At 57.7% G+C, this 57671-nt stretch carries 34 protein-coding genes, 17 pseudogenes and 1 riboswitch (2 of these 52 running past the window's edge); of the genes and pseudogenes, 36 read left to right on the plus strand and 15 right to left on the minus strand.

All coding sequences use genetic code 11. From position 1 onward, the window contains the following. Positions 1–324, minus strand: a pseudogene (locus AU14_RS13360) (TolC family outer membrane protein); it reaches 1055 nt to the left of the window's first position. 204 nt (positions 325–528) lie between these two features. Then, a riboswitch (TPP riboswitch) is annotated at positions 529–648 on the plus strand. 94 nt (positions 649–742) lie between these two features. Here AU14_RS13360 and thiC point away from each other — a divergent pair. From thiC to AU14_RS21825, 5 genes and pseudogenes are all read left to right on the plus strand, one after another. Next, a pseudogene (gene thiC / locus AU14_RS13365) lies at positions 743–2615 on the plus strand (phosphomethylpyrimidine synthase ThiC). Positions 2616–2725: 110 nt separating this feature from the next. After that, positions 2726–3342 (plus strand): annotated as a pseudogene (locus tag AU14_RS13370) (NUDIX domain-containing protein). Continuing rightward, on the plus strand, positions 3342–3827 hold the full coding sequence (locus tag AU14_RS13375) for a DUF1249 domain-containing protein (protein WP_041341578.1): 486 nt from the start codon (positions 3342–3344) through the stop codon (positions 3825–3827). The pseudogene AU14_RS13370 and the gene AU14_RS13375 overlap by 1 nt, the downstream one beginning before the upstream one ends. A 215-nt stretch (positions 3828–4042) precedes the next feature. Continuing rightward, positions 4043–4177: a hypothetical protein gene (locus AU14_RS22930; RefSeq protein WP_269079052.1), complete on the plus strand. Its 135-nt coding sequence runs from the start codon at positions 4043–4045 to the stop codon at positions 4175–4177. A 148-nt stretch (positions 4178–4325) separates the two neighbouring features. Continuing rightward, on the plus strand, positions 4326–4847 hold the full coding sequence (locus AU14_RS21825) for a metallophosphoesterase family protein (protein WP_236744080.1): 522 nt from the start codon (positions 4326–4328) through the stop codon (positions 4845–4847). Here the strand turns inward: AU14_RS21825 and metE are convergent. After that, a pseudogene (gene metE / locus AU14_RS13385) lies at positions 4841–7124 on the minus strand (5-methyltetrahydropteroyltriglutamate--homocysteine S-methyltransferase). The gene AU14_RS21825 and the pseudogene metE sit on opposite strands and share 7 nt — an antisense overlap. Positions 7125–7252: 128 nt before the next feature. Between metE and AU14_RS13390 the strand changes: the two are divergent. The 3 genes and pseudogenes from AU14_RS13390 (at position 7253) to AU14_RS13400 (ending at position 9884) form a co-directional block, all read left to right on the plus strand. Then, a pseudogene (locus AU14_RS13390) lies at positions 7253–8142 on the plus strand (LysR family transcriptional regulator). A gap of 46 nt (positions 8143–8188) precedes the next feature. Further along, complete coding sequence (gcvH, locus tag AU14_RS13395; RefSeq protein WP_041341580.1) at positions 8189–8581, plus strand: glycine cleavage system protein GcvH; 393 nt, start codon at positions 8189–8191, stop codon at positions 8579–8581. Positions 8582–8687: 106 nt separating this feature from the next. Then, positions 8688–9884 (plus strand): class I SAM-dependent rRNA methyltransferase, encoded by a 1197-nt coding sequence (locus AU14_RS13400; RefSeq protein ID WP_041341582.1) that lies wholly within the window; start codon positions 8688–8690, stop codon positions 9882–9884. A gap of 46 nt (positions 9885–9930) precedes the next feature. Here the strand turns inward: AU14_RS13400 and AU14_RS13405 are convergent, their stop codons facing one another. After that, entirely contained in the window at positions 9931–10587 is a 657-nt protein-coding gene (locus AU14_RS13405; RefSeq protein WP_041341585.1) for a histidinol-phosphatase, read from the minus strand. A gap of 173 nt (positions 10588–10760) precedes the next feature. Here AU14_RS13405 and AU14_RS13410 point away from each other — a divergent pair, with 173 nt between their 5' ends. The 3 genes and pseudogenes from AU14_RS13410 (at position 10761) to AU14_RS13420 (ending at position 14971) form a co-directional block, all read left to right on the plus strand. Next, a complete protein-coding gene (locus AU14_RS13410; RefSeq protein WP_041341587.1) occupies positions 10761–11291 on the plus strand; it encodes an RNA pyrophosphohydrolase in 531 nt (176 codons plus the stop codon). A gap of 15 nt (positions 11292–11306) precedes the next feature. Further along, positions 11307–13612 (plus strand): annotated as a pseudogene (ptsP, locus tag AU14_RS13415) (phosphoenolpyruvate--protein phosphotransferase). A 118-nt stretch (positions 13613–13730) separates the two neighbouring features. Beyond that, positions 13731–14971 (plus strand): annotated as a pseudogene (locus tag AU14_RS13420) (patatin-like phospholipase family protein). 55 nt (positions 14972–15026) lie between these two features. Here AU14_RS13420 and hslU read toward each other — a convergent pair. From hslU to AU14_RS13445, 5 genes and pseudogenes are all read right to left on the minus strand, one after another. Continuing rightward, positions 15027–16354, minus strand: a pseudogene (hslU, locus tag AU14_RS13425) (HslU--HslV peptidase ATPase subunit). 12 nt (positions 16355–16366) lie between these two features. Continuing rightward, positions 16367–16897 (minus strand): ATP-dependent protease subunit HslV, encoded by a 531-nt coding sequence (gene hslV / locus AU14_RS13430; protein WP_041341590.1) that lies wholly within the window; start codon positions 16895–16897, stop codon positions 16367–16369. A gap of 214 nt (positions 16898–17111) precedes the next feature. Further along, positions 17112–17755, minus strand: a pseudogene (locus tag AU14_RS13435) (SPOR domain-containing protein). Between the two features lie 9 nt (positions 17756–17764). Next, positions 17765–19450, minus strand: coding sequence for an arginine--tRNA ligase (argS, locus tag AU14_RS13440; RefSeq protein WP_041341592.1), 1686 nt, complete (start codon positions 19448–19450; stop codon positions 17765–17767). 108 nt (positions 19451–19558) lie between these two features. Then, a complete protein-coding gene (locus AU14_RS13445) occupies positions 19559–21733 on the minus strand; it encodes a primosomal protein N' (RefSeq protein WP_041341595.1) in 2175 nt (724 codons plus the stop codon). Positions 21734–21994: 261 nt separating this feature from the next. Here AU14_RS13445 and rpmE point away from each other — a divergent pair, with 261 nt between their 5' ends. Together rpmE and AU14_RS13455 are read left to right on the plus strand one after the other, a co-directional pair. Continuing rightward, entirely contained in the window at positions 21995–22219 is a 225-nt protein-coding gene (gene rpmE / locus AU14_RS13450; RefSeq protein WP_041341598.1) for a 50S ribosomal protein L31, read from the plus strand. A gap of 220 nt (positions 22220–22439) precedes the next feature. Beyond that, a pseudogene (locus tag AU14_RS13455) lies at positions 22440–23704 on the plus strand (malic enzyme-like NAD(P)-binding protein). Positions 23705–23795: 91 nt separating this feature from the next. On the opposite strand, the pseudogene AU14_RS13460 reads toward AU14_RS13455, so the two are convergent. Next, positions 23796–26263, minus strand: a pseudogene (locus AU14_RS13460) (penicillin-binding protein 1A). 194 nt (positions 26264–26457) lie between these two features. Here AU14_RS13460 and AU14_RS13465 point away from each other — a divergent pair. The 13 genes and pseudogenes from AU14_RS13465 to AU14_RS13520 all read left to right on the plus strand — a co-directional run bounded on the left by AU14_RS13465 (position 26458) and on the right by AU14_RS13520 (position 42525). Next, a pseudogene (locus tag AU14_RS13465) lies at positions 26458–27519 on the plus strand (pilus assembly protein PilM). Then, positions 27519–28085, plus strand: coding sequence for a PilN domain-containing protein (locus AU14_RS13470; RefSeq protein WP_041341605.1), 567 nt, complete (start codon positions 27519–27521; stop codon positions 28083–28085). The pseudogene AU14_RS13465 and the gene AU14_RS13470 overlap by 1 nt, the downstream one beginning before the upstream one ends. Then, positions 28082–28693, plus strand: a complete 612-nt coding sequence (locus AU14_RS13475; protein WP_041341606.1) for a type IV pilus inner membrane component PilO — start codon at positions 28082–28084, stop codon at positions 28691–28693. The genes AU14_RS13470 and AU14_RS13475 overlap by 4 nt, the downstream gene beginning before the upstream one ends. Before the next feature lie 2 nt (positions 28694–28695). Continuing rightward, positions 28696–29244, plus strand: a complete 549-nt coding sequence (locus tag AU14_RS13480; RefSeq protein WP_041341607.1) for a pilus assembly protein PilP — start codon at positions 28696–28698, stop codon at positions 29242–29244. Between the two features lie 64 nt (positions 29245–29308). After that, a complete protein-coding gene (gene pilQ / locus AU14_RS13485) occupies positions 29309–31372 on the plus strand; it encodes a type IV pilus secretin PilQ (RefSeq protein ID WP_179944710.1) in 2064 nt (687 codons plus the stop codon). Positions 31373–31511: 139 nt separating this feature from the next. Continuing rightward, on the plus strand, positions 31512–32078 hold the full coding sequence (gene aroK, locus AU14_RS13490; RefSeq protein WP_041341608.1) for a shikimate kinase AroK: 567 nt from the start codon (positions 31512–31514) through the stop codon (positions 32076–32078). Beyond that, positions 32071–33164 (plus strand): annotated as a pseudogene (aroB, locus tag AU14_RS13495) (3-dehydroquinate synthase). Before aroK ends, aroB begins: the two are co-directional and overlap by 8 nt. Positions 33165–33209: 45 nt before the next feature. After that, positions 33210–33767, plus strand: a complete 558-nt coding sequence (locus AU14_RS23465; protein WP_330217905.1) for a hypothetical protein — start codon at positions 33210–33212, stop codon at positions 33765–33767. A gap of 277 nt (positions 33768–34044) precedes the next feature. Further along, positions 34045–34557 carry an SPOR domain-containing protein gene (locus AU14_RS23470; protein ID WP_330217906.1) on the plus strand — a complete coding sequence of 171 codons (513 nt, stop codon included), beginning with the start codon at positions 34045–34047 and terminating at the stop codon, positions 34555–34557. Between the two features lie 278 nt (positions 34558–34835). Continuing rightward, a pseudogene (gltB, locus tag AU14_RS13505) lies at positions 34836–39217 on the plus strand (glutamate synthase large subunit). Between the two features lie 77 nt (positions 39218–39294). Then, positions 39295–40713, plus strand: coding sequence for an FAD-dependent oxidoreductase (locus AU14_RS13510; protein ID WP_041344001.1), 1419 nt, complete (start codon positions 39295–39297; stop codon positions 40711–40713). Between the two features lie 129 nt (positions 40714–40842). Continuing rightward, a pseudogene (gene hemE, locus AU14_RS13515) lies at positions 40843–41904 on the plus strand (uroporphyrinogen decarboxylase). Positions 41905–42156: 252 nt separating this feature from the next. Then, positions 42157–42525, plus strand: coding sequence for a PilZ domain-containing protein (locus AU14_RS13520; protein WP_041341611.1), 369 nt, complete (start codon positions 42157–42159; stop codon positions 42523–42525). A gap of 164 nt (positions 42526–42689) precedes the next feature. On the opposite strand, the gene radA is transcribed toward AU14_RS13520, so the two are convergent. Together radA and ettA are read right to left on the minus strand one after the other, a co-directional pair. Next, positions 42690–44066 (minus strand): DNA repair protein RadA, encoded by a 1377-nt coding sequence (gene radA / locus AU14_RS13525; RefSeq protein ID WP_041341613.1) that lies wholly within the window; start codon positions 44064–44066, stop codon positions 42690–42692. Next, positions 44066–45724, minus strand: a pseudogene (gene ettA / locus AU14_RS13530) (energy-dependent translational throttle protein EttA). Before ettA ends, radA begins: the two are co-directional and overlap by 1 nt. Positions 45725–45988: 264 nt before the next feature. Here ettA and glyA point away from each other — a divergent pair. The 8 genes from glyA to AU14_RS13570 all read left to right on the plus strand — a co-directional run bounded on the left by glyA (position 45989) and on the right by AU14_RS13570 (position 52609). Then, positions 45989–47242, plus strand: a complete 1254-nt coding sequence (gene glyA, locus AU14_RS13535; protein WP_041341616.1) for a serine hydroxymethyltransferase — start codon at positions 45989–45991, stop codon at positions 47240–47242. 75 nt (positions 47243–47317) lie between these two features. Then, entirely contained in the window at positions 47318–47836 is a 519-nt protein-coding gene (nrdR, locus tag AU14_RS13540; RefSeq protein ID WP_041341619.1) for a transcriptional regulator NrdR, read from the plus strand. Further along, positions 47833–48948, plus strand: coding sequence for a bifunctional diaminohydroxyphosphoribosylaminopyrimidine deaminase/5-amino-6-(5-phosphoribosylamino)uracil reductase RibD (gene ribD, locus AU14_RS13545; RefSeq protein WP_041341621.1), 1116 nt, complete (start codon positions 47833–47835; stop codon positions 48946–48948). Before nrdR ends, ribD begins: the two co-directional genes overlap by 4 nt. Before the next feature lie 64 nt (positions 48949–49012). Beyond that, positions 49013–50128, plus strand: coding sequence for a bifunctional 3,4-dihydroxy-2-butanone-4-phosphate synthase/GTP cyclohydrolase II (gene ribBA / locus AU14_RS13550; protein ID WP_041341624.1), 1116 nt, complete (start codon positions 49013–49015; stop codon positions 50126–50128). 47 nt (positions 50129–50175) lie between these two features. Further along, positions 50176–50652 (plus strand): 6,7-dimethyl-8-ribityllumazine synthase, encoded by a 477-nt coding sequence (gene ribH / locus AU14_RS13555; protein ID WP_041341626.1) that lies wholly within the window; start codon positions 50176–50178, stop codon positions 50650–50652. Beyond that, the gene (gene nusB, locus AU14_RS13560; protein WP_041341629.1) at positions 50652–51128 is read left to right on the plus strand and encodes a transcription antitermination factor NusB; all 477 of its coding nucleotides are present in this window, start codon (positions 50652–50654) and stop codon (positions 51126–51128) included. The genes ribH and nusB overlap by 1 nt, the downstream gene beginning before the upstream one ends. Before the next feature lie 3 nt (positions 51129–51131). Further along, on the plus strand, positions 51132–52088 hold the full coding sequence (gene thiL, locus AU14_RS13565; protein WP_041341631.1) for a thiamine-phosphate kinase: 957 nt from the start codon (positions 51132–51134) through the stop codon (positions 52086–52088). Then, the gene (locus AU14_RS13570; protein WP_041341634.1) at positions 52085–52609 is read left to right on the plus strand and encodes a phosphatidylglycerophosphatase A family protein; all 525 of its coding nucleotides are present in this window, start codon (positions 52085–52087) and stop codon (positions 52607–52609) included. Before thiL ends, AU14_RS13570 begins: the two co-directional genes overlap by 4 nt. Positions 52610–52633: 24 nt before the next feature. Here the strand turns inward: AU14_RS13570 and AU14_RS21840 are convergent, their stop codons facing one another. Next, on the minus strand, positions 52634–52837 hold the full coding sequence (locus AU14_RS21840; protein ID WP_041341637.1) for a DUF6316 family protein: 204 nt from the start codon (positions 52835–52837) through the stop codon (positions 52634–52636). 266 nt (positions 52838–53103) lie between these two features. Here AU14_RS21840 and AU14_RS13580 point away from each other — a divergent pair, with 266 nt between their 5' ends. Further along, entirely contained in the window at positions 53104–53778 is a 675-nt protein-coding gene (locus AU14_RS13580; protein WP_052472054.1) for a DUF2057 family protein, read from the plus strand. Between the two features lie 47 nt (positions 53779–53825). Here AU14_RS13580 and AU14_RS13585 read toward each other — a convergent pair whose 3' ends face one another. Both AU14_RS13585 and AU14_RS13590 read right to left on the minus strand, forming a co-directional pair. Further along, entirely contained in the window at positions 53826–55355 is a 1530-nt protein-coding gene (locus AU14_RS13585; RefSeq protein WP_041341640.1) for a WS/DGAT/MGAT family O-acyltransferase, read from the minus strand. 114 nt (positions 55356–55469) lie between these two features. Then, positions 55470–56381: a LysR substrate-binding domain-containing protein gene (locus tag AU14_RS13590; protein ID WP_041341642.1), complete on the minus strand. Its 912-nt coding sequence runs from the start codon at positions 56379–56381 to the stop codon at positions 55470–55472. A 149-nt stretch (positions 56382–56530) separates the two neighbouring features. Between AU14_RS13590 and AU14_RS13595 the strand changes: the two are divergent. Further along, positions 56531–57516 (plus strand): annotated as a pseudogene (locus tag AU14_RS13595) (glutathione S-transferase family protein). Here the strand turns inward: AU14_RS13595 and ispB are convergent. Next, positions 57509–57671, minus strand: partial view of an octaprenyl diphosphate synthase gene (ispB, locus tag AU14_RS13600; protein ID WP_041341644.1) — the final stretch only. It continues 806 nt past the right edge of the window; the window shows 163 of its 969 coding nt (coding positions 807–969); the start codon falls outside the window, past its right edge — the gene reads right to left on this strand; it ends in the stop codon at positions 57509–57511. The pseudogene AU14_RS13595 and the gene ispB sit on opposite strands and share 8 nt — an antisense overlap.

Raw genomic sequence — 57671 nt, forward strand, 5'->3', positions numbered from 1 at the left:
CTTGCTGGCGTCGTAATCGAACCAGGCGTCGGCCCGGAACAGGGGCTGGGTGAGCTGAACCCCGTAGGCAAATTCGCGGTAGCTGTTGTCCTGGTTGGGGCCTTCCACATCGATGTAATTGGCCTCGCCAAATGCGCCGACCTGGGGCAGCAGTACGCTGCGAGTTACATCGCTGGCGGCCTGCTGGGCTTCGAAGCTGGCCTGGGCAGCGGCAATGCCGGAATCGTAGGACAGGGCTTTCTCATAGGTTTCCATCAAGTCGATAGAAAGGGCGGGCTGAGCCACCATGAGGCCAACAAGTCCGGAAAGCAGACGTTTCTTCATTGTTTCTCCTGAATACCTGTGGACGTGAGCGTCCTACTCGCAAACGCTGACTTGGCCGCTGCACTGTTCAATTGGCCGCCGCACTGTGCAAGTTGTGCAGAATCAGACCGTTGATAAGGCGTTGGTGCGCCATTATGGACAATAATCAGTCACAGCTCTACACTTGCAAACGGCACTCATTTGCGGTGTCACACAAAACAGATTCGCGTCTTGACGGGGTGCTGGTCTGCCTAAACTAAATATGGGCAGACGGCTGAGATTGCAACGCAGAACCCGCGACCTGATCCGGATAATACCGGCGTAGGAATTAAGACCACATAGCTGATTGGCTCAACGTGTCTCCGCTTACATAAGGCGAGACCGTGCTCAGCTCCGTCATACGCGACCCGACGTCCAATAAAAGTTCCGGGAGCAAACGATGACAGAGCTACCTTCTTACCTCAGCGATTCCGCCCAGGTGGATTCCGCGGCGGTCAAGCCGCTACCCAATTCCCGCAAAGTTTACGTATCAGGCAGCCGCCCCGATCTTCGGGTGCCCATGCGCGAGATTTCACTGGCCGACACCCCGACCGAAATGGGTGGGGAAAAGAACGAAGCGGTGATGGTCTACGACACCTCTGGGCCGTACACCGATCCCGAGGCCACGATTGACCTGCGCAAAGGCCTGGCGCCGATTCGCGCAAGCTGGATCGCAGAGCGTAACGACGTGGAACCGCTGTCCGGCTACAGCTCGGAATTCACCCGGCGCCGCATGAACGACCCCCGGCTGGATCCGCTTCGGTTTATGGATGAGCGCAAACCCCTGCGGGCCAAGCCCGGCTGCAATGTCAGCCAGATGCATTATGCCCGCAAAGGCATCATCACGCCGGAGATGGAGTACATCGCCATCCGGGAAAACCAGAAGTTGCAGGAGGCCCGGGAGCGTGGCCTGTTGAAGGATCAGCATCCGGGGCAGTCGTTCGGTGCCAACCTGCCAGAGGAAATTACACCGGAATTCGTCCGCGACGAAGTAGCACGTGGCCGCGCCATCATTCCCGCCAACATCAATCACCCGGAATCGGAGCCGATGATCATTGGCCGCAATTTCCTGGTGAAGATTAACGCAATATCGGTAATTCCGCGGTCAGCTCCTCGATCGAGGAAGAGGTGGAAAAACTGACCTGGGGCATCCGTTGGGGTGCCGACACCATCATGGACCTTTCCACCGGCAAGAACATCCACGAAACCCGCGAGTGGATCGTGCGCAATTCGCCGGTGCCCATCGGAACCGTTCCCATCTATCAGGCCCTTGAGAAGGTCGGTGGCGTGGCCGAGGACCTGACCTGGGAAATTTTCAGGGACACCCTGATCGAGCAGGCAGAGCAGGGCGTGGACTACTTCACCATCCATGCGGGTGTCCGGTTGCACCACGTGCCGCTGACCGCGGCCCGGACCACCGGCATTGTGTCCCGGGGTGGCTCAATCATGGCGAAGTGGTGCCTGGCTCACCACCGGGAAAGCTTTCTGTACGAACACTTCGAAGACATCTGCGAAATAATGAAAGCGTACGATGTGTCCTTCAGCCTGGGCGATGGCTTGCGCCCGGGATCAATTGCCGATGCCAACGATGCAGCCCAGTTTGGCGAGCTGGAGACCCTGGGAGAGCTGACCAAGATTGCCTGGAAGCACGATGTGCAGGTGATGATCGAAGGGCCCGGGCATGTGCCATGCACCTGGTCAAAGAGAATATGGACAAGCAGTTGGAATGCTGCGGCGAGGCCCCCTTCTACACGCTGGGCCCGCTGATCACCGACATCGCACCGGGGTACGATCACATCACGTCCGGCATTGGTGCCGCGATGATCGGCTGGTACGCTGCGCCATGCTCTGTTACGTCACCCCTAAGGAGCACCTGGGGCTGCCCAACAAAGACGACGTCAAAACCGGCATCATCACCTACAAGATCGCGGCACACGCGGCTGACCTGGCCAAAGGCCACCCGCGCCCAGGTGCGCGACAATGCGCTGTCCAAGGCCCGGTTCGAATTCCGCTGGGAAGACCAGTTCAACCTGGGCCTCGACCCGGACACTGCCCGCGCCTACCACGATGAAACCCTGCCCAAGGATTCCGCCAAGGTTGCTCATTTCTGCTCCATGTGTGGCCCCAAGTTCTGTTCCATGCAGATATCCCAGGAGGTCAGGGATTATGCCAAGGAGCATGGCCTGGATGAGGTGGCTGCGGTGGACGTTGGCATGCAGGAGAAGTCTCGGGAATTTGTCGAGTCCGGCAGCAAGCTGTACGACAAGGTCTGATTTGATTGGGGGTGAGGGGATTGGAGATTGGTGCGCCGAGCGCCAATCCCCTTGCAATCGAGAACAGCCAAAGGCTATCGTTCGAAGTCATTGCCGAAACAGGGTGAACAATGACCGAACCATTTCAGTTCAACGCCAGCGACGTCACCATCGAGAAACGTGAAACGGTTTTCCAGGGCTTTTTCCGTATGGACAAGCTTTGGCTGACGCACGCGCGCTTCGATGGCCGGGATATGCCTGTTTTTACCCGCGAGCTGTTCATTCGTGGCGATGCCACCTGCGTTCTGCCCTACGATCCGGTCCGGGATGAAGTGGTGCTGCTAGAGCAGTTCCGCCTGGGGGCCTTGGCCGCAATCAATCACCCTGGTTGTTGGAACTGGTGGCCGGGATGAACGAAGACGGCGAAACACCCGAAGATGTGGCCCAGCGGGAAGGTCAGGAAGAAGCCGGGCTATCCTTTGGTAAGCTGACCAAGATCTGTGATTACATGGTGTCGCCCGGTGGCACTACCGAGCTGATCCATCTGTTTTGTGGTCTGATCAGCACCGAGGCAGCCGGAGGCCTTTATGGTGTCGAGCATGAGCATGAAGATATCCGGGCCCATGTGGTCAGTGCTGAGGCTGCCATTGCCATGATCCACGATGGCAGGATCAACAACGCAGCAGCTATTATTGCCTTGCAGTGGCTTGAACTGAATCGTTCAAGACTTCGGAAAGAGGCCAGCTAATGACTGAGTGGAGCATGCAACCAAAGCGCTATGTGCCGGACCTGCGGCAGCTTGGTGCCCTGTGTGATGGCAACTACCAGCGCTTGCGCCGTTTGCGCCAGCTCGAGGTGGACGGCAAGCCGGTGTGCGAGTTCGAGCTCCATCGTGAAAATGTCTACCTGGGTCGGGTCCAGATCAAGGTCCTGCAGACCGCCAAGTACACGGAAACCCTCCTGCTGGAACAGATCCACAATTCCGGACGCTGGCTCAATAACCCGCAGATGACCGCGCGTGTCTATCACGATGCCGCCATGGCTGAGGTGATCAGTTGCTATCGCGATCGCCAGATCGCACCGGTCAACGACTATCCCAACCGCTTTATGCACCACCCTGATGAAAAAGCCCAGGTTAACGGCTTCCTTGCGGACTGGCTGGACTTTTGCCTGCGCTTTGGTCACCTGCCGATGGAGCACGCAGCCTGGTCCGCTGGCGAAGGCGTCGATTGATCCGGATCTCCGGCCCGACATGGCCTGTAAGCGCCCGAATACCTGCAAGTGGGTGTGTCACAGTTGTCAAAAAGGGCATTTTGTCATCGGGGCCTGGTCAGAATGTGATCCCCGTGGCATTCATGAGAAGCTAATCCGCAAGCAGCCGTCGTACACTTGTCCGGGAGTTTGAACTGGGCACTGACTTGACCAAGGGCGTATCACTACAAAGGCGTATGACTACAAAAGATAGGAACCGGCCATTCCGGGTACTGCAGTTGACGGATCCGCACCTGATGGCCGATGCCAATGGCGAGCTTCTCGGGGTGAATACCGGGACAGCCTTGATGCCGTTATTGCCCAGGCGGTGAAAAGCCATGGTCAGCCGGATCTCATCCTGGCAACCGGGGACCTTGCCCAGGACGGCACCGAAGAAGCTACCGGGTCTTTGGCGACCGTCTGAAGGTGTTCTCTTGCGGTTCGGCCTGGCTGGCCGGCAATCACGATGAATCCGGAGTAATGCGGAGAGTTGCGTCAGAATATGAGGCTCATCGTCGGCAAATCATTCAGGGTGGCTGGCAATGTCTGTTGCTGGATTCCGCAGTGCCGGGACGGGTTTACGGCCAGCTGCCTCAATCTGAGCTGGACTTTCTTGAGTCCTCTCTGGCCGAACATCCGGAACTGCCTGCGTTGATCACGCTGCACCATCATCCGGTGGATGTTGGCTGCGACTGGATGCAGCCTATTGGTTTGCGCAACCGGGAGGACTTTTGGCAGATCGTGGATCGGTTCCCGCAGGTGAAAATCGTGCTGTGGGGGCACATCCATCAGGAGCAAGAGCTGAATAGAAATGGCGTGCATCTGATGGCCACGCCATCCACCTGTATCCAGTTCACGTCCGGCTCCAGCGATTTTTCCGTGGAGCCATTGGCGCCCGGCTACCGCTGGCTCGAATTGATGACCAGTGGCGAGTTCAGCTCCGAGGTGGGCCGGGCGAATGATTTCGAGTTCGAGCTGGACCAGAACAGTTCGGGCTATTGAGCGGAATGCTCAAGCCGGAGCGCTTTTGCAGCTCGAACCATGTTTTCCAGCGCCGGGACGACTTCCCCCCAGCCTCGCGTTTTCAACCCACAGTCCGGGTTAACCCACAATCGCTCGGCGGGAATCCGCTCTGCAGCCTTGCCGATCAGGGCCACGATGTCCTGTGGCTCCGGGATGTTGGGAGAGTGGATGTCGTAAACGCCCGGCCCTATGTCGTTCGGGTAGGACTTTTCCTTGAAGGCTTCCAGAAGAGCCATGTCCGATCGGGATGTTTCAATGGTGATCACATCGGCGTCCATCCGGGTGATGGCGCCCAGGATGTCGTTAAACTCGGAGTAGCACATGTGCGTGTGCACTTGGGTCTCATCCTTAACGCCATTCGCCGCGAGCCTGAAGGCATCGATGGCCCAATCCAGGTAGCCTGCCCAATCTGACTGGCGCAACGGCAGTCCCTCGCGGAGCGCGGCTTCGTCAATCTGGATGATCTTCAGGCCGGCCGCTTCCAGATCAAGAACTTCTTCCCGTATCGCCAGGGCCAGTTGCAGGGCCGTGTCCTTGCGGGGCTGGTCATCGCGGACAAAGGACCAGTTCAGAATCGTGACTGGGCCGGTGAGCATGCCTTTTACCGGTTTGTTTGTGAGTGACTGAGCGTAGCGGCTCCATTCCACCGTGATGGCTCGGGGGCGGGTGATATTGCCAAACAGGATGGGCGGCTTCACGCATCGGGACCCGTAGGACTGGACCCAGCCAAACTGGCTGAAGGCATAGCCGTCGAGATGCTCGCCGAAGTACTCCACCATGTCGTTGCGTTCCGCTTCGCCATGAACCAGAACATCAAGCCCAAGCTCCTCCTGCCTGCGGATGCAGTCAGCGATTTCGTCGCGAATCCGCGCTGTGTAGTCCTCCTCGGGCACTGCTCCCTTACGAAATTGCTGGCGGACCTTGCGGATTTCCTGAGTTTGGGGAAACGAGCCAATGGTGGTGGTTGGGTAAGCAGGCAGGGACAGCTGTCGGCGCTGGATCTCAAGTCTGGCGAGATAGGCCGACGTTCGGCAGCCGGCTGAGCGGTCCAGATTCTGTAGGGCCTGGGTGGCTGCTGCAGGGTTGGCGCGGACAGAGCTCTGTCGGCTCCGGGCCGCCGCTGCGTTTGTCGCCAAGACGTCCTTCACGGCATCACGGCCCAGATTCAGGCGCGGGCCAGTGTGGTCAGTTCTTCAAGTTTTTGCACAGCGAACGCGAGCCAGCCTTTGACCTCAGGGTCCAGTTGCTGCTCGCTCTCCAGGTCGACAGGAACATGCAGCAGTGAGCAGGAGGGCGCCAGCCACAACTGCTCACCCAGCTTTTCGTAAAGGGGCTCCAGCCAGTCCAGTGTTTTGCTCAGGTCGGTGCGCCAGATGTTGCGACCATTGACGACGCCCACTGACAAGACCTTGTGCGGCGCCAACCAGTCTGCAATCCGGCTGACCTCCTGGGGCGCGCTGATGGCGTCCAGATGCAGGCCTGCCACCGGCAAGTCGCAGGCGAGTTGGAGGTTTTCCCGCAGGTCGCCGAAGTAGGTGGTTAGCAGCAGTTTTGGCGCTGTCGTTTTCAGGTGGTGGTAGGCCAGGTTGAAGGCATGACGCCAGGCCAGGTCCAGTTCGGTGACCAGTATCGGTTCATCCACCTGAACCCAATCGATGCCTTGATCCGCAAGGTGCTCCAGCAGCTCAGCGTAGACCGGTAGCAGGCGGTCGAGCAGATCCAGCGGATTGGTGTCGTCCTTTGCTCTGCCCAGCCAGAGATAGGTGATGGGCCGATGATCACCGGTTTCGGCGTGACGCCCTGGTTTTTCGCTTCGGTGATCTGTGCCTGCAGGCGCTCGGGATTGAGAGCAAATGCGGTGCTCGCGTCGAATTCGGGCACGATGTAGTGGTAGTTGGTGTCGAACCATTTGGTCATGGCGCCGGCGTGGATCGACTGACATGAATCGTCGTGGGTCGCGCGTCCCCGGGCGACCCGGAAATACTGATCGAGGGCGGTTCCGCCTCCGTTTCGGGCTCGTTCAGGTAGGTGGTCCAGGGTAAAGCTCATATCCAGAACCTGATCGTAAAGCGAGAAGTCACCAACGGGCACCAGATCGAACTGACTCTGCGCGTGCCAGTTTTCCTTTCGCAGTCGGGCGCCAGTCTCGGTCAATTCAGTTTCGGTAATCTGGCCACGCCAGAACGCTTCCTGCGCAAACTTCAGTTCGCGTTGCTTGCCTATGCGGGGAAAGCCGAGATTGTGCGTGGTCACCATGGCTGATGATCTCCCTGTGTCTGTTTGGTTGGGATAGAAAGGAGCTAGCCTAAACTGCCTTGGCAATGAAAAATAATGGTATTATTTCAGACATCCATGAAAATAATTCACGCATTAGAGGTGTTGAGGTGCTGGACCGAAACCATTTGGAGATTCTCAGTGCCGTCGACCGTTACGGATCGCTGACCGCCGCCGCCGAGACGCTGAATCTGACTCAGTCGGCGCTCAGTCACGCCATTCGCAAGCTGGAGCAACAGTTGGGTACGGCCCTGTGGGTTCGGGAGGGGCGGCAGCTTCGGTTGACTCAATCGGGTGAGTATTTACTTGCACTGGCGAATCGGCTGTTGCCGCAGTTTGAACACGCCGAGAGGCTGGTCGACCAGTTTGCCAAGGGCCAGAGGGGTAGCCTGCGGGTCGGGATGGAGTGCCATCCTGCTACCAATGGTTGCTGAAGGTGGTTGGCCCCTACCTAGAGCAATGGCCTGACGTTGATGTGGATGTGAAACAGAAATTCCAGTTCGGCGGGATTGGTGCCCTTTACGGCCATGACATCGATATGTTGGTGACCCCGGATCCACTGCATCGTCCGGGCCTCGTGTTCCAGCCGGTTTTCGATTATGAGCAGGTGCTGGTGGTAGCTGATGGCCATCCGCTGGCGGGCGAGCAATGGGCGACGCCGAAGGATCTCGCCGGTGAAACGCTTATCACCTATCCGGTGGAGATTGAGCGGCTCGACGTTTACAGCCAGTTTTTGTTGCCAGCTCATGTTCGGCCTGCCCGCCACAAAACCATCGAAACCACCGATATCATGCTACAGATGGTCGCCACCGGGCGCGGAGTTGCGGCGCTGCCGCGTTGGCTGGTGTTGGAATACCGCGATAAAATCCCGGTCACGCCGGTGCGCCTCGGTGAACATGGCATCGCTAAACAGATCTTTTTAGGCCTTCGTGAGCGGGATCTGGGGGTGGACTACCTGAATTCCTTCATGACGATGGCCCGGGAGGTTAGCTGGCGTTAGGTACTTGCGGTAAACTGCGCGAAAAAACGCAATCAGGAATCCGATCATGAGTGACATACCTACAGATTTGAAATACATCGAAACTCACCAGTGGGTGCGTGTGTCTGACGATGGCACCGCAACCGTGGGCATCACCGACTTTGCCCAGGAGCAACTGGGTGATGTGGTTTACATTGGTGTGCCCGATCTTGGCGTGACGGTCAACGGCGGCGAAGAGGCCGGCGTGGCGGAATCGGTCAAGTCAGCATCGGATGTGTTCAGCCCGGTTACAGGTGAAGTCATTGTAGTGAACGAGGCCCTTGAGGATGAGCCGGAAAAGGTCAACGAAGACCCTTACGGTGATGGCTGGCTGTTCAAGGTCAAGCTGGTGGACCAGGGTGAACTCGACGGCCTCATGGACGCAACTGCCTATGCCGAGCACGTGGCTGCCGAAGGCTGATCTGAAGTTAGATGTCAGGCCATAAGCGCATGTTTTTTGCGGGGTGTCTGATTCACCCCGTCATGTATAATTCCCGCCCCATTTTTTTCACGACCAGGTGCCCGTTATGAAGTTTCCAGTGTTGTATTTACGAAAAGGCGCCGAGCGCAGGCTCCGGGCGGGCCACCTGTGGGTGTACAGCAACGAAGTGGATACCCGGCGTTCGCCGCTGACGGAGTTTGAAGCAGGCTCCCAGGCGGAGCTGCGGGCCGCCAACGATAAGCCGCTGGGAACGATATTCGTTAATCCCCATGCGCTGATCTGCGGTCGTTTGATTAGTCGGGATGCCAGTCACGGCATGACACCCAAGCGCCTGACCGATCGCCTGGAAACGGCTCTGTCGCTGCGGGAAAAGCTCTTTGACCGGCCGTTTTACCGTTGGGTGTTCGGTGACAGCGATGGCCTGTCCGGGCTGGTGATTGATCGCTTCGACGATACCGTCGTGGTGCAGATCTCCACCGCTGGCATGGAATTGCTGAAAGACGCCATCGTGCGTGCAGTGCAGCGCCTGGCTCACCCCACCGCGATCATCCTGAAGAACGATGGCAAGATGCGGAAAGTCGAGGGGCTTGAGACCTACGTTGAACAGGCCCATGGACCTGAGGTGTCTCTGTTAAAGGTGGAAGAAAACGGCGTACGCTTCGAAGTGCCGCTTGAAGGCGGCCAAAAAACAGGTTGGTTCTACGATCACCGGATGAATCGCCAGCGGTTGCAGTCTTACGCTCCCGGGAAGCGGGTGCTGGATGTGTTCAGCTACGTGGGCGGTTGGGGCATTCAGGCCGCCTGCGCCGGCGCTACCCAGGTTACCTGCGTCGACAGTTCGTCCTCGGCTATTGAGTCGGTGCATCACAATGCTCGCCTGAACGGTCTTGATAACGTGGAGACTCTTGAAGGCGATGCCTTTGAGGCGCTGAAAGCGTTGTGCGACGAGAAGGAAAAATTCGACATCGTGGTACTGGATCCGCCCGCACTGATTCCCCGACGTCGTGACCAGAAGGCGGGTGAGCAGGCGTATGCCCGGCTGAACCAACTGGGCCTGCGCCTGCTCGAGCGGGATGGCCTCCTGGTATCGGCGTCCTGCTCCATGCACCTGTCCCAGGATCGGCTAACCGATATCATTCGCAGCAGCGGCCGGAAGATTGACCGATTTGTGCAGCTGCTGGAGCAGGGGCATCAGGCGCCGGACCACCCGGTGATTCCGGGTATTCCGGAGACTGACTACATCAAGTCCAGCTTTGTCCGGTCTTTAACCGGATTCTTCTGATTGCATAGGCTGTCCCAGCTCTTTAGGGGTGGGGGCTCTGTCCGCGTCAGTCCCTGAGAGACAGGATCTGCCAGCCGTTTTCCCGGGCCAGCGCTTCAAGCGTTGGGTCCGGATCGACGGCGACCGGGTGTTGGACTTCCCGAAGCAGGGGGGCGTCGTTGTGGGAGTCGCTGTAGAACCAGGCTCCGTCAAGGTCATGCCCGTAGGCGGAAAGCCAATCCTGCAGGCGAGTAACCTTGCCATCCTGAAAACTGGGCACGCCGGCAACTTCGCCGGTGTAGCGACCGTTGACCAACTCCGGCTCGGTTGCGATCAGGTGCTCAATACCCAGTACCTCGGCAATCGGTTCGGTCACGAACCGGTTGGTGGCGGTGATGATCATCAGGGTGTGGCCCTGTGCCCGATGGCTGTCCAGCAGCTCGGCCGCCTTTCGCTGCATCATCGGCCGGACCTTTTTGTCCATAAAGGAATCACGCCAGGTCAGTAACTGATCCAGGTTGTGATTGGCCAGCGGCTGCAGTGCAAAACCCAGGTAGTGAAGGATATCTAGCTCGCCGTTCAGGTATTCCTGATAAAACCGGTCATTTGCCTTGCGATACTCTTCCGCATCCACAATGCCTTCTTCAACCAGGAATTCTCCCCAGGCGTGGTCGCTGTCACCAGCAAGAAGTGTGTTGTCCAGATCAAAAATTGCGAGCGTCAAGCTGTTACCTCCGGTGATTGCGTGGCCTGCCTCAGGCCGGCTAGTCTAGCACGACCGGCGGAATGCGGCTTCGTTTGCCGTACCCTTGGGTTTCTGCAAGAATGAGAGCAACTTGGACAATTCTGACCGGTCAATTTTTGAACCGGTCCGCCGACTTTTGAGAGGACTGTGCCGTGATCGATTCAGACGGTTTCAGACCCAACGTCGGAATCATTCTGGCCAACCACCGGGGAGAAGTTCTCTGGGCACGGCGAATAGGGCAGGACTCCTGGCAGTTTCCCCAAGGTGGCATCAATCATGATGAATCACCGGAGGCGGCACTGTACCGGGAGCTGGGAGAGGAAATCGGTCTCGGAGCAAGCGATGTCGAAATCATCAGCTGTACCCGTGGCTGGCTTAGGTACCGGCTTCCGAGGAGGATGGTACGCCACAACTCGCACCCCGTTTGTGTGGGCCAAAAACAGAAATGGTTCCTGCTGAGGATGTTATCGCCGGATGCGCAGGTGTGCGTGGATGGCACCGATTCACCGGAGTTCGACGGCTGGCAGTGGGTCAGCTACTGGTATCCGTTGGGTCAGGTAGTTTCGTTTAAACGGGAAGTGTATCGACGTGCGTTGCGGGAGCTCGCGCCTCGGCTGTTCTATAACATGGAGCAGTGGCGCAGGCATGAGCAGAACCGGAACGCAAAGGAACACCAGAAATGACGGATTGACCCCGCCATGCTGAGCATACTGCGAAGTCTTGTACAAGAGGTAAACAGCGCCCGCGATCTGCAGGAGGCGCTGGATGTGATTGTCTCGCGGGTGCAAAAGGCCATGGGAACAGAGGTCTGTTCCGTTTATCTGCTGGATCCCGCTACCAACCGCTACATTCTGATGGCCACCGAAGGCCTCTATCGCAAGGCTGTCGGTAAGGTCAGCCTTGGTTATTCCGAAGGTCTGGTCGGGCTTGTTGGCTCCCGTGAGGAGCCAATCAACCTGGAAGACGCACCGTCGCATCCCCGCTACCGCTATTTCCCTGAGACCGGCGAAGAACGATTCCGGTCATTTCTGGGTGTTCCCATCATTCACCATCGCCGGGTGCTGGGCGTCCTGGTCGTTCAGCAGCGTGAGAGTTCCCGCTGCTTTGACGAAGGCGAAGAAGCCTTCCTGGTCACCGTATCAGCGCAACTGGCCGGGGTTATCGCCCACAGCGAGGCCACCGGGGCCATCAGTGGCCTGTCGCTGACCGGCGAAGAGGCCCGGGATGTCAGTTTCAACGGTGTGCCGGGCGCCCCCGGCGTTGCCATCGGCGCAGGTGTGGTGGTCTATCCGTCCGCCGATCTGGATGTGGTGCCAGAGAAACCAACCGACGATATCGATCAGGAGCTTGAGCTGTTCCGTGCTGCTGTGAAGGCGGTACGGGAGGACATCGAGCGGGTCGCTAATCGGCTGGCGTCGCAATTGCGGCCGGAAGAGCAGGCGCTGTTTGATGTCTATCTCCGAATGCTCGGTGATGAGGCCCTGCCGGGCGAGGTTGCCAACAATATCCGCGCTGGGGTTTGGGCCCAGGGTGCCCTGAAACAGGTGGTTCAGCAGTACGTTCGTCATTTTGAAATGATGGACGATCACTATCTGCAGGAGCGAGCCGTTGACGTTCGCGATCTGGGCCGCCGGCTGCTCTCGCATCTGCAGGAGGGCGAGCAGTTGCATCTTGAGTATCCGGAGCGGACTGTGCTCGTCAGCGAGGAGCTGACGCCGGCTATGCTCGGGGAAGTGCCCAAGGGTCAGCTGGTGGGGTTGGTGTCTGTTAAGGGCTCCAGTAACTCACACGTTGCAATCCTGGCCCGCGCCATGGGCGTACCCACCGTTATGGGGCTGGTGGATATCCCGGTCAATCAGCTGGACGGCAAGGAGCTGATTGTCGACGGCTTCGAGGGCCAGATCTTCGCCTCGCCGTCGGACGACTTGCGGGCCTTTTATCAGGCCATCTACGACGAAGAAGATGAGCTGATTCGCGGTCTTGAGGTCCTTCGGGACAAGCCGTGCGAGACCACTGACAATCATCGCGTGTCACTGCTGGTGAATACCGGCTGATGACCGATGTAGTCCGGTCACTGTCGCACGGCGCGGAAGGCATCGGTCTGTACCGCACCGAAGTGCCATTCATGATCAAGGACCGCTTTCCGTCCGAACAGGAACAGCGAGAGTACTATCGTGAACAGTTGGAGGCGTTTGCCCCGAACCCGGTCACCATGCGGACCCTGGACATCGGGGGCGACAAGTCGCTGACCTATTTCCCGATTCAGGAAGAAAACCCGTTCCTGGGTTGGCGCGGCATCCGCGTTACGCTCGATCATCCGGAGATTTTTCTGGTGCAGGTTCGGGCCATGCTCAAGGCCAGTGAGGGGCTGAACAACCTGCAGATCATGCTGCCCATGATCAGCAATATTTCCGAGGTTGAGGAGTCGTTGCACCTGATTTACCGGGTGTACCACGAGGTCCGTGAAGAGGGCTACGACATCCACATGCCGAAAGTGGGCGTGATGGTGGAAATACCCGCTGCGGTCTACCAGATCCGTGAGCTGGCGGACCGGGTGGATTTCCTGTCCGTGGGCTCAAATGACTTGACCCAGTATTTGCTGGCGGTTGACCGGAACAATCCTCGGGTGGCCCAGCTCTATCATTCCTATCACCCGGCCGTGCTGCAGGCGCTGGTGCGGATTGCCCAGGACGCCCATGTTGTGGGCAAACCGGTAGGTATATGCGGCGAATTGGCCGGGGATCCGGGTGGTGCGCTACTGCTGATGGCCATGGGCTACGACTCCCTGTCCATGAACGCGGCCAGCCTGCCCAAGGTGAAGTCGGTGATTCGTAGCGTTAGCCGGGAGTGGGCAATGCAACTGCTAGAAGACGTCCTGTTGCTGGATTCTCCTCACGTTATCAAGAGTTGCGTGGATCTGGCGTTGCGCAATGCCGGTTTCGGTCGGTACCTTCGTCCGGGAAAGTCGAACACTGTGGCCTTTGCTGAAAAGGCCCTTTCCTGACCTGTTATCGCATTTTGAGCGATTATAGGGTGTGTACTCTAAAACCTGCTGTTAGGTTGGAGGGTATGCGAGCGTGCGGAAACCATTTCCCGTCACGCCAACCGAAAAAGGAAACACGATGACTGATCCAACCGATCTTCAATCTGCTCCCCGCATAGGCCTGGCGCTTGGTGGTGGCGGGCCGCTGGGCGGCATCTATGAAATCGGTGCGCTGCGAGCGCTGGACGAGGCCCTGGATGGTCTGGATTTTAATGATATCGACGTCTATGTCGGGGTGAACAGTGGCTCGTTCGTGGCCGCCAATCTGGCCAATCAGATGACCACGGCGCAATTGTGCCGGATTTTCGTTCGCAATGAAGCCGAGGTGCACCCATTCCATCCCGAGGTTTTCTATCGGCCGGCTTTCCGGGAGATTGGCCGGCGATTGCTGTCCGTTCCCGGCCTTATGTCCACCGCGGTTCAGCGTTTCGTTAACAACCCCTACGATCAGAGCTTGTTGGAGGCGCTGACCATTCTTGCTCAGGCCGCGCCGGCTGGTCTTTTCGACAACGAGGCTTGCACGAGTATCTCAAGCGCGCCTTCACCATGCTTGGCCGGACTAACGATTTCCGCCAACTCAAGCGCAGCCTCTATATCGTCGCAGCCGATGTCGAGAGTACTGAGGCGGTCTGTTTCGGTGCACCGGGCTTTGATCATGTGCCTATTTCCAAGGCCATCCAGGCGAGCACGGCGTCACCGGGACTCTATGTGCCGGTGGATATTGATGGCCGTTACTACGTGGATGGCACGTTGCGCAAAGGTCTGCACGCGTCGGTGGCGTTCGAGGACGGTGCCGATCTGGTGTTTGCTGTGAATCCTCAGGTGCCGATTGATGCCAGTGCTGCGGTTCGCGCTGGCACCATGAAGCCGGGCGAGCTGACACGCTCTGGAATGCCCCACATGTTGTCCCAGATGTTCCGGACCATGGTCTATTCCCGGATGCAGTCAGGTATCGCCCAGTACAATCGTGATTATCCGGATAAAGACATCCTGCTGTTCGAGCCGACCCGGGACGACGCCAAACTGTTTTTCTCCAACGTATTCAGTTTCCAGTCGCGCCGCATGGTGTGTGAGCACGCCTACCAGATGACCCGACGTGACCTGCTTAACCGCGCGGATGAATTGGAGCCAAGGCTGGCCAAGTACGGTATCAAACTACGTCGGGATCGCCTGGAAGACGAGCAGCGCACGATCAGTACCAGTCTGTATGGTGAGATGCTGCCACTGTATGTGGCCAAGGGCAGGAAAAAACAGGCAGAGAAGGGCAAGCTGGCCTCTGGCTTGGAAAACGTCACTCAGCTGTTCAGTCGAGCTCAATAGGGTAGGTCAAAGTGAAAGTGGGACACGAATCGCCGTGCCCCACTGAACTGGGCAATTACAGGATGTACCGGCTCAGGTCCTCGTCTTCAGACAGCTCGCCAAGTTTTTCATCCACATACTCTGCGGTCACTTCGAAGCCGTCGGTGACCTTGTCACCAGCGTCGTATGACAGACTTTCCAGCAACCGCTCAAGCACCGTGTGCAGTCTGCGCGCACCGATGTTTTCCGTGGTTTCGTTCACCTTGTAGGCCACTTCCGCAATGCGGGCAATGGCGTCATCGGCGAAGCTCAGCTGCACCCCTTCGGTTGCCATCAAGCTACGTACTGCTGCACCAGCGATGCGTCAGGCTCTGTGAGGATGCGTTTGAAATCCTCTGGCGTGAGCGCCTGAAGCTCTACCCGGATCGGCAGCCGGCCCTGAAGCTCAGGAATCAGGTCGGACGGCTTCGACAGATGGAAGGCGCCGGAAGCGATAAACAGGATGTGGTCGGTGCGGATCGAGCCGTACTTGGTGCTCACTGTACTGCCTTCGATCAGGGGCAGCAGGTCTCGCTGGACACCCTCACGGGAGACGTCAGATGACGTGTTCTCCGAGCGCTTGGCTACCTTGTCGATTTCGTCGACAAAAACAATGCCGTTCTGTTCGACCGCCTGAATGGCCTTCTGCTTGATCTCTTCTTCATTGACCAGTTTGGCCGCTTCCTCATCCTTCACCCGCTTCAGCGCATCGGCGACCTTCATCTTCCGGGTCTTGCGCTTGTCGGATGACAGGTTAGAGAACATGCTCTGCAGCTGGTTGGTCATTTCCTCCATGCCCGGAGGCGCCATGATCTCAACGCCGGCATTGCTGCTGCTCAGGTCGATTTCAATTTCCTTGTCGTCCAGCTCGCCTTCGCGCAGCTTCTTGCGAAACAGTTGACGGGTGGACGAGTCGTCCGGCCGCTGGCTGTCTTCTTTGAAATCCCGGGCGGGCGGAAGCAGGGCGTCGAGGATGCGGTCTTCGGCGGCATCCAGGGCGCGGTTGTCATGGCGCTTCATTTCCTGCTCACGCAGCATCTTGATCGCCATGTCGGCCAGGTCCCGAATAATGGACTCCACGTCCCGGCCGACGTAACCAACCTCGGTAAACTTGGTGGCTTCCACCTTCAGGAACGGCGCATCCGCCAGCTTCGCCAGCCGGCGGGCGATTTCGGTTTTACCGACACCGGTCGGACCGATCATCAGGATATTCTTCGGGGTGATTTCATCGCGCAGGCTGCTATCGAGCTGCATCCGACGCCAGCGGTTTCTCAGGGCGATCGCCACTGACCGCTTGGCTTCGTCCTGGCCCACGATGTGTTTATTCAGCTCGTGAACGATCTCACGGGGTGTCATTGCAGACATGGTCGCTCCGGATCAGTCGTTGGTGGACAGCACTTCGAGGGTGCGATTGTGATTCGTGTAAATACAGATGTCAGCGGCAATATCCAGGCCCTTTTCGACTACTTCGTGCGCCGACAGGTCAGTGTTCTCAAGCAGTGCCCGCGCTGACGCCTGGGCGAATGGGCCACCGGAACCAATGGCAATCAAACCTTGCTCTGGCTCGATTACATCGCCGTTACCGGTAATGATCAGTGATGCCGTCTTGTCCGCCACCGCAAGCAGGGCTTCCAGCTTGCGCAGGGCGCGGTCCGTTCGCCAATCTTTCGCCAGTTCCACGGCTGCCCGGGTCAGGTTGCCCTGGTGTTTTTCCAGTTGGGCTTCGAAGCGCTCAAACAGGGTAAAGGCATCGGCGGTACCACCCGCGAATCCGGCAACGACTTTACCGTTATAAAGCCGGCGAACCTTACGAGCGTTGCCTTTCATCACGGTGTTGCCCAGGGAAACCTGGCCGTCGCCACCCATGGCGACTTCGTCATCGCGCCGAACCGAAAGTATCGTAGTCATTTGGGCTCCAATTGCCTGATTGAAATCGGTATTGAGCAGTTATGGAGGCTTGGGGAGAGAATTCAAGTGGGAGTAGGCGTTGTAGCGCCGAGGACATGTTGCAGGTTTCGGGCAGCACTGCCCAAAACCGTGCGGAGCCATGGATGGCGGAGCCGAGCGTACAGGGACGTATTCACAGCGTGTTTTGGGCAGTGCTGCCCGGAAGCTGCGGAAATCAGCCTTCTTTGGGAATTTTCCTGATCAGGGGCTGGATGTTGATAGAGACCAGCTTGTCGATCGCCGAGTTCATCTGGCTGCGTGAGCTAAACGGGCCTACGTTGACCCGATACCAGACTGAGCCGCTATCCAGATCAATACGCTGCACGCTGCTCGCAGGCCCTGAAAGGCAATCTGAGCGCGCTGGCGTTCGGCGTCGCCCTTTTGGCGGAAGGAGCCGGACTGCACCAGATAGTTGAAATCCTGCTTCGCCGGGCCGGGGGTGTATTCCTCCACCTTGGGGGGCACCACCTCCGATTCTGGCAGCATTTCATAGAAGCGAAAGCCGGGCTTCTTTTCCTTCTCTTTCGCCTTTGCGGTTTCGGCCTGGCGCTGGGTCTCGGTGGTTTCCGTTGCCGGCGCCTCTGCCGATGGTTGCGGCCCGCTTGTAGGCAGGGAATTGAGATACACGATAAAGCCGATGAACCCGCCTACCGCGGCCAGAGAGAAAATCCACTTAACCGAGAGTCCGCCGTGCTGTGAGCGTGCGGGTGCGGTCGACTTTGGCCGGCTGCTTCGTTTTGGCGTAGGCTTCGCCGACTTTTTCCGCGGCGTTGCTGAAGCAGCAGTTGACCGGTTCTTTCGCGCGTAATCTCGGGCCATGGTGGTTGCTTACATTTCTTCCGGAGCGCTGACGCCCAGCAGGTCGAGCCCGTTGGCAATCACCTGGCGGACGGCGAGGTAGAGGCTGACGCGGGCATCGCGAACGGCGGTATCCTCAATCAGCACCTTGTGGGCGTTGTAGTAGGTGTGGAACTGGCCAGCTAGCTCCCGCAAGTAATGCGTCAGGTGGTGCGGTTCCCGTTGGGCTGCCGAATTCGCAATCAGTTCCGGGTATTTGGCCAGTTGGTTGGCCAGGTCCTTTTCCTCGTCGAGGGTCAGCAAGGACAGGTCGCCAACACACTCGTTGAGCCCCCTTTGAATGCCTTCTTCCGACAGTTTCCGCAGGACACTGCAGATTCGGGCGTGGGCATACTGAATGTAATACACCGGGTTTTCATTGGTCTGCGAGCGTGCCAGATCGATATCGAAGGTCAACTGGGAATCAACTCGTCGTGCCGCAAGGAAGAACCGGGTGGCATCCCGGCCCACTTCATCGATCAGGTCCCTCACCGTGACATAGCTGCCGGCACGTTTGGAGATTTTCACTTCCTGGCCGGAGCGGGTCACCATCACCATCTGATGCAGAACATAATCTGGCCAGCCTTGCGGAATACCGGCGTCCAGCGCCTGCAATCCGGCGCGTACCCGGGTCACGGTAGAGTGGTGGTCTGCGCCCTGTTCATTGATGACCGTAGAGAATCCACGCTGCCACTTGTCGAGGTGGTAAGCCACATCCGGCAGAAAGTAGGTGTAGCCACCGTCCTTCTTGCGCATGACCCGATCTTTGTCATCGCCAAATTCGGTGGTCTTCAGCCACATGGCACCATCATGCTCATAGGTGTAGCCGTTTTCCCGCAGGCGGTTTACCGCGGACTCCACCTTGCCTTCCTCGTACAGCGAGGATTCCAGGAAATACACGTCAAAGTGTACGCCAAAGGCTTTCAGGTCGAGATCCTGCTCCCGGCGCAGATAGGCGACGGCGAATTCTCGAATCGCATCCTGGTCCTCAGGGTCGGCCTTGGCGGTGACTTCACGGTCGTCCGCGGTGACTGTTTCGCCGGCCAGATAGGCGTTGGCGACGTCGACGATGTAGGCGCCGCGATAGCCGTCGGCGGGCCAGCTGTCATCGTCAGGCGTCAGGCCTTTTACCCGGGACTGCACTGACAGCGCCAGATTGTTGATCTGGGCGCCGGCATCGTTGTAATAGAACTCGCGGGTTACCTGGTATCCATTGGCTTCGAGCAGGCGGCACAGGCAGTCGCCGATCGCCGCACCGCGACCGTGGCCTACGTGCAGTGGCCCAGTGGGGTTGGCAGAAACAAACTCCACTTGCACTTTCTCGCCCTGGCCCGTCTGGTTGCGGCCAAACTGCGTGGATTGCTCGAGGATGGTGTTCACCACCTCGAACGCACTGGCAGTGCTCATGAAGAAGTTGATAAAACCTGGGCCGGCAATCTCCACCTTTTGGACCGCATCACTTTCCGGCAGCTTTTCAATCAGTGCTTCAGCCAGCTTCCGGGGCGGACAGCCCGCCGCCTTTGAAGCGACCAGGGCAATGTTGCAGGCGTAATCCCCGTGCGACTTGTCCTTGGTGTTGCCTACTTGCGGCGTGAAGGCCTGGTCTGCAGGCAGAGTGCCCTCGGATTGCAGGGCGGCCAGCGCGGACTGGAGCAGATCGGAAACGGTCTCTTTCATGCTGTCGAATGACTCGGTTTACTGGAGAATTGGCGTTAGGGCAGAGAGCCCGCTGAAAATAGGAGCCGAGTATTATCGCGGAAACCGGCGTCTCAAGCAAAGAGCGCTCTAGCCGGTTTCCTGCGGATCAACATCAATCATCCACTTCACATTGCCCTGGAGCTTGCGTTGGTCCAGTTGGTTGCAGATGTCTTTCAGCAGGGCGTTCAGTCGCTTTCTATTATCGGCGTTCAGAATGAGCTGAGAGCGGTGTCGGTCGGCGCGGCGGGCGATTAGTGCCGGAAGCGGGCCCCAGACGTCGATACCCGGTGCCTGGGCTAGTGGCTTAATAGAGTCCAGTAGTTGCAGGCCCTGTTCCATGGTGTCGGCTTCGGCCCGGAAAATGGCCATCGCCCGGAACGGAGGGAATTGGCCCGTTTCGCGCTCGGCGAGCAGTTGGTCGGCCATGTCCAGGTACCGGCCTTTGCAGAGGGTTTGTAGCAGGGGGTGATCACTGTGGCAGGTTTGTACTAATACCTTGCCCGGTACCTTGCCTCGTCCGGCCCTACCACTCACTTGCAGTAATGTCTGGAGCAGTTGTTCCGGTGCCCGGAAGTCGACGCTGAACAGGCCGCCGTCGGCGTTAACCACCACCACCAGAGTGACGCCGGGAAAGTCATGGCCCTTGGCGAGCATCTGTGTGCCGACCAGAACACACGGTTTGCCGGTATTCACGGTGTCGAGGATCTTCTGGATGCTGCCCTTGCGTTGCGTGCTGTCCCGGTCGACTCGCACGATGGGGGTGTCTGGGAAGGTGGCCGAAAGAACGTCTTCGGTCCTCTCGGTACCCTGGCCGACGGGCTTGAAAGCATCGCTCTCACATTTGGGGCAGTGCTCAGTGGCGGCTGCCTGATAATCGCAGTGGTGGCAGCGCATGGCGCGATCGCGGCGGTGATAGGTCAGGCGGGTGTCACATCGGGGGCACTCGACCATGTGGCCGCAGTCAAAGCACATCATGACCGGCGCAAATCCTCGTCGATTCACGAAAACCAGTGCTTGCTGACCGCTATCAATGGTTTGCCTGATGGCCTCAAGCGCAGGCTGGGACATACCTCCTTCCAGGGGGCGGCTACGAATATCCAGAAGGCTGATGGTCGGGGGCAGGGCGTTGCCTGCGCGCTCCTCCAGGCGAATCAGCTGGTACTTTTGCTGTTGGGCGTTGTGATAGGACTCCAGGGACGGGGTCGCTGAGCCGAGTATGACCGGGCAGGCGTTCAGGTGGGCCCGATACACCGCTATGTCTCTGGCGGAGTAGCGGAACCCTTCTCCCTGTTTATAGGAGCTGTCGTGTTCTTCATCGACAATGATGGCTTTCAGCTTGGTAAAGGGCAGTAGTACTGCTGAGCGGGTGCCAATCAGGATGACGGGCTCGCCGTTGCGGATTTTCAGCCAGGTGGAGAGTCGTTCGCCGTCGTTCAGTGCCGAATGCCAGACCACAATGCGATCACCGAAATAGTGCCTGAAGCGGGCCACGGTCTGTGGGGTCAGATTAATTTCCGGCACCAGCACTAGAGCCTGTTGCTCTGCCTCGAGGTTGGTCTTTAAATAATGAAGGTAGAGCTCGGTTTTTCCGCTTCCGGTAATGCCATACAAGAGAGACGCGCCAAAGCCATCGCTAGGGCTTGCTAGCTGGCTGGCAGCCTCTTGCTGAGCGGGCGAAAGCTGTGGCGTTCGCCGATGGGCTTCCGGGGATGTGGTTGTTCGGTCCCCGGTGTCTTGACTAACCACCGCTATTAACTGCTTGTCCGCAAGTGCCTTGATCTGGGCGCGGGTGTAGCCCGCCTGGGTGATCTCTTTTTCCGGAACCCCGTCAGGTTTCTCTGAGAGCCATGCCAGCAGCGCTTTCTGTTTGCGGGCATTGGAGGGTAGCGTGTCGGGTGAGCCGGTTGCGATCCACCTCACTATTGGTTTTTCCTTGGCGGGTCGTCCTCGCCTCAGCGCTGTCGGCAGTGCCGTGAACAGACATTCGCCCAGTGGGTGTTGGTAATAGTCGCTGGCCCAGCTGAGCAGCCTGAACGTTTCAGGTGGCAGCGCCGGCCAGTCTTCCGCTGCCGCACTGACCGGTTTGATCGTGATGCCCTCAGGGGGTTGTACATTGGTGTCGACAACCAGGCCGGTGGCCTGTTGCCGACCAAATGGGATCCGCACTCTCTGCCCTGGGGCCAGTGACAGCCCCTCCGGAATACGGTAATCAAAGAGCCGTCTCAGTGGTCGGTTCAGGGCGATTCGAACGATAGACGACACAGATTGCTCCAGAGCAGGTCGGGGGTCACGGTATGTGCTTATCCTTAATTGTCCGGCTCATCGTCCAGAACAGCGGATTCAGGAGGGTAGGGCATCCCTGCATGCTTGCCTGATGGCGGAATTACAAGTAAGATTCGCGGTCTGTTTTAGACAGGGCCTGATTGTGCCCCGTCTTCTTAATTGATTCAAATATGCGGTGCCTGGCGCCCGGGCTCACAGAGTCCCGCGATCGGGTAGCGGCATAACCTAACGAGGTTCGCCATGAGAGAAGGTATCCACCCCAAGTACGAAGATATCACCGCAACCTGTTCCTGCGGTAATGTTGTTAAGACCCGTTCCACCATCGGACACGACCTGCAGCTGGATGTTTGCTCCCAGTGCCACCCGTTCTACACCGGGAAGCAGAAGGTTATGGATACCGGCGGTCGTATTGATCGGTTCCAGAAGCGTTTCGGCGGCCGTATCGCCGGTGGCAAGAAAGACTGATCTTTCTTGCAACGCAAAAAAAGGCGCCTTTCGGGCGCTTTTTTTGTGCCTGCCAAAAACTGCGTCGTATCTATGTACATACGCAATTAGCACTATTGACTGATCGATAAGTGGTCGGATAGCACTTGTCGTTTGGGGATGGTCGAGCCATAATGGCGCGCTCCGCTGAGCAGTGCTTTGCGGTTCATTACCTTTAAACGTGACAAACGGAACAGTGGCAATGTCTCAAGATCTGAAAGAAGCAGCCCTTGAATATCACGCCAAGCCGCGGCCTGGTAAGCTGAGTGTTGAAATCACCAAGCCAACCAAAACCTCCCGCGATCTCTCTCTGGCGTACAGCCCCGGGGTTGCCGAACCGGTCCGCGAGATCGCAAAGGACCCGGAGAACGCATACAAGTACACCGCCAAGGGAAACCTGGTGGCTGTCATCTCCGACGGTTCCGCGATTCTTGGCCTGGGTAACCTGGGACCTCTGGCAAGCAAGCCGGTAATGGAAGGCAAAGGCGTACTGTTCAAGCGCTTTGCCGGTATTGACGTTTTCGACATTGAAGTCAATTCCGAGAGCCCGCAGGCATTCATCGAAACCGTTGAGCGTATCGCGGATACTTTCGGTGGCATCAACCTGGAAGACATCAAGGCGCCCGAGTGCTTTGAGGTTGAGCGTGCACTGATCGAAAAGTGCAACGTGCCCATCTTCCACGATGACCAGCACGGCACGGCCATCGTAACTGCAGCTGGCATGATCAACGCCCTTGAGTTGCAGGGTAAGAAAATCGACGAAGCGAAAGTGGTGTGCCTCGGTGCCGGTGCGGCCGCAATCGCATGCATGAAGCTGCTGATCAGCTGCGGTATTCGCTCTGAGAACATCTTCATGCTCGACCGTAAGGGTGTGATCCACTCTGGTCGTGATGATCTGAACCAGTACAAGGCAATGTTTGCCAATGATACTGACCGGCGTACGCTGGATGACGCGATCGACGGCGCAGACGTATTCCTTGGGCTTTCAGGTCCGGATCTGCTGACAGCAGATCAGCTGAAGAAGATGGCGCCTAACCCTATCGTGTTTGCCTGTTCAAACCCGGATCCGGAGATCAGCCGGAAGTCGCATTGGCCACCCGTGATGATCTGATCATGGCAACCGGTCGCTCCGACTACCCGAACCAGGTAAATAACGTACTGGGTTTCCCGTTCATCTTCCGCGGTGCGCTGGACGTTCGAGCCACTGCCATCAATGAAGAGATGAAGGTAGCTGCTGTCAACGCCATTCGTGAGCTGGCCAAGGAGCCAGTGCCACAGGAAATCTGCGAAGCCTACGGCGTAGCCAACTTCGAATTCGGCAAGGAGTACATCATTCCTAAGCCGATGGATGTGCGTCTGCTTGAGGTAGTTCCAGCGGCGGTAGCTCGTGCGGCGGTTGATTCCGGCGTTGCGCGCAACCCGTACCCTGCGCACTACCCGCTGAAGTCCATGGACGACATTATCTAACGTTCGTTCAGAAATAAAAAAACCGGCGGTGATCCCGCCGGTTTTTTTGTGTCCGCATATTGCTGGTGCTGACGCTGGCGCTAAGCCAGGGTCAGAAGATTTGCCGCGAGTAATCGTCCGCGCTGCCGTTACGCTCGTTCTCATCCTGGGGTGAAAGCGGTGCGGGCGCATCCTCTTCCTTGAACACTTCAAAGACACCTTCTTCGCCCGGTCTGGCTCGCTTGCCAGTCTCGGGGTTGATGCGCACGTTTACGATGCCGTTGGGGCGAGGCATTGTGGCTGAAGGTGCATTCTCCAGCGCCACTTGCATATAGTCGACCCAAATCGGTAGTGCGGTGCTGGCGCCGAACTCTCTTCGCCCTAATGGGGCGGGCTGGTCAAAGCCGACCCAGGTGGTAGTGGCAATGTCGTGGTTAAAGCCGGCAAACCAGGTGTCTTTCTGTTCGTTAGTAGTGCCGGTCTTGCCCGCAATGTCGTTGCGTCCGAGCGCCTGGGCTCGACGGCCCGTTCCCCGGCGGATTACGTCCTGCATCATGGAGTGCAGGATGTACACCGAGCGCTCATCAGCCAGTCTCGGCATGACTCTGACCTCTGGTTCCTCGCTGGTATCGGCAAGCGAGGTCGGTTCGTCAGTCCCATTCTTGCTACCGTTGCCAGTCATTTGCGATTCGCAGTCCCGATCGCAAAGAACGGTTTTCGGCGCTTCGTAAATCGTCTCGCCATTGACGTCCTGAATCTGTTCGATCAAATAGGGTTGAACGTCGTAGCCACCGTTGGCGATCACTGCAAGTCCACGGGCCAGCTCCATGGGCGTGAGTTGTCCGCTGCCCAGCGAGAGCGAAAGGTTGTCCGGCATGTTGTCGACCGGAATTTTCAGTTGTTTCAGATAGTCAAGGGTGGTCTGGATGCCGACGTCCCGAAGCAGTCGGATCGAGACGATGTTGCGGGACCGGTAGAGCGCTTCGCGCAAGCGAGTCGGCCCGTAGAACTGGCCAGAAGAATTCTGCGGGCGCCAGGCTGTCTCCAGTTCCGAGTCATCAAACACGATGGGGGCGTCGTTGTAGATAGTGGCCGGAGTCAGACCATTCTCAAGTGCCGTTAAGTAGAGGAACGGTTTGAAGGTTGAGCCTGGCTGTCGCTTCGCCTGAATTGCGCGGTTGTATTTACTCTGCCGGAAGCTGTAACCACCGGCCAGTGCCTGAACCGCGCCAGTATCGGCGTCCAGAGAGATGAGCGCGCCTTCTGCCCGTGGCACTTGCGCCAGGGCAACGCCCGGCTGCGTCGTTGAGTCGCTGAGATCCCCGGCTTGTGAGTTGGCCCGTACGTACACGACGTCACCGACTGATAGCACGTCTGTCGGTTTCTCGGGCTCTGGGCCGCGCAGGTCTTCAGTTTTGTAGCGGCGAGCCCAGGTCATGGTCTCAAACGGCATGATGGCTTCACCGATATTCCGGACATGGACCTGGACGTTTGCCTGTTCGTCGCTGATATCCGTGACTAGCGCGGGGAGGAGTTCGGCCACTTGCGGATAGTTGAGAATCAGCTCCGCCGGGGTGCTCTCCTTCAGTGTATCTTCATCGATTTGGCCAATGGGGCCTCGGAATCCGTGCCGGCGGTCGTAAGCTTCCAGGCCTTTGCGTAGGGCGTCTGTGGCCGTTTGCTGCTTACGGCTGTCGACCGTCAGGGTAACTGTATAACCGTCTGTGTAAGCATTATCTCCAAACCGTCGAACGATTTCCGAGCGCGCCATTTCCGCCACGTAGTCTGCGTCGACTTCGGTGTCTGTAGCGTTGTAGTTCGCTGTTAATGGAGCAGAGATGGCGAGGTCATACGCATCTGGAGTGATGTAGCCCAGGTCCCGCATGCGTCCAATGATCCAGTTTCGCCGGATCTTGGCACGATCCGGGTTGGCCAAGGGGTTAAACGACGAAGGTGCCTTCGGCAGGCCGGCAAGCATGGCCATTTGGGCAAGAGAGAGTTCTTTGATCGGCTTGTTGTAGTAAACCTGTGCCGCTGCAGCGATTCCGTAAGCTCGATTGCGAGATAGATTTTGTTCAGGTAGAGCTCGAGGATGCGGTTTTTGTCCAGTTCGCGCTCAATCTGAAGAGCCAGAAGTATCTCGTTGAACTTCCGGATAAAGGTCCGGTCCCGTGACAAAAAGTAATTTTTTGCAACCTGCATTGTGATGGTGCTGCCGCCAGACTGGATGGAGCCAGTGGAGACCAGTTCGATCGCAGCCCGCGCCAGGCCTTTGATGTCGACCCCGGCATGCTCGTAAAACCTTGAGTCCTCAGCCGCCAAAAACGCTTGTAACTGAATTGTTGGGATCTGTTCGATTGTGATCGGTGCCCTTCTCTTTTCACCGAATTCTGCTATTAATCTGCTGTCTTGGCTGTAAATTCGCAGCGGCGTCTGCAACTTGATGTCGAGCAGTTGTTCAACCGGGGGAAGGCCAGGGCGAAGGTACAGATAAAAGCCTGAGGTAACGATTATGGCGACACTCAGTCCGGTGAGAAATAACCATGCGAAAAGGCGAGATGTGCGCAACAAATGAGACATTTTTTTCTGACAACTGTTGGATATAGGTCTATCATTTGAGAAATTGCTTTAGGAAGGATGAGTCGCTTCACCGCCGCAATGCTTCTCAACTAAGAAGAAATGGCATTGTAGACGGAATACTGAAGAAATTCTCTTAAATAAAAAACACATAAGTAACTTAACCGGGTGCATCTAACCAGGTATAGGGTGAGCGCGTGTTCGGATTGTTCGGAAAGAAATCCAGTGCAGTGCTGGGCGTGGACGTCAGCTCCAGTTCGGTCAAACTTCTGGAGCTGTCAAAGCAGGGCGGCCGCATAAAGGTCGAAAGCTACGCGGTGGAGCCTTTGCCGGCTAACGCCGTTGTCGAAAAAAATATCACGGACGTTGAGGCAGTAGGCGAAGTGCTCAAGCGCGTCGCCTCGAAATCGCGCACGGGTGTGAAACAGGTTGCCGTGGCCGTCTCAGGCTCTGCGGTGATCACTAAGCTTATCCAGATGGATGGCGGCCTCAACGAGTTTGAGATGGAAGACCAGATCGCCCTCGAGGCCGATCAGTACATTCCATACCCGCTGGATGAAGTTGCCATCGATTTTGAGGTCCAGGGCGCTTCGGAAAACAATCCCGATCAGGTTGATGTCCTTCTGGCTGCGTGCAGAAAGGAAAACGTCGACATACGTGAGGACGCGCTTGAGATTGCCTCGCTGTCCGCAAAGATTGTTGATGTCGAAGCCTACTCTCTTGAGCGAGCCTACTCGCTGATCGAGCCGCAGCTTGATTCCCAGGGTGAAGAGCTGGTAGTGGCAATAGTCGACGTCGGTGCCACTATGACCACGCTCAGCGTTCTCGCCGATGGCAAGACCGTGTACACCCGCGAACAGATCTTCGGTGGCAAGCAGCTCACCGAAGAAATTCAGCGTCGCTATGGATTGTCGCTTGAAGAGGCAGGCCTCGCCAAGAAGCAGGGCGGTTTGCCCGACGACTATGAGTCTGAAGTGTTGATGCCATTCCGCGAAGCGTGGTTCAGCAAGTAGCGCGGGCCTTGCAGTTCTTCTTTGGCGCGAGCAATACAACGCAGTCGACTATGTGGTTCTGGCAGGTGGTACTGCCTCGATACAGGGGCTGACAGAAATGGTCGAGGAAAAAACAGGAACGCCGACTTTGGTCGCCAACCCGTTTGCCGATATGGCAGTAGGTCCCGGGTGAATGCGTCTGCGCTGAGTAACGATGCTCCCTCGCTGATGATTGCCTGCGGCCTGGCAATGAGGAGCTTCGACTGATGGCAAAGATTAACCTCAGGCCCTGGCGCGAAGAGCTCCGGGCAGAAAAGCAGAAGCAGTTCGTGGTGATGATTCTGGGCGCTGCAATTGTTGCAGGTGGCCTAGCGTTCCTTTGGAAATCGGACATGGACAATCGGATTGCCTATCAGCAGTCGCGAAATGCCTACATTGAAACCGCTACCAAGAAGCTTGATCAACAGATCCGCGAAATTGAGAGTCTCAAGCAAAAGCGAGATGAGCTTTTGGCGCGCATGCAAGTGATTCAGGATTTGCAAGGTAAGCGGCCGGTGATTGTTCGAGTCTTCGATGAGCTGGTGCGCACCTTGCCGGACGGGCTTTACTATACCGATCTCAAGAGAGCCGGCGACCGCGTCAGCATCGTAGGTATGGCTGAATCGAATAGTCGCATCTCCACGTTAATGCGTCAGTTCGAAGAATCTCTTTGGTTTGCTGATCCAAATCTGTCGAACGTGTCTGCGGCAGATAGCCGCCGCGCCGGATACAGTCAGTTCAATCTATCGGTGCAGCAAAAAACACCCGAGCCCGAAGCGGAGGATAAGAAATGAGCCTCGCGGACTCACTAAAAAGCCTGAACGAATTCGATATCAATGATCTTGATGTCAATAACGCAGGAATCTGGCCTGCGCCGATTAAGGCCATTGTGGTTCTAATCATTGTTGGACTGATTGTGGGTGGCGGTTACTGGTTCTTTATAAAAGATCAGTACGTACGCTTAGAGCAGGTTGAGAGAACCGAGACGGATTTGCGTCAGAAATACGAACAGAAGGCCTACCAGGTCGCTAATCTGGAGGTCTTTAAAGCCCAGATGGCGGAAATGGAGGAGACCTTCGGCGCTCTCGTTCGCCAACTTCCCAGTGAAACGGAAGTTCCGGGACTTCTGGAAGATATTACCAATACGGCACTTGGAAGCGGCTTGTCATTGCAGGAAGTGAAATTGCAGTCTGAACAAAAGCGCGATTTTTACTCCGAGCTACCAATCAATATTCGGGTCTCCGGTTCCTACCACGAGTTGGCGACATTTGTGAGTAGCGTGGCTAGCCTGCCGCGAATTGTGACCCTGCACGACTTAACCATCAAACCAACAGGCGGAGACGGAGAGCAGCTCGATATGCAAGTTGTCGCCCGTACTTACCGCTACCGGGCTGGAGAATGAGCATGGCAGCAAAGCATGCGGGAAAGGCCTGGCTGGGTGTGTGTCTTGTGTCCCTGTTGACGGCATGCTCCCAAGGCAGTGGTTTCTCGGATCTCGACAAATTCATGGCCGACACGCGAGCGAAGCCGCGGGGGCATGTGGAACCGCTCCCAGAGTTCAAAGCGTACGAGGCGTTCAGTTATTCGGCGGCGGATCGGAGGGCGCCGTTTGAGCCGCCCGTAGATGTTCAGTTAACCATGGTCGATGAGCAACCGGTGAGCAATGTCGAGCCTAATTTGGACCGCCCGAAAGAGGTCCTCGAGAATTTTGATCTCAAGCAATTGGACATGGTCGGCACGCTCCAAGGTGCATCGGGCAATCTTTTTGCTTTAATTCAAGATACGGTTGGGGGAATTCATCGAGTTCGCACCGGTAATTACATGGGGCAAAATTACGGGCGCGTAATTGGCGTGAATGAAACCCGGATCGAGTTGATTGAGATCGTTCCGAATGGCCGGGGTGGTTGGGTAGAGCGTCCGCGCTCTCTGACCCTTGAAGAGGAAGAGGGCTAAGGAGCGGCTGATGAAAAATGAAAGAACCATGCACGAACAAAAAAGTTTAGGGTCGAGGCTAGCGATGTTTAAAAAACTCAATGTATACGTCGGCGTGATTGCTTTTGGGTTGTTATCCGGCCTGGCCAATGCGGTCACGCTGGAAGACGTGTCATTCTCATCGCTATCAGGAGACCGACTGGAGGTTAAGCTTGCCTTCGATGGCGAGCCTCCCGAACCGACGGGATACACAATTGAGCGGCCGGCTCGAATTGCTGTGGACTTGCGCGATACCACCAATGGGCTCGGTAGTCGCAGTATCCCGCTGGGCTCAGGCAATGCTCAGAGCATGACAGTCGTTGAAACCAAGGACCGGACGCGCCTGATCTTTAATCTGGTCGAACTGGTTCCCTATGACACGGTCAAAAGTGGGAACTCCCTGGTGATGACTCTTGGGGGCGATGCAGCTGACGTTTCGTCGACGGCGTCAACTGGCTCTGCGCCGCAAGCAACTTCCTCATCATCTCGTGCAGATGCTCTTGCCGGAGTTGATTTCCGTCGCGGCAAAAACGGAGAAGGTCGGGTAGTGGTCGATCTGGGCAGCGAGAGTGCTGCGGTGGATTTGTCCGAATTGGGTGGAAAGATTCGGCTGACCATGTCAGGCCTTTCCGTGCCAGAAAATCTCCGTCGGCGTCTGGATGTGACGGATTTTGCGACGCCGGTTAATCGCATCGATACGTTTGTCCAAGATGGCAACGCCGTCGTCGAAATCCGGCCGGAAGGTAATTACGACTACATCGCGTATCAGTCTGGTAGCGAATTCACGGTCAGTGTTGAAAAGCTGACAGAGGAGGAAGCGGAATCCCGTCGTGAGGAGAAATTCCCGTACACGGGTGAGAAGCTGTCCCTTAACTTCCAGGATATTGAAGTTCGCTCTGTTCTTCAGTTAATTGCAGATTTCACCGGACTGAACCTGGTCGCCAGCGATACTGTGGGCGGAAGCATTACCCTGCGGCTCCAAAATGTCCCTTGGGACCAGGCATTGGATCTGATCCTGAAAACTAAAGGTCTCGACAAGCGCCAAATTGGTAACGTACTCTTGGTAGCGCCTGCGGATGAGATCGCCGCGCGTGAGAAGCTGGAGCTGGAAACTACCAAACAGATTGCAGAACTTGCTCCGGTTCGTCTGGATATCATCCAGGTGAATTATGCCAAGGCTGCAGATGTAGTCGCTTTGATTGAGGCGGATAAAGAGCTGATTTCCGACCGTGGTTTCGTCTCTTCGGATGTTCGGACGAATACTATCAGCGTGCGGGAAACCACAGAGAAGCTGGAAGAAATCCGCCGACTCGTTACTACCTGGGACGTTCCAGTTCGCCAGGTATCTATCGAAGCCAGGATCGTTCGTGCTCAGACCAACGTTGCCGAAAACCTTGGTATTCGCTGGGGCGGTGCGGCCTACAATGTGAGTGGCGATAACGTTTTCTCAGTTGGTGGTTCTCAGGGCGCGGTCGAAGAGGCCCGTCAGGCCGCCGGTGGCACCAACAACACAATCACTTTCCCGGGCGCTCTGGCAGTGGATCTGGGGGTAACGGGTGAGGGTGCCTCCTCATTCGCGCTGGGTTGGGGTAGTGACGACTTCCTGGTCGACCTGGAACTGTCCGCTCTCGAAAGCGACGGACAGGCGGAAGTTGTATCGCAGCCGCGAGTTGTGACTGCGGATCGCCAGACAGCGTCGATCAAATCTGGTGAAGAGATTCCTTACCAGGAAGCGTCCTCAAGCGGTGCCACCTCTGTGTCCTTCAAGGAAGCGGTGTTGTCGCTGGAGGTAACTCCGCAGATCACGCCTGATGACAAGATCATCATGGATCTGGTGGTGAACCAGGACTCCCGCGGTGAGGTAACTGCAGGCATTCCGTCAATCAACACCAATGAAGTTACGACTCAGGTGCTGGTTGGCAACGGCGAAACCGTGGTGTTGGGCGGTATCTTCCAGTCGGAGGTGGCCACCCAAACCACCAAGACACCGTTCCTGGGTGATATCCCGTACCTCGGTCGTCTGTTCAAGCGGACTGAGCATGTGGATGAGCGCAGTGAGCTGCTGATCTTCATCACGCCCAAGATCCTGAAGAACGATCTGATCCGCTAAACGTCGGGCTCAGATAAAAAGCCGCCGGTTAAGACCGGCGGCTTTTTTGTGTCTGAATATCCCGCAATCGCGCGGGAAATTTATGGAATCAGAACCGCTGTGATATTCTCACCCGCCTGAACACAATCGAGCGGAAGTTATGTCTTTGCCCAAACGCGTTGTCCTGGTGGGCCCTATGGGGGCCGGAAAGAGTACGATTGGCCGAATGCTCGCCAAAGAGCTTGGCTATCGATTCCTGGACTCCGATCGCATCATCGAGGAACGCTGCGGCGCGAATATCCCCTGGATATTCGATGTGGAGGGTGAAGACGGTTTCCGGTTGCGCGAGACGGCCATGCTGGAAGAGTTGTCCCTGTTGCCCGACACGGTATTGGCGACCGGTGGAGGTGCCGTCATGCGGCCCGAGAACCGCCCGTTCTTGAAGCAAGATGCCGTTGTTGTTTATCTGAAGACATCAATCGAGCAACAGGTTGAGCGGACCCGGAAAGATCGAAACCGGCCTCTGCTTCAGAATGATGATCCAGAAGCGGTACTCCGCAAATTATTTTCAATCAGGGATCCGCTTTACTCCCAGTTGGCTGACATCACGATGTACACGGACCGAAAAAGTCCCAGGCTGGTGGTCCGTCAACTGGTGAATCGAATGAATCCGAGGACGCCTCGGCACAAGCGGCAGGTACGCAAGGAGGGTCGAAACCATGTCTGACGCAGTCCGTGAATTGACCGTGGAACTGGGTGAGCGAAGCTACCCGATTCTGATTGGACAGGGTCTTCTGGGAAGTCGCAATCTTTCAGAATACGTGCAAGGGTCCCAGGTCCTCATCGTGACCAATGAGACGGTAGCGCCTCTATACCTTGATCGGGCAAAAAGCTGCTTTCCAGGGAAATCAGTCGATACTGTGGTTCTGGCCGATGGTGAGAAATACAAGGATTGGCAGACTCTCAATCAGATTTTCGACCACTTGCTGCAGAATCGTCATTCCCGGAAAACCACTCTGGTTGCGTTGGGCGGTGGCGTGGTGGGAGATATGACCGGCTTTGCTGCTGCCTGCTATCAGCGCGGCGTTCCGTTCATCCAGATCCCAACGACTCTGCTGTCCCAGGTTGATTCCTCCGTGGGTGGTAAGACCGGCATCAATCATCCACTCGGCAAGAACATGGTGGGGGCCTTTCATCAGCCCGAGATTGTGCTGATCGATACCGACACCCTCAGCTCACTGCCGCCCAGGGAAGTGGCGGCTGGGCTGGCCGAAGTGATCAAGTATGGCTGATTCGGGACATTCAGTTTCTCGACTGGCTTGAGGCGAATGTAGACCGCCTGGTAGCACTTGATGCGACCGCGGTTGCTGAAGCAATTCTGCGATCCTGCGCCTGCAAGGCTGAAGTGGTCGCCAAAGATGAGCGCGAGGGTGGTTTGCGGGCGATCTTGAATCTTGGCCACACCTTTGGCCATGCCATTGAGACTTTCGCAGGCTATGGTAACTGGCTCCACGGCGAGGCGGTTGGCACCGGTATGATCATGGCAGCCGATCTGTCGGCGCGTGAGGGCATGATCAGTGGCGAGCAGTTTGAGCGTGCGGTAACTTTGATCAAGCGCGCGGGCTTGCCAGAGGCGCCGCCAAAAGGCATGACGCCAGATGATTTCAGAAACCTGATGGCCGTGGATAAGAAAAACGTTGATGGTCGCTTACGCCTGGTGCTTCTGGCAAATCTTGGTGAGGCCATTGTTACGGAAGACGCTACGGTCGAGAACCTGGCCGCAACACTTGCCAAATACTGTCATTGTGGCTGACCGTTGGCGAACGCAGAACTGGGTTAAAAGGCAGCAGGGACGGGTGTGACCGAAGATCAACTGAACAGTGCGGATGGCGGAGGACTTTTCCCTCGTCTACAAGAGCGTTACGGATTCCGGACCAATCCTCTGGAGCTGGAAACACCTTTTTTCCCTGATGCAATGCGTCATCATGCATTGGAAACGCTACGCCACCTTTGTGGCTTTGGTGACATGGCGCTGCTGCTTACCGGGGCTCCCGGGTCAGGCAAGACCCGCTTGCTGACCGAGCTGGTGCGAAGTGAGTCGGCTCGCCTTGAATTCCATAGGATTCCAACTGCGGCTTTGACCGGATCCAGGGCGCTTGCCGGTGCACTCAAGGAGCTGGCGCTTCATCTTTCCACGCCGATCAGGGCCCCCGGGACGCCGTTTACAGCTTTTTCCGCTGGTCTGAGGCCAAGGCCAAGAAAGGGCAGCGCATGGTGCTGCTCATTGATGATGCTGATCGGGCGCCCACCGAATTATTACGGTTGCTGCTGGCCGGCTTTCTGGCAGCCGAACGCGGGGCCGCCGCAGTACCCGTGTTTACAGGTAGTGATGATCTTATTGGCCACCTGGGCTTGATCCGGTTTCGGCCAATGTTCACCAAATCCACTTGCGCCCCCTGACTCGGGAAGAAGTTTTTTCGTACCTTGAGCCGCGAGTTCAGATCGCAGGTGGCAAAGTCAGTGACCTGCTGAGCGCCTCAAAGGTGTCTCGTATTCACGCACTGAGCCAGGGTAGTTTTGGCCGGCTGAAACGGGTTACACCTGGAGTTTGGCTCGATATGGTATCGGCGGCGTCCCGGACCGGTGGGCCGTCGTTGCCCTCGTTAAGCAAGTTGGCTTGGCCTGCGCTTGCGTTGGCGCTGCTTGGCGGGTCGTGGTGGTTTGTTTCCGATCAGTATGAGGATTCTGTTGCCAGCAACGAATCACGGGCTGACAAGCCAGAGACGGTGCGAAAAAGCATCACGATCGGTCCGGAAACGCCAGATCCCGAAGAAAGCGTTCCATCGCCGGGCGTCATTGCGGACACTCGTCCAGAGCCAGAGCCAGAGCCAGAGCCAGAGCCAGAGCCAGAATTTTCCGCGAAAAATCCGGAGCGCTTTGTTGATCTGCGTGCGCTGAAGGCGCGTTCCGTATGGACGATACAGCTGGTGGCCGGGAACCTTGAGCAAACCGCTCTTAACGTCCTGCAGCAGTATCCTCAGCTAGGTGATGCTGTCTATACAAAGGGCGAACGGCAGGGTGAGTCGTGGTTTATGGTATTCTATGGTGAATACGCGACTAAAGCTGCGGCGAAAGAAGCGGTAGCAAGCCTTCCAGAATCACTGCGGAAACGGTCGCCTTGGGTCAGGACGACTGACGGGCTGTAGCAACGCCTGGGCGTTGCGCCTACGGGTGTTTTAAAGGGCCCCTGGGTTGGGAAAGCCGGCCACTGTTCCCCAAAATAATCCCGCTCTCATTTGAGTACGTATTTCTACGTGTGTAAAATGATCAGCCCCATTTTCAGTGTCGAAGGGTGGTTGTTCGGCTGTGCGCTGATTAACCCTTTGATTGAAAAGCATTTCTACTCGAGAGAACGCTTATGATGACAGGTTTGTATCATCCCGATGAATTCAGGGACAACTGCGGCTTCGGTCTGATTGCCCACATGAAAGGCGAGACTAGCCACAAGTTGTTGCAAACTGCCATCGAGTCGCTGACCTGCATGACCCACCGAGGTGGTATCGCTGCAGACGGAAAAACCGGCGATGGTTGTGGCCTATTGATCCAGAGCCCGGACACCTTCCTGAAAAAAGCCGCCAAGGCCGCCTTCGGTAAAGAGCCCGGCGATTTGTTTGCCGTTGGCCAGGTATTCCTGAACCCTGACGAAGCCAAGGCCGTTGCCGGCCGGGCCGCTATTGAAAAGCGCCTGACCGAGCAGGGTCTGGAAATCATGGGTTGGCGTGAGGTGCCGGTTGATGACAGCTGTCTCGGCCCCATGGCGCTAGATTGCCTGCCGCGCATTGAACAGGTGTTTGTGGTTCCGGGCGGCAAGGCAGAGAAAGAATTTGCCATCAGCCTGTTCGTCGGCCGTCGTCACGCCGAGCGCGACATGGTCGACGATTCCGAGTTCTATATCTGCAGCCTCTCGCACCGGACGTTGGCCTACAAGGGCCTGATGATGCCGGCGGACCTGGCGAATTTTTACAAGGATCTGGGCGATCCTGATCTGGAAACCGCCATTTGCGTCTTCCACCAGCGTTTTTCCACCAACACCATGCCGCGTTGGCCGCTGGCACAGCCTTTCCGTTACCTGGCCCACAATGGCGAGATCAACACCATTGATGGCAACCGTAACTGGGCCATCGCCCGCGCTGCCAAATTCAGCTCGCCGGACCTGCCGGATCTCCAGACGCTGCAGCCTCTGGTCAACCTGACCGGTTCTGACTCCTCCAGCATGGATAACATGCTCGAGGTGCTCTTGGCCGGTGGTGTCGACCTGTTCAGGGCCGTGCGGATGATGATCCCGCCCGCGTGGCAGAACGTTGATAGCATGGATTCCGAGCTTCGTGCCTTTTACGAATACAACTCCATGCACATGGAACCGTGGGACGGCCCCGCCGGCCTGGTTATGTCCGATGGCCGATATGCGGTCTGCATGCTGGACCGGAACGGGCTGCGTCCGGCACGCTGGGTTATCACCAAGGATGATTTCATCACCCTGGCCTCCGAAATCGGCACCTATGACTACCAGCCCGACGATGTTGTGGCCAAGGGCCGAGTCGGCCCGGGTCAAATGCTCGCAATCGATACCGAGTCTGGTGAAGTTCTGCACACCAAGGATATCGATCAGCGTCTGAAGTCCGCCCAGCCCTACAAGCGCTGGTTGCGTGAGAAGGCCTTGCGAGTAGAAACCACCCTGAATCAGGACACGCCCGAATTTAAACTGATGGACGCCGATGAACTTCTGGTGCACCAGAAGATGTTCATGGTGTCGTTCGAGGAGCGCGATCAGGTTCTGCGGCCATTGGCCGAAAACGCTCAGGAAGCCGTGGGCTCCATGGGTGACGATACGCCGATGGCGGTGCTGTCCAGCAAGGTGCGTCATGTTGCCGATTACTTCCGCCAGAAGTTCGCTCAGGTCACCAACCCGGCGATCGACCCGCTGCGCGAGTCCATCGTTATGTCACTGGAAACCTGCATTGGCGCCGAGCGGAACGTGTTCGAGGAATCCGCTGAACACGCCGACCGGATTATCCTGACCACGCCGGTGCTGTCACCAGCGAAGTTCCTCAAGATTACCAATAACGATCGCCCTGGTTTCGAAGTTGCCCGGATCTCCATGAGCTACCGCCCTGAACAGGGCCTGGAGCATGCGATCCGTCAGGTGTGCGATGAAGCCGAGCAGGCAGTCCGCGATGGCAAGGTAATCCTGGTTCTGTCCGACAAAGACCTGAAAGAAGGGGAGCTGCCAGTCAGCGCCCTGATGGCCACCGGCGCCGTACACCACCATCTCGTCGCCAAAGGTCTGCGTTGTGATTCCAACATCCTGGTAGAAACCGGCTGGGCCCGTGACCCGCACCACTTTGCCGTATTGTTCGGCTTCGGCGCGACCGCGGTCTATCCGTACCTGGCTTACCAGGTGCTGAACGACCTGATTCGTACCGGTGAAGTCTTGATGGACCCGATCGAGGCCAAGAACAACTACCGGAAGGGCATCAACAAGGGCCTGCTGAAAATCCTCTCGAAGATGGGCATTTCAACCATGACCTCCTACCGGGGCGCTCAGCTGTTCGAGGCCATCGGTCTGGCGGATGACGTGGTTGATCTGTGCTTCAAGGGCGTGCCCAGTCGGATTCAGGGCGCAGGTTTCTTTGATTTCCAACAGGATCAGGAGCAACTGGCAGGAATCGCCTGGAAGCCGCGTAAGCCGATTTCCCAGGGCGGTTTGCTGAAGTACGTGCACGGCCAGGAATACCATGCATTCAATCCGGATGTGGTAGGTAAGCTCCAGGAAGCGGTTATCAGTGGCGATTACGGCCACTACAAGGAATACGCCGGCCTGGTCAACGAGCGCCCGGTGTCGACGCTTCGGGATCTGCTGGGCTTCCGTAAGGATATTCAGGCCATCGATCTGTCTGAAGTCGAGCCGGTTGATAATATCTTCCCGCGTTTCGATTCAGCGGCTATGTCACTGGGTGCCTTGTCGCCCGAGGCGCACGAAGCGCTGGCCGTTGCATGAACACCCTGGGTGGTCGCTCCAATTCCGGTGAGGGTGGTGAGGATCCCGCACGATACGGCACCAATAAACGCTCGAAAATCAAGCAGGTTGCGTCCGGTCGCTTCGGTGTCACCGCGGAATACCTGCGCAGTGCCGATGTCATGCAGATCAAGGTGGCCCAGGGTGCCAAGCCCGGTGAGGGCGGACAGCTGCCCGGTGGCAAGGTCAATGACCTGATCGCCCGTCTGCGCTACTCGGTGCCGGGCGTGACCCTGATTTCACCGCCGCCGCACCACGATATTTACTCTATCGAGGATCTGGCCCAGCTGATTTTCGATCTCAAGCAGGTCAATCCGCAGGCGCTGGTGTCGGTCAAGCTGGTCTCTGAGCCGGGTGTCGGTACCATCGCAGCCGGTGTGGCCAAGGCTTATGCCGACCTGATTACCGTGTCTGGTTACGATGGCGGCACCGCGGCCAGTCCTTTGACTTCTATCCGCTATGCCGGGTCACCATGGGAGCTTGGTCTGACCGAGACTCAGCAGGCCCTGCGTGCCAACGATCTGCGCGGCAAAATTCGTCTGCAGACCGATGGTGGCATCAAGACCGGTCTGGACGTTGTGAAAGGTGCCATTCTCGGTGCGGAAAGCTTCGGCTTCGGCACCACGCCGATGGTTGCTTTGGGGTGTAAGTATCTGCGGATCTGCCACCTGAACAACTGCGCGACCGGTGTCGCCACCCAGAACGAGCATCTGCGCGAGGAGCACTTCAAGGGCACCGTGGAAATGGCCATGAACTTCTTCCGCTTTGTTGCTGAAGAAACTCGTGAATGGCTGGCCAAGCTGGGTGTTCGCAGTCTGGAAGAGCTGGTTGGTCGGGTTGATCTGCTGGAGCGTCTGCCGGGTAACACCGAGCGCCAGAAGAAGCTGGATCTTTCCCGTTTGCTGTCCAACGACCACATTCCAGCGGACAAGCCGCAAACCTGTCAGGTTGAGCGCAACCACCCGTTCGATCAGGGTACCCTGGCTGAGCAGATGGTCCAGGATATTGCCTCGTCCATTGCCAACAAGTCCGGCGGTGCGTGGTCCTACCGGGTGACCAACTGCGATCGATCCATCGGTGCTCGCTTGTCCGGTGAAATCGCCGGTCAGCACGGTAACCAGGGCATGGTTGATGCGCCCATTACGCTGGACCTGACCGGTACTGCCGGCCAGAGTTTTGGTGTCTGGAACGTCGGCGGCCTGAACCTGATCCTGGAAGGTGACGCCAACGACTATGTGGGTAAGGGTATGACTGGTGGCAAGCTGGTAGTAAAGCCACCCCGGGGCAGCACCTTCAAGACCCAGGAAACCTCCATCGTGGGCAACACCTGCCTGTACGGCGCGACCGGAGGCAAGCTGTTTGCCGCTGGTACCGCCGGTGAGCGTTTTGCGGTCCGGAACTCCGGTGCCCACGCCGTGGTAGAAGGTGCTGGCGACCACTGTTGTGAATACATGACCGGCGGTCTGGTCACTGTGTTGGGCGCTACAGGCCATAACTTTGGCGCCGGCATGACGGGCGGCTTTGCCTATGTGATGGACCAGAACAACACCTTTGTGGACAAGTACAACCATGAGCTTGTTGAAATTCAGCGGATTTCGAGCGAAGACATGGAGTCCTATCGCAACCACCTGCGCGGCGTAATCCGGGAGCACATCTCGGAAACCGGCAGTGCGTGGGCTGAGCACATTCTTGAGAATTTCGACGACTACATCGGCCGTTTCTGGCTGGTTAAACCCAAGGCTGCCAACCTCCGCAGCCTGCTGGCCAGCACCCGGGCACGTCCGGAGTAAACCGACCGGGTCAAACAGGGTTATGGGGTTGCCGTCGCCGGCGCCCCAGTCGAAATTGAGCTGATGAGAGCACCATGATGAAAGAAAGACTGAGTAACGACTTCCAGTTTGTCGAAGTAGGGCGGATTGACCCGAAGAAGGTACCGGCCAAAAAGCGTAAGAAAGAATTTGGCGAAATTTACCACCCGTTCACCGCAGACAATGCTTCCAACCAGGCGCATCGTTGCCTGGAGTGTGGCAACCCTTACTGCGAGTGGAAGTGCCCGGTTCACAACTACATTCCGAACTGGCTGAAGCTGGTGTCCGAAGGCAACATCATGCGCGCGGTGGAGTTGTGTCACCACACCAACTCTTTGCCGGAAGTGTGTGGCCGGGTTTGCCCGCAGGACCGTTTGTGCGAGGGCGCCTGCACCCTGAATGATGGTTACGGCGCGGTTACCATCGGTTCGGTTGAGAAGTACATTACCGACACCGCTTTTGCCCTGGGCTGGAAGCCGGATATGTCGGCGGTCAAGTGGACTGATAAGAAAGTTGCGGTGATTGGTGCTGGCCCTGCAGGGCTGGGTTGTGCCGATGTGCTGGTGCGCAATGGCGTTAAACCGGTGGTGTTTGACATCTATCCGGAAATCGGCGGCTTGCTGACCTTCGGGATCCCCGAGTTCAAGCTGGAAAAGTCAGTCATGACTCGTCGCCGCCAGGTGTTTGAGGAAATGGGTGTTGAGTTCCGTCTGTCCACCGAAGTGGGCAAGGACGTCATGCTGCAGGACATCATCGATGATTACGATGCCGTGTTCATGGGCATGGGTACCTACACCTACATGAAAGGCGGCTTCCCCGGAGAAAACCTGCCGGGCGTTTACGATGCGCTGCCGTTCCTGGTTTCAAACGTTAATCGCCGCCTTGGCTTTGAGAAGGACGCCTCTGAATTCATCGATATGAAGGGCAAGCGTGTTGTGGTTCTGGGTGGTGGTGACACCGCGATGGACTGTAACCGTACCTCCATTCGCCAGCAGGCAGAGAGCGTGACCTGTGCCTATCGTCGGGACGAGGCCAACATGCCGGGCTCCCGTCGTGAGGTGGCAAACGCGAAGGAAGAGGGTGTGAAATTCCTGTTCAACCGTCAGCCGATTGCCATCATTGGTGAAGATCAGGTTGAAGGTGTGAAGGTTGTGTCCACGCAGTTGGGCGAGCCCGATGAGAACGGACGTCGTCGCCCGGAAGTGGTCCCTGGCAGCGAGGAAGTGATCCCTGCGGACGCAGTGCTGGTGGCCTTTGGTTTCCGGCCGAGCCCGGCGGACTGGTTTGATGAGCTGAAGGTAGACACTGACGACTCCGGTCGCGTTTCGGCGCCCGAGCAGTCCGACTTTGCTTTCCAGACCAGCAACGAAAAGATCTTTGCCGGGGGCGATATGGTCCGGGGTTCTGATCTGGTCGTAACGGCTATCTGGGAAGGCCGTCAGGCGGCTGAAGGTATCATGGATTACCTGGATATCTGAGTGTCGGCTTGATCCCGATCGGAAGGGCGGCGTACTAAGGGTATGCCGCCCTTTTTTATTGTGGCGAACTGGGTATCATTGCTCCCCATTCGATACGACCATTTACAGACTGAGAATGCTGGATAATCTATGACCGAGCTGAAAAATGATCGCTTCCTGCGCGCCCTCATGCGCCAGCCAGTTGACCGCACCCCCGTATGGATGATGCGCCAGGCCGGGCGCTACCTGCCGGAGTATCGGGCTACCCGTGCCAAGGCCGGCGACTTTCTCAGTCTGTGCAAGAACACGCCGCTTGCCTGTGAGGTAACCCTGCAACCGCTGGAGCGTTTCCCGCTCGACGCAGCGATTCTGTTCTCAGACATCCTCACCATCCCCGATGCACTCGGTCTGGGGCTTTACTTCGAGACCGGTGAAGGGCCGAAATTCAAGCACACCATTCGCTCCGAGGCGGATGTGGCTGCACTGCCCACGCTGAAGGCGGAAGTGGATCTGGACTATGTCATGAACGCCGTCTCCACGATCCGTGGCGCGCTCAATGGCAGTGTGCCGCTGATTGGCTTCTCAGGCAGTCCGTGGACACTGGCCACCTACATGATCGAGGGCAGTTCCTCCAAGGATTTCCGGGAGGCGAAGAAGCTGATGTACGGTCAGCCTGAGGTGATGCACCGCCTGCTGGATCATTTGGCGAACTCAGTTATTGATTACCTGAACGGTCAAATTCGCGCCGGTGCGCAGGTAGTACAAATCTTTGATACCTGGGGAGCGTGCTCAGCAGTTGGGCGTACGAGGAATTCTCGTTGCGGTACATGCGGAAAATCGTCGACGGCCTGATTCGCGAGCAAGAAGGGCGTCATATCCCGGTGATCCTGTTTACCAAAAATGGCGGCCAGTGGCTCGAATCCATAGCTGATACCGGGGCCGATGCCGTTGGCCTGGACTGGACCACGGACATTGGCAACGCCCGCGCCCGTATCGGTGATCGGGTAACACTGCAGGGCAATATGGACCCAGCCATGCTCTATGCGCCACCCGCTCGTATCCGTGAGGAAGTGGCGGATATCCTGCGTCGCTTTGGTACCGGCACTGGCCACGTTTTCAACCTTGGCCATGGCATCACCCCGGATGTGGATCCGAGAATGCCTGGGCGTTCATTGAAGCGGTTGTCGAGTTGAGCCTGAATATCATCGCTGAGTTCGGGGTTTCTTAACCTAGCCTGCAACTGAAGCGGTAAGGCCGTTGTGGGGCCGTTTCCAAAAACCGCTTCGAGCACATCCATGTGGGCTTGTTTCCGGCCATCCCTGGCCTCCAACATTTTTGGCAACGGCCCCACAACGGCCTTTGCCCAACATCAGTGATATATAAACCCTCTCGGCACTGAGTGGATGTGGCTCCTCGTCCGGTCTATAGTCAGATAAAACAAGACCGACACACAGGAGCCACCACTTGGCCATCCAAGTCCCGGAAAAACGTCGATTTCACCGCATTGAGTTCGATGCCCCGTGCGAGCTGCATTGTCTTGATAGCGTCTGGCCAACTGAAGTTTTGGATATCTGCCTGAAAGGCGTTCTGGTTAAGCGGCCGGAAGGATGGGATGTGCCATTAAGGCAGCCGTGCGAGGTGACCATTCACCTGAACGATCATGAGGCGGCCATCGTGATGGCGGTGGAGTTGCGACATGTCGAGGCTCACCGGCTTGGATTTAAATGCCAGTACATTGATTTGGATAGCGCCGCCCACCTCAAGCGTCTTGTTGAGCTCAATCTGGGCGATCAGGCATTACTTGAGCGAGAGTTCGCCCATCTAATTGATTAATCCGGAAGGAAAAGTTGAGGGCCCTTTCGAGCTGGGCAGGAACGGGTGGCTTCTCTATTTCCAAAAATGTTGTAGGCCAAGGATGGCCGGAAACAAGCGCACATGGATGTGCTCGTAGCGGTTTTTGGAAATAGAGAAGCCGCCCGGTCCGTTAACTCAAAAGTCTAAAGGTCTTCCAGCGCAGACAAAGCATCACTGAGCTTGGTAACCGGAATAACCTTCATGCCCTCAATGTCCTTGCGAGGTGCATTGGCCTTCGGCACCAATGCCCGCGTAAAGCCGTGCTTGGCAGCCTCGTAAATCCGCTCCTGGCCGCTGGGTACTGGCCGAATCTCACCAGATAGCCCCACCTCCCCGAAGATCACCAGATCCTGGGGCAGGGCGCGGTCTCGGAAAGACGATACGATGGCTGCCAACAGCGCCAAGTCGGCACTGGTCTCAGCCACCTTGACACCGCCAACCACATTCACGAAGACATCCTGATCCGACACATGCATACCGCCGTGGCGATGCAGTACTGCCAGCAGCATCGCCAGGCGATTCTGGTCCAGGCCGACCGCGACCCGGCGCGGATAGCCGCCCTGAGCCATATCGACCAGAGCCTGGATTTCCACCAGCATCGGGCGAGTGCCTTCCCAGACCACCATCACCACGCTACCAGGTGCAGCTTCTTCACCTCGGTTAAGGAAAATGGCACTGGGATTCTTAACTTCCTTGAGGCCCTGCTCCAGCATCGCGAAGACGCCCAGCTCATTAACTGCACCGAAACGGTTCTTGATGCCGCGCAGGGTGCGGTAACGGCTGTCGCTGGAGCCTTCCAGCAGGATCGAGCAGTCGATCATGTGCTCAAGGACTTTTGGGCCAGCAAGGCTGCCGTCCTTGGTCACGTGACCAACCAGAAACAGGATGGTGCCGGTCTGCTTGGCAAACCGGGTCAGATAGGCGGCACTTTCTCGGACTTGGGATACCGAGCCCGGCGCGGACTCGATGTCCGCCATATGCATAACCTGAATACTGTCGACCACCAGAATCCTGGGCTTCTCGGATTCCGCGACCTGCATGAGCCGCTCAACGCTGGTCTCAGAGAGCATCTTCAGGTCTTTGGTGGGCAATCCCAGGCGTTTGGCACGCATGGCAACCTGTTGCAGGGATTCCTCACCGGTCACATACAGTGCTGAAACACTGGCCGCGAGATGGCAGACCGCCTGCAGCAGCAGGGTACTCTTACCGGCGCCAGGGTGGCCGCCCATCAGTACCGCCGAGCCCTCAACCAGCCCGCCTCCGAGCACGCGGTCGAACTCCTGCATGCCGGTGCTGATCCGGGGTTGCTCGGCCAGGCTGACATCGTCGAGGCTCTGGATTTCCGACAGGCTGCCGGCGAACCCTTCGAAGCGAGCACCGCGTGCGCCACTTTTGCTGGCGCTAACTCCGCGAACCTCACTGACGGTGTTCCAGGCCTGGCAGGCCGTGCACTGGCCCTGCCATTTGGAATAGTCTGCACCGCACTCGGTGCAGACGTAAGCGGTCTTCGTCTTTGCCATCAGGCCAGCTTCTTGTATTTCATACGCTGGGGCACCATGCTGAGTCGCCCTTGCGCTTCTTGTGGTCCTCATCGTATTCGCTGAAGTTACCCTCGAAGTACACCACTTCGCCGTCGTCCTCGAAGGCCAGGATGTGGGTGGCAACACGGTCAAGGAACCAGCGGTCGTGCGAGATCACCAGTGCCGCGCCCGGGAAATTCAGCAGTGCCTCTTCCAGCGCACGCAGGTTTCCACGTCAAGGTCGTTGGTCGGTTCGTCCAGCATCAGCACGTTGCCGCCCTGTTTAAGCAGCTTGGCCAGATGCAGTCGGTTACGCTCACCACCGGACAAGTCGGCAACGCGCTTCTGCTGGTCGCTGCCCTTGAAGTTGAAACGGCCAACGTAAGCGCGGGATGGTGTTTCGTAGTTGCCCACCTTGATGATGTCGTTACCATCGGAGAGCTCTTCCCACACAGTCTTGCTGCCGTCCAGGTCGCGCATCTGGTCGACGTAAGCCAGTTCCACGGTTTCACCCACTACGATGTCTCCGGCATCGGGCTTGTCGTAGCCGCCGATCATCTTGAACAAAGTGGATTTACCGGCCCCGTTACCGCCGATGATGCCAACAATGGCGCCCGGCGGTACGCTGAAGGACACGTTTTCGTACAGCAGGCGATCATCGAAGGACTTGCTGATGCCGTCTACTTCGATCACCTTGTTGCCCAGGCGTGGACCGGGCGGGATGTACAGCTCGTTGGTTTCGTTACGCTTCTGGAATTCCTGGGAACTCATCTCCTCAAAGCGGGCCAGACGGGCTTTGCTCTTGGACTGGCGGCCCTTGGCATTGCTGCGAACCCATTCCAGTTCCTGCTTGACCGCTTTCTGGTGCGAAGCTTCCTGCTTGGACTCCATCTCCAGGCGCTTTTCCTTGTTTTCCAGCCACTGACTGTAGTTGCCTTCAAACGGAATGCCCTGACCACGGTCCAGTTCCAGGATCCAGCCGGCAACGTTGTCCAGGAAGTAACGATCGTGGGTGATGGCAACCACGGTGCCTTCGTAGTCATGCAGGAAGCGTTCAAGCCAGGCTACCGACTCGGCGTCCAGGTGTTGGTGGGCTCGTCCAGCAGCAGCATGTCCGGGCCGGACAGCAGCAGGCGGCAAAGCGCGACACGGCGGCGTTCACCGCCAGAGAGCAGCTTTACCTTCTGATCCCACGCCGGCAGGCGCAAAGCGTCAGCTGCTACTTCCATTTTGCGCTCAATATCGTGGCCGTCGGTGGCCTGGATGTAGGCTTCCAGCTCACCCTGCTTCTTGGCCAGGGCATCGAAATCGGCATCCGGTTCAGCGTAGGCGGCGTAAACCTTGTCCAGTTCGGCCAGGGCGTCGTGCACTCCGGAAACCGATTCGTCGACGATTTCCTTAACGGTCTTCTCGTCATCCAGCTCGGGTTCCTGAGGCAGGTAACCAACCTGAATGCCGGGCTGGGGTCTGGCTTCGCCGATGTAATCCTGGTCTACGCCCGCCATAATCCGCAGGAGGGTGGACTTGCCGGCGCCGTTCAAACCGAGCACGCCGATCTTGGCGCCAGGGAAGAAGCTCAGGGAAATGTCTTTGAGGATTTCGCGCTTGGGCGGGACCACTTTGCCCACGCGGTTCATGGAGTATACGTATTGGGCCATAACAGGGTAGGTCCTCTGTAGTAATCGGAGGTAAATAAAAGGAACTCGCAGATAAGCCACGTAAGGTAGCGAAACCGGAAAACGATAGCAATTGAGGGAAAATCGCAGATTGCGGCGTGCCGGTTTCTGCGGAGGGCCTGTGAGGCCCATAAAAGATGATTTTTTACCCATTTGTAAGATAGAATAGCGGCCCAATTTTTCAGGGAGCCTGCGGAGAATTCCAAAGCTCTCCGGGCCAGTCAAGCACACAGGGGCAGCGCATCCATGTTTAATCGTGAAATGAAAATAGCCGGCTTTGATGACGAACTCTGGAACGCCATGCAGGCGGAAGAGAAGCGTCAGGAAGCTCACATTGAGCTGATTGCATCCGAAAACTACACCAGCCCCCGAGTGATGGAGGCCCAAGGCAGTCTGCTGACTAACAAGTACGCGGAAGGCTACCCGGGCAAGCGTTATTACGGTGGTTGTGAGTTCGTCGACATCGCCGAAGATCTGGCCATCGAGCGCGCCAAAGAGCTGTTCGGTGCCGCTTACGCCAACGTACAGCCGCACTCCGGCTCCCAGGCCAACTCTGCGGTGTTCATGGCGTTGCTGAAGCCGGGCGATACCGTTCTGGGCATGAGCCTGGCCCACGGTGGCCATCTGACCCACGGTGCCAGCGTCAACTTTTCCGGCAAGATCTATAACGCTGTCCAGTATGGTCTCAACCCGGAGACCGGCCTGATCGATTACGACGAAGTGGAAGCGCTGGCCGTAGAGCATAAGCCGAAGATGATCATTGCCGGCTTCTCCGCTTACTCCCAGGAGCTGGATTTTGCCCGTTTCCGTGCCATTGCCGATAAAGTGGGTGCTTACCTGTTTGTCGACATGGCGCACGTGGCTGGCCTGGTCGCCGCAGGCGTATACCCGGACCCGGTGCCGCACGCCCATGTCGTTGCCACCACCACCCACAAGACCCTGCGTGGTCCTCGTGGCGGCCTGATCCTGGCTTGCGACGACGCTGATCTGCAGAAGAAGCTGAATTCCGCAGTCTTCCCGGGCGGCCAGGGCGGCCCGCTGATGCACGTAATTGCTGCCAAGGCGATCTGCTTCAAAGAAGCCATGAGCGACGAGTTCAAGAGCTACCAGAAGCAAGTGGTCAAGAACGCCAGCGCCATGGCCCAGGTGTTTGTTGAGCGCGGATACGACGTGGTTTCCGGTGGCACCAAGAACCACCTGTTCCTGGTCAGCCTGATCAAGCAGGACATCACCGGTAAAGACGCGGACGCCGCCCTGGGCCGTGCTCACATCACCGTCAACAAGAACGCGGTTCCCAACGACCCGCGTTCACCGTTCGTCACTTCCGGTCTGCGTATCGGCACTCCGGCAATCACCACCCGTGGATTCGGTGAGTCCGAGTCCCGGGATCTGGCCGGCTGGATTTGTGACATCCTCGATAACCTCGAAGACGACGCCGTAAACGACCGCGTACGCGAGCAGGTTGCTGCTCTGTGTGCCCGTTTCCCGGTCTACGGCTAAACTACAGGCAAGACCCGCCGGCTCCGTCCGCGTATTAACGCGATCGGAGCCGGCTCCTTTCCGGAGTCTTTGATTATGCATTGTCCCTTTTGTGGTGAAGCAGATACCAAGGTGATCGACTCGCGCCTGGTGGCCGAGGGCGATCAGGTGCGTCGCCGCAGGGAGTGCTTGTCCTGCCACGAACGTTTTACCACCTTCGAAAGTGCTGAACTGGTCATGCCCCGCGTGGTCAAGCAGGACGGGATTCGTCAGCCTTTCGATGAGGAAAAGCTGCGGTCCGGCATCATGAAGGCACTGGAAAAACGGCCAGTGAGTATCGAACAGATTGATGCGGCATTGAATCGCATCAAGTACCGGCTTCGCGCTACCGGTGAGCGAGAGGTCAAGTCGATGCAGTTGGGTGAGGAAGTGATGACCGAACTCCGGCAGCTGGACAAGGTTGCTTACGTGCGGTTTGCGTCGGTTTATCGCAGCTTCCAGGACATCAATGAATTTAAGGAAGAGATCGAACGGTTGTCGGCGACCAATGGCGAGAATGCGGTAGATGTGGCCAAGGCGCTGGCCGACAACCAATCCTCGAAAGGAAACGTATGATCGACGTCCGTGACCGGACCATGATGGCGCGGGCGGTTCAGCTTGCCTGGCGCGGCCGCTATTCAACGCACCCAAACCCGCGGGTGGGCTGCGTTATTGCCCGGGGCGATGAAATTCTGGGTGAAGGCTGGCACGAACGCGCCGGTGAGGCGCACGCCGAGATTCGGGCGCTAAGTCAGGCCGGTCCGTCTGCCCGCGGAGCAACGGCCTATGTCACGCTCGAGCCGTGCAGCCACTTTGGCCGTACACCGCCGTGCGCGCGGGCTCTGATTGATGCGGGTGTGGCGCATGTGTTTGCGGCAACCAAAGATCCCAATCCGTCGGTATCCGGGCGCGGCCTGGAACTGCTGCGTGATGCGGGTGTTCAGGTCACTGAAGGTGTGCTGGCGGAAGAGGCGGCACGCCTGAATCCGGGCTTCATGAAGCGCATGAACACCGGCCGCCCCTGGGTGCGCTTGAAGATGGCGGCCAGTCTGGATGGTCGAACCGCGATGGCATCGGGTGAAAGCCAGTGGATTACCGGCGCCGAGGCGCGTCAGGATGTCCAGCGTCTGCGCGCTATGAGTGACGCCATCGTTACCGGTGTTGGCACGGTGCTGGCAGACGATCCATCGCTCACCGTCCGCCGGGAAGAGCTGGGAGATATTGGCGATGCCACCGAGCCATCCCGGCAGCCGCTGCGGGTCATTGCGGATCGGGACGCCCGTACCCCGGCCTCGGCGACCATCCTGAAGGGCGGCAACGTGCAGGTGTTCTGTGCGTCGTCGACCCTGGCGACCGCGCCAGCGCAGGATCTGGCGGCCCTGGGGATAAGCATTAACGGAGTTGCCTGGAAAGATAACGGCATCGACGTGGCGGAGTTGCTGGACTCCCTGGGTGAGCTGGGCATCAACGAACTGCTGGTGGAAGCCGGGCCAACACTCGCGGGCACCTTCATTAATGAAGGCCTGGTTGACGAACTCTGGCTCTACCAGGCGCCGGTGTTTCTGGGCAGCACCGGGCGTCCGACTGCGCATCTGCCACTGGAGTCCATGGCAGACAAAGTGCAGTGGAAAGTGCTTGATCGACGTCAGGTGGGTGAGGATCAGCGACTGATCCTGGCGCGCCAGTAATCATTAAATTCAAGGTGTCCCGGCAACCCGAGGCTGCCGGCAAACCGCAAGGGTGCAAAACTGTATGGCACTGAACAGCATTGAAGAAATCATCGAAGATATCCGTCAGGGCAAGATGGTCATCCTGATGGATGATGAGGATCGCGAAAACGAAGGCGATCTGGTGATGGCGGCTGAACACTGCTCCGCCGAAGCCATCAATTTCATGGCCCGTTTCGGCCGAGGCCTGATCTGTATGCCTATGACCCGGGATCGCTGTGAACAGCTGGGCCTGCCGCTGATGGTGCATCAGAATGCCTCTGGTTTTGGCACCAAGTTCACGCTGTCGATTGAAGCAAAAGAGGGTGTGACCACCGGTATTTCCGCTGCCGACCGCGCGCGCACAGTTCAGGCCGCAGTGGCCAGGGATGCCAAAGCGTCGGATCTGGTCCAGCCGGGTCACATCTTCCCGCTGATGGCCGATCCCGGTGGCGTACTCAGCCGCGCCGGGCACACCGAGGCGTCCTGCGACCTGGCTGCATTGGCCGGATCGGAGCCGGCGGGCGTGATCTGCGAGATCATGAACGACGATGGCTCCATGGCTCGTCGGGAAGACCTTGAGCGGTTTGCCGAGGAGCACGATCTGAAGATTGGCACCATTGCCGATCTGATCCACTACCGCACCATGAATGAGCGCACCATTGAGTGCGTGGAAGAGAACACGCTGGACACCGAGTACGGCAAGTTCAACCTGCGCACCTACCGTGACAATATCCAGGGTGCCACCCACCTGGCTATGGTCATGGGTGATATCCGCGCTGAAGAGCCGGTGCATGTGCGTGTGCACATTACCGACACCCTGCGCGATCTGCTCGGCGCCCGCCGCAAGGATTCCCGCAGCTGGCCGTTGCACCACGCTCTGGAGAAAGTGGCAGCCGAGGGCCGGGGCGTCGTGGTGTTACTGAACAGTGCTGAGGACAGCTACAACCTGGAAGACCGTATCCACGAGTTCTTTGATGAAGGGCAAGGCTCCGCTGGCAAGGGCAGTTCCGGTGTGTATTTCACCGTGGGTACCGGATCCCAGATTCTGCGGGACATCGGCGTTGGTAAAATGCGCCTGTTGAGTCCGCCGATCAAGTTCTCCGCCATCTCCGGATTCGATCTGGAAGTGGTTGAATACGTTCCCTATACCCCTAATTGATTAACCCGGTCATGACCAACGCGTCGTGACCCGTGAAGGAGCCATGCATGGCAGATATCAAAGTAATTGAAGGTGATTTTACCCAGTGCAGCGGACGGTACGCGCTGGTCGTCGGCCGGTTTAACGGCTTCGTAGTTGAAAGCCTGGTGGACGGCGCAGTAGATACCCTGCGCCGCCACGGCATTTCAGACGATGACATTACCATTATCCGTGTACCGGGCGCGTACGAGATGCCGCTGGCGGTAAAACGCGTTGCCGAGGCCTCCAACTACGACGCAATCATTGCTCTGGGCGCTGTGATTCGTGGTGGTACGCCTCATTTCGAGTATGTCGCCGGTGAAGCCTCCAGTGGTCTGGGCGCAGTCAGCCTGGAAACCGACGTACCGGTTACCTTTGGTGTGCTAACCGTGGATTCTATCGAACAGGCTATCGAACGTTCAGGCACCAAAGCCGGTAACAAGGGCGCGGAAGCCGCCATTACCGCGCTGGAAATGGTCAGCCTGTTCAAGAAGCTGGGTGAGTAATGAGCGCAATTGACGATAACACCCCACAGCCAGCCCCGAGCGGCCAGCCCAAAGCCGGCGATCGTCGCCGCGCCCGGGCCCTGGCTCTGCAGGGACTGTACCAGCGCCACTTCAGCAAGAGCTCGATTTCGGACATTGAGGCCGAGTTCATGGTTGATAACGACATGGCCAAGGTGGATCTGCTGTATTTTCGCGACCTGTTGCGGGGCGTGCACCGGGAGCAGGCCGATCTCGACCAGGTGCTTGAGCCGTACCTGGATCGCCCGCTGCATGAAGTGGATGCCATTGAACTGGCCATCGTTCGCCTCGGCGCCTATGAGTTGAAGCATCGCCTGGACGTGCCGTACAAGGTGGTGATCAACGAAGGCATTGAAATGGCAAAGCGCTTCGGTGGTACGGAAGGCCATAAGTTCGTCAACAGTGTTCTGGACAAGCTCAGCCGTCGCTTGCGTCTGGCAGAGACACGTCCCCGCTAGGGCATGGGCGAGTTTGAGCTGATCCAAAAGCATTTCCTGCCTCTAGCTCGCTCCGGGTCCAACGGTGCACTGGTGCTGGGGCCCGGAGATGACTGTGCGATTCAGCGCATTCCCCCCGGTCGTGATCTGGTGTTCTCCATCGATACCATGGTGGAGGGCATCCACTTTCCCGAATCCTATCCTCCCGAATACCTTGGTTGGCGTGTCCTCGCCGCAGCTGCCAGTGACCTGGCCGCGATGGGCGCTGAGCCGGCCTGCTTTACCCTGGCCCTAACGCTGCCGGAAGCAGACGATCACTGGCTTACAGGCTTTGCTCGTGGACTCGCCGATGCCAGCCAAACGTTTCGGTTGGCGCTGGCAGGTGGCGATACCACTCGCGGGCCATTGTCATTGAGTGTGCAGGTTCATGGAACTGTGGCAGAAGGTCGTGGCTTGAAACGTTCCGGAACCCGAGCAGGGGATTTGATTTGCGTGTCTGGCACATTGGGCGACGCGGGCGCGGCTCTGGACTACCTTCAGGAAGCGCAACCCACCGATGACATGGCTCAGCTGCTTGAGCGTTACCATCATCCGCACCCGCGCCTGGAACTCGGTGAGTCGTTAATCGGGCTAGCAACTTCAGCCATTGATATATCCGATGGTTTGATGGCCGATCTGGGGCACATTCTGGAAGCCTCGAAGGCTGGTGCCACCATCGATCCGGCCTTGATCCCGCTGTCGCCTGCGCTCTCCAGGCTGAAGGGTGCACACGCGGTAGACTACGCTTTAAATGCCGGAGACGATTACGAACTCTGCGTTACCATTCCCGAGGCGCTCTGGCAGGGCGCTTCGGACGTAATTCGCGATCAGATGACTGTTATCGGCACCGTGAATCGGGATGCCGGGCTGCACATCAAGGATAGCCCCAGCCTGTCCGACAGACCGGGTGCAGGTTTCGACCATTTCAGGAGCAAGGCATGAGTCAGGACGATTTTCCCGAACCGGATTTGCCGCAGGCGTTGTTGCCGCCGGGCTTTTTGAAGAATCCGGTGCACCTCCTGGCGTTTGGTTTTGGTAGTGGGGCGGCGGCGAGGGCGCCCGGAACCTGGGGCAGTCTGGCTGCTATTCCCTTGTGGTACACCTTCGCGTGGCTGCCGGGGCCGGTTTACTGGGGTATTGTTCTGGTGGCCTTTCTGGTGGGTATCTGGCTGTGCGGCAAAACTGCGCGGGACCTGAAGGTTCATGATCACGGTGGCATAGTCTGGGACGAGTTCGTGGGCATGTGGATCGCCCTGGGCCTGTTCCCGGAGCAGATAGTCGGGGTTTTACTGGCATTTACCCTGTTCAGGCTGTTTGATGTCCTGAAGCCATGGCCGATTAACTGGCTGGACGATCGTCTGCCGGGAGGGCTGGGGATCATGGTGGATGACGTGGTGGCAGGGTTGATGGCGATGCTGTCCATGCTCGCCATTGATCGATGGTTGTTGCCGTTCATTGCTTGAGCCGGCGTTTGCCTGATGGGCCGATCAGTGCAGCTGTTGCTCCTCTGGTAGCAGTCTTACGACGTGCAGAAATCGGCGCAGCCCGGTTTCGGCACGCTCCCTGGATGCGAAAGGTCCACTGTCAAACCCTTCCCGAGTGGTGAAGTACCATTTGCTGCCGACGCAGAAGAACCGGCTACTTCTAAAGGGAACGGGCCCGGCTTCTCCCGATCTGATTTGGGTATCCATAACGTCTCCTGTGCCCGCTGCCGACCGACCTGCATCGTTCGCAGCGTTTCTTTGGCCAATCTGTATAAAATTAATCCAATTCCGCCGGAATTCAACACTTTTTTACAATTCCACGGTGTCGGTGGCTATTAGGATCGGCAAAATCGCGGCCGGTTCCGGCGCGGTTGATTAGGCGAGATGGCTTGCCCTGGCTGGGCGCACTCGTCAAAATGCCATCAATCGGGTGCTAACCTCAGGGCCTTTACCGTTCACTTCAAGGAGATTTCATGGGTATTACGCAAGCTTCATCGTCTCAGCCGACGCTTGGTCGTTCAATCAGGCGGGTTTCGCGTTCACTGGTGGCGAGTGTTCTGGTGGTCGCGCTGGCCGGCTGTTCATCCTCTATGACGCGGGTAGAGACCTGGGAAGGGGAGCCGGAAGAAGCAAGCCAGGCTTCTACGTTGAAAGCCCCCGGCGACATTAAAGTTACCCAGGTAAACGACCGCAATATGAGCAGCTTCCTGATGGACGATCTGGCGCTGGACTACGCCCTATTGCCCGGTGAGAACGAAGTGGTGTTCACTCATAAGACTATCTGGGCCAAGTCCGGTGTGGTTGAGAATGGCGAATCAAAGGTGCACGTGTACCTGAGTGAACCTCAAGTTGTCCGTTTCAACGCCAAGCAGGACGAAGTGTATCGCTTTAGTTTTCCTGAGCCGGAATCCCGCGCCGAGGCCGAGCAAATGGCGGAGACGTTCATGGCCACAGTCGTCAACGAAGACGGTCAGGCGGTAGCGACCTCTCAGGTCTGGGCGCCTGAGCCAACCTCTGACCGCACGCCTATCCCTGCAAGCCGTGCGGTCGATTCAGCCGATGAGAATGCGCTAGAGAGACTCAAGGCGGTTTGGGCAACAGCCACCGAAGACGAGAAGAAAGCTTTCCTGCGCTGGGCCTTTGAATAACGGCCATAGCAAGACGCCGGCCTGCCCTTGGGTGGGTCGGTAGTCCTTTAGGTGCGAAATCGGTGCAGCGCTTTTTTCAAAACCCCTTCCAGCGCGGTCAGCACATCGTCAGTCAAGGTTTGGTGTGACGACGCATAGCCTTCCTCCGAGTCTTCCTCCGGTTCTAGTGAGTTCGCTGCAGTCTCGATAGCGTCCAGGCTTTCCTCAACATAGCCGGCCAGGGAGGCACCATCGGCGACCACATCGGGGCACAAGGTAAAGTTCAATGTGAGACTGCCCTGGTAGCTGACCGCGACGATCACCAGTCCCATGCTGTCGAACAGTGGTGCGGTGTTGTATTGCTGGACCAGTCTTGCGCCCTGCAGGTACAGCGGAACCTGGGGGCCCGGAACATTGGTGATCGGGAGATTGAATGCCGGCTGGTAGCGTTGCGCAATCTGCAGTTCCGAGTACAGCCGGGCAGACAATGCCAGCATGGTCGAGGGCAGTAGTTCGGTCAGTCGATCGGCGGCAATGGCTTCCCGGTAGGGTTCCGAGGCGACCGCATTCCAGTGAATGCGGCGTATCCGCAAGGCCGGGTCCGGCTCACAGGTGGACAAATCCAGCAGCATCGCCGACATCTGGTTGCCGGTAGCCCTGCGCAGGCTGTTGGAGCGCACCGAAATGGGGGTCATGGCGATTAGCGATTTCCGGGTGTCGGCCTTGTGATCAACGCTGTACCGGCGAAGGGTTTCGGCACACAGCCCCAAAACCACATCATTGAGCGTGACGTCCCCCAGTGTGGCTTTGATCGCCTTGAGCCGCGCCAGGTCGACATTGGCAGAGACGATTTGCCGATTGGCCGTGATTTGCCGGTTAAACGGGCTGTGCGGCGCGGAGAACAGCGGAAAGGGCATGGGCAGCTTGCGCAATTGCTTCTGGATCAGGCCTCGTGCGGTGGCCTGGGCGGCATTGACCGCCAGGGCGGTAAATTGCACTGGTGTTCTCAGGATGTTGGCGCCGGCCTGGAGCATAACGCGTTCTTCCGACGGCGCAGGGCGCGGTTGCCAGGGACGCGGAGCATGGATCGGACGCGGTTCTGGGGTGTATTCCAGCAGATTACTCAGGATGTCCTCGCCGCTAAACGCGTCGATGGCCGCATGGTGCAGCCGCACAATGAGGGCAAAGCCATGACTGTCGGGATCATCATCGTTCAGCCGGAAGCCGTCCACAAAGGTGATGTGCCATAGTGGTCGGTCCCGTTTCAGCGGCTCTTCCAGGATCTTCGACGCCAGAGTCTCCAAAGTATCCCTTCGGCCATGTTCCCCTAGGCTGACGTAGGCCAGGTGGCGCTCGATGCTGAAATCGGGATCGTCAATCCAGTAGGGACGGCCCAGGCGAATGGGGATCTCCTTCAAACGCTGGCGAAAGACCGGGACCACATGCAGACGGCTTCGGAGGTAAGCGACAAAAGTGCTGAACGCCAGGGGCGTTTTCTGCTCGCTGGCGTCGAACAGATAGATGCCCCCAATGTGCATGGGCGTGGTTTCTGATTCCAGGTACAGGAACGAGGCATCCAGTTCCGACAACTGCCGCATCAATAAACTCCCTTGGCGCTAAAGTTCGCTCAGTATACGCGAACAGCGGGTTTGTCCCGTTGGCTCTGCCGCCAAAAACCTGGCTCTACCACGGCCACGTTATCGTGCACCGGTTCAGTTGGCGAGCCATTCCTTGATAGAAGCATCGGTGGTTAGCCGATCCCAGAACCACATCAGCGCCTTGCCCTGATCGTCCGCATGCCGGGCTACATGCAGCATGATTGGGGGCCTGGGCTCGTGCACCTCCTTGGTGATGAGGCTTCCTCGCTTGAGTTGCTCACGAATCCGGGGTAGTGGCAGCCATCCGACCCCAAGGCCGGATTCCTGGACAGCGATCTTCTGGTCGATGTTGGCAACCGTGAGTGTGCGTTGGCGCCGGAAAATGCCGGCATGACCGGGTGGGAGCGAGCGCGAGGTATCGGCTGCCACCGCCGCCGGGTATTCGGTGATATCGTCCTCAGTCAGGGCCTCGCTGGTTTTCGCCAACGGATGGTCAGGGGCGACTGCAAACACGAAGGGTATGGTGCCCAGGGCTTGGGTGGTGAAATTGCCAGCGGGTTTGCTGGATTGGTCGGCGCCGAGAATCAGGTCAACGCGGCGGTCCTGCAGGGCATCCCAGGAGCCAGCAAATACCTCTTCGACAATCTGCACATCAACCGGCACGCCCAGCGCGTAGAATTCCCGAACCGCCGGAAACAGGCACGTTGCCGGCAGCAGCGAGTTGAAGCCGATACGCAGGCGCGTTTCCCAGCCTTGAGCGACCTGTTTGGTGGTATGGGCAAGATTCTCCGCCGCCTCCAGAAGCGTGCGGCCTTCGTCGAGCAGGTAACGGCCAGCCGGTGTTAGGCTGGCACGGTGCCCGCTGCGGTCGAAAATGGCAACGTTGAGGTCTTCTTCCAGCTTTTGCACGGTGTAGCTGATGGCCGAGGGCACCCGGAACAGTTCATTGGCGGCGCCGGCAAAACTGCCTTTGCGGTCAATGGCGTCGAGAACTTTAAGGGCGTCGATGGTGATGGCTGTGTGCATGTTCGAAATATCTGAAGTTGTTGGCCAGAAATGCTTGTTTGAGAGGGTAGCAGGGTACTCGTTATTCTTCCCGTTAAATGTGGATGACCCCGTTGGCAATAAATTGTAGACGGACGGTCACGATCAGAAATTTTAACGGGAGTGTATAGATGGGTCTTCTTGTGGACGGCAAATGGCACGACAGGTGGTACGACACCGATAAGACTGGAGGCAAATTCGAGCGGGAAGCCGCGCGCTTCCGTAACTGGGTCACTGCAGACGGAGCACCGGGGCCTCAGGGTGAGGGTGGCTTTCAGGCCGAGTCCGGTCGTTACCATCTGTATGTCTCCATGGCCTGTCCCTGGGCGCACCGGACCCTGATTTTTCGCAAGCTCAAGGGGCTGGAGCCGCACATTGCCGTGTCTGTCGTCCATCCTGATATGGTGGAGAACGGTTGGGAGTTCCGACCCGATGATGAGAAGCACCGGGATCACCTGTACAACAGTCAGTTTATGCATCAGCTCTACACCCGGGCTGCACCCACCTATTCTGGCCGGGTGACGGTGCCGGTGCTTTGGGATACCCACCAGCAGACCATTGTCAGTAATGAGTCGGCGGACATCATCAGAATGCTGAATTCTGCTTTCGACGGCTGGATGGGGTCAAAGCGGAGCTGGATTTTTACCCGGCTGAGCTTCATTCAGACATTGAAGCCGTCAATGAGCGGGTTTATCACACCGTTAATAATGGGGTGTACAAGGCAGGCTTTGCGACGGCGCAGGATAAATACGAAGAGGCTTATGCTGATCTGTTCCAGTCGCTGGATTGGCTGGAGGACCGGTTGTCGACCCAGCGCTATCTGGTAGGTCATCAACTGACTGAGGCCGACTGGCGTTTGTTCACGACCTTGATCCGGTTTGACACGGTTTACTTCAGTCACTTCAAATGCAATCGCCAGCGGATTGCCGATTTCCCGGCCTTGTCAGCTTACGTGCGGGATCTGTATCAGGTGCCCGGTGTGGCTGAGACCGTGGATCTGGAGCAGATTAAGCGTCATTACTACGTTAGCCAGTGCACCATTAACCCGACTCAGGTAGTTCCGGTCGGGCCCCAGGTTGAGCTGGACGCTCCCCATGGCCGGGAAGCGCTTAGCTAACCCGGGCCACGGCTACTTCAGTAAGTAGGGTGAGTGCGGTCTTGTGGCTGGAGTCGGCAAGTCCGGACAGGCATTCGGCGGCCTGCGCTGCTTCAGCCCGGGCTCGCGCCATAGTGTATTCCAGGGCGCCAGAGCTCTCGACAATGGCAACAATC

The organism is Marinobacter similis, from assembly GCF_000830985.1.
GTDB lineage: Bacteria > Pseudomonadota > Gammaproteobacteria > Pseudomonadales > Oleiphilaceae > Marinobacter > Marinobacter similis.

What these genes read in the sequence shown, in the direction of transcription:
- AU14_RS13375 (WP_041341578.1), top strand. Translation starts at nt 3,342, where the DNA reads ATGACTGAGTGGAGCATGCAACCAAAGCGCTATGTGCCGGACCTGCGG.
- AU14_RS22930 (WP_269079052.1), top strand. Translation starts at nt 4,043, where the DNA reads ATGACTACAAAAGATAGGAACCGGCCATTCCGGGTACTGCAGTTGACG.
- AU14_RS21825 (WP_236744080.1), top strand. Translation starts at nt 4,326, where the DNA reads ATGCGGAGAGTTGCGTCAGAATATGAGGCTCATCGTCGGCAAATCATT.
- gcvH (WP_041341580.1), top strand. Translation starts at nt 8,189, where the DNA reads ATGAGTGACATACCTACAGATTTGAAATACATCGAAACTCACCAGTGG.
- AU14_RS13400 (WP_041341582.1), top strand. Translation starts at nt 8,688, where the DNA reads ATGAAGTTTCCAGTGTTGTATTTACGAAAAGGCGCCGAGCGCAGGCTC.
- hslV (WP_041341590.1), bottom strand. Translation starts at nt 16,897, where the DNA reads ATGACTACGATACTTTCGGTTCGGCGCGATGACGAAGTCGCCATGGGT.
- argS (WP_041341592.1), bottom strand. Translation starts at nt 19,450, where the DNA reads ATGAAAGAGACCGTTTCCGATCTGCTCCAGTCCGCGCTGGCCGCCCTG.
- rpmE (WP_041341598.1), top strand. Translation starts at nt 21,995, where the DNA reads ATGAGAGAAGGTATCCACCCCAAGTACGAAGATATCACCGCAACCTGT.
- AU14_RS13470 (WP_041341605.1), top strand. Translation starts at nt 27,519, where the DNA reads ATGGCAAAGATTAACCTCAGGCCCTGGCGCGAAGAGCTCCGGGCAGAA.
- AU14_RS13475 (WP_041341606.1), top strand. Translation starts at nt 28,082, where the DNA reads ATGAGCCTCGCGGACTCACTAAAAAGCCTGAACGAATTCGATATCAAT.
- AU14_RS13480 (WP_041341607.1), top strand. Translation starts at nt 28,696, where the DNA reads ATGGCAGCAAAGCATGCGGGAAAGGCCTGGCTGGGTGTGTGTCTTGTG.
- pilQ (WP_179944710.1), top strand. Translation starts at nt 29,309, where the DNA reads ATGTTTAAAAAACTCAATGTATACGTCGGCGTGATTGCTTTTGGGTTG.
- aroK (WP_041341608.1), top strand. Translation starts at nt 31,512, where the DNA reads ATGTCTTTGCCCAAACGCGTTGTCCTGGTGGGCCCTATGGGGGCCGGA.
- AU14_RS13510 (WP_041344001.1), top strand. Translation starts at nt 39,295, where the DNA reads ATGAAAGAAAGACTGAGTAACGACTTCCAGTTTGTCGAAGTAGGGCGG.
- radA (WP_041341613.1), bottom strand. Translation starts at nt 44,066, where the DNA reads ATGGCAAAGACGAAGACCGCTTACGTCTGCACCGAGTGCGGTGCAGAC.
- glyA (WP_041341616.1), top strand. Translation starts at nt 45,989, where the DNA reads ATGTTTAATCGTGAAATGAAAATAGCCGGCTTTGATGACGAACTCTGG.
- nrdR (WP_041341619.1), top strand. Translation starts at nt 47,318, where the DNA reads ATGCATTGTCCCTTTTGTGGTGAAGCAGATACCAAGGTGATCGACTCG.
- ribD (WP_041341621.1), top strand. Translation starts at nt 47,833, where the DNA reads ATGATCGACGTCCGTGACCGGACCATGATGGCGCGGGCGGTTCAGCTT.
- ribBA (WP_041341624.1), top strand. Translation starts at nt 49,013, where the DNA reads ATGGCACTGAACAGCATTGAAGAAATCATCGAAGATATCCGTCAGGGC.
- ribH (WP_041341626.1), top strand. Translation starts at nt 50,176, where the DNA reads ATGGCAGATATCAAAGTAATTGAAGGTGATTTTACCCAGTGCAGCGGA.
- nusB (WP_041341629.1), top strand. Translation starts at nt 50,652, where the DNA reads ATGAGCGCAATTGACGATAACACCCCACAGCCAGCCCCGAGCGGCCAG.
- thiL (WP_041341631.1), top strand. Translation starts at nt 51,132, where the DNA reads ATGGGCGAGTTTGAGCTGATCCAAAAGCATTTCCTGCCTCTAGCTCGC.
- AU14_RS13570 (WP_041341634.1), top strand. Translation starts at nt 52,085, where the DNA reads ATGAGTCAGGACGATTTTCCCGAACCGGATTTGCCGCAGGCGTTGTTG.
- AU14_RS21840 (WP_041341637.1), bottom strand. Translation starts at nt 52,837, where the DNA reads ATGGATACCCAAATCAGATCGGGAGAAGCCGGGCCCGTTCCCTTTAGA.
- AU14_RS13580 (WP_052472054.1), top strand. Translation starts at nt 53,104, where the DNA reads ATGGGTATTACGCAAGCTTCATCGTCTCAGCCGACGCTTGGTCGTTCA.
- AU14_RS13585 (WP_041341640.1), bottom strand. Translation starts at nt 55,355, where the DNA reads ATGCGGCAGTTGTCGGAACTGGATGCCTCGTTCCTGTACCTGGAATCA.
- AU14_RS13590 (WP_041341642.1), bottom strand. Translation starts at nt 56,381, where the DNA reads ATGCACACAGCCATCACCATCGACGCCCTTAAAGTTCTCGACGCCATT.